This window comes from Brevibacillus fortis (genome assembly GCF_003013395.1).
GTDB lineage: Bacteria > Bacillota > Bacilli > Brevibacillales > Brevibacillaceae > Brevibacillus > Brevibacillus fortis.
In genome coordinates this window covers 1-57,671 of record NZ_PXZM01000023.1, presented here as the reverse complement: position 1 = coordinate 57,671, position 57,671 = coordinate 1, and the positions used below count along the sequence as shown (strand labels likewise).

At 48.6% G+C, this 57,671-nt stretch carries 57 protein-coding genes (1 of these 57 running past the window's edge); 15 read left to right on the top strand and 42 right to left on the bottom strand.

Features of this window, described 5'->3' with window-relative positions:
- The 20 genes from C7R93_RS14490 to C7R93_RS14390 form a co-directional block, all read right to left on the bottom strand.
- Window positions 1-704 carry the beginning of an ABC transporter substrate-binding protein gene (locus tag C7R93_RS14490; protein WP_106839474.1) on the bottom strand. The gene continues 889 nt to the left of window position 1, outside the view, so the window shows 704 of its 1,593 coding nt (coding positions 1-704); the start codon lies at window positions 702-704; the stop codon falls past the left edge of the window.
- Window positions 705-732: 28 nt separating this feature from the next.
- Window positions 733-2,334, bottom strand: coding sequence for an N-acyl-D-amino-acid deacylase family protein (locus tag C7R93_RS14485; protein ID WP_106839473.1), 1,602 nt, complete (start codon window positions 2,332-2,334; stop codon window positions 733-735).
- 30 nt (window positions 2,335-2,364) lie between these two features.
- Window positions 2,365-3,348, bottom strand: a complete 984-nt coding sequence (locus C7R93_RS14480; RefSeq protein ID WP_106839472.1) for an ABC transporter ATP-binding protein — start codon at window positions 3,346-3,348, stop codon at window positions 2,365-2,367.
- Window positions 3,338-4,345, bottom strand: a complete 1,008-nt coding sequence (locus tag C7R93_RS14475) for an ABC transporter ATP-binding protein (RefSeq protein ID WP_106839471.1) — start codon at window positions 4,343-4,345, stop codon at window positions 3,338-3,340. The genes C7R93_RS14480 and C7R93_RS14475 overlap by 11 nt, the downstream gene beginning before the upstream one ends.
- A gap of 21 nt (window positions 4,346-4,366) precedes the next feature.
- The gene (locus tag C7R93_RS14470; RefSeq protein WP_106839470.1) at window positions 4,367-5,263 is read right to left on the bottom strand and encodes an ABC transporter permease; all 897 of its coding nucleotides are present in this window, start codon (window positions 5,261-5,263) and stop codon (window positions 4,367-4,369) included.
- Window positions 5,264-5,276: 13 nt separating this feature from the next.
- The gene (locus C7R93_RS14465) at window positions 5,277-6,227 is read right to left on the bottom strand and encodes an ABC transporter permease (protein WP_106839469.1); all 951 of its coding nucleotides are present in this window, start codon (window positions 6,225-6,227) and stop codon (window positions 5,277-5,279) included.
- A 60-nt stretch (window positions 6,228-6,287) separates the two neighbouring features.
- Window positions 6,288-7,547 (bottom strand): helix-turn-helix domain-containing protein, encoded by a 1,260-nt coding sequence (locus C7R93_RS14460; protein ID WP_244191548.1) that lies wholly within the window; start codon window positions 7,545-7,547, stop codon window positions 6,288-6,290.
- A 568-nt stretch (window positions 7,548-8,115) separates the two neighbouring features.
- A complete protein-coding gene (locus C7R93_RS14450; RefSeq protein ID WP_106839467.1) occupies window positions 8,116-9,414 on the bottom strand; it encodes a (Fe-S)-binding protein in 1,299 nt (432 codons plus the stop codon).
- Window positions 9,407-10,822, bottom strand: a complete 1,416-nt coding sequence (locus C7R93_RS14445; protein WP_106839466.1) for an FAD-binding oxidoreductase — start codon at window positions 10,820-10,822, stop codon at window positions 9,407-9,409. The genes C7R93_RS14450 and C7R93_RS14445 overlap by 8 nt, the downstream gene beginning before the upstream one ends.
- A 27-nt stretch (window positions 10,823-10,849) precedes the next feature.
- Window positions 10,850-11,758: an N-acetylmuramic acid 6-phosphate etherase gene (gene murQ, locus C7R93_RS14440; protein ID WP_106839465.1), complete on the bottom strand. Its 909-nt coding sequence runs from the start codon at window positions 11,756-11,758 to the stop codon at window positions 10,850-10,852.
- A 44-nt stretch (window positions 11,759-11,802) separates the two neighbouring features.
- Window positions 11,803-12,771: an ABC transporter ATP-binding protein gene (locus tag C7R93_RS14435; RefSeq protein ID WP_106839464.1), complete on the bottom strand. Its 969-nt coding sequence runs from the start codon at window positions 12,769-12,771 to the stop codon at window positions 11,803-11,805.
- Window positions 12,768-13,742, bottom strand: coding sequence for an ABC transporter ATP-binding protein (locus C7R93_RS14430; RefSeq protein ID WP_106839463.1), 975 nt, complete (start codon window positions 13,740-13,742; stop codon window positions 12,768-12,770). Before C7R93_RS14430 ends, C7R93_RS14435 begins: the two co-directional genes overlap by 4 nt.
- An 18-nt stretch (window positions 13,743-13,760) precedes the next feature.
- A complete protein-coding gene (locus C7R93_RS14425) occupies window positions 13,761-14,981 on the bottom strand; it encodes a serine hydrolase domain-containing protein (RefSeq protein ID WP_106839462.1) in 1,221 nt (406 codons plus the stop codon).
- Window positions 14,982-15,006: 25 nt separating this feature from the next.
- The gene (locus C7R93_RS14420) at window positions 15,007-15,840 is read right to left on the bottom strand and encodes an ABC transporter permease (protein WP_106839461.1); all 834 of its coding nucleotides are present in this window, start codon (window positions 15,838-15,840) and stop codon (window positions 15,007-15,009) included.
- A gap of 15 nt (window positions 15,841-15,855) precedes the next feature.
- Window positions 15,856-16,797 carry an ABC transporter permease gene (locus C7R93_RS14415; protein ID WP_106839460.1) on the bottom strand — a complete coding sequence of 314 codons (942 nt, stop codon included), beginning with the start codon at window positions 16,795-16,797 and terminating at the stop codon, window positions 15,856-15,858.
- Between the two features lie 72 nt (window positions 16,798-16,869).
- The gene (locus tag C7R93_RS14410) at window positions 16,870-18,405 is read right to left on the bottom strand and encodes an ABC transporter substrate-binding protein (RefSeq protein WP_106839459.1); all 1,536 of its coding nucleotides are present in this window, start codon (window positions 18,403-18,405) and stop codon (window positions 16,870-16,872) included.
- Between the two features lie 26 nt (window positions 18,406-18,431).
- On the bottom strand, window positions 18,432-19,652 hold the full coding sequence (locus C7R93_RS14405; protein ID WP_106839458.1) for an anhydro-N-acetylmuramic acid kinase: 1,221 nt from the start codon (window positions 19,650-19,652) through the stop codon (window positions 18,432-18,434).
- Window positions 19,653-19,966: 314 nt separating this feature from the next.
- Window positions 19,967-20,344, bottom strand: a complete 378-nt coding sequence (locus C7R93_RS14400) for a VOC family protein (protein WP_106839457.1) — start codon at window positions 20,342-20,344, stop codon at window positions 19,967-19,969.
- Between the two features lie 5 nt (window positions 20,345-20,349).
- Complete coding sequence (locus C7R93_RS14395; RefSeq protein WP_106839456.1) at window positions 20,350-20,715, bottom strand: MmcQ/YjbR family DNA-binding protein; 366 nt, start codon at window positions 20,713-20,715, stop codon at window positions 20,350-20,352.
- A gap of 76 nt (window positions 20,716-20,791) precedes the next feature.
- Window positions 20,792-21,616, bottom strand: coding sequence for an AraC family transcriptional regulator (locus tag C7R93_RS14390; protein WP_244191547.1), 825 nt, complete (start codon window positions 21,614-21,616; stop codon window positions 20,792-20,794).
- 178 nt (window positions 21,617-21,794) lie between these two features.
- Here C7R93_RS14390 and C7R93_RS14385 point away from each other — a divergent pair, with 178 nt between their 5' ends.
- Window positions 21,795-22,568, top strand: coding sequence for a YheC/YheD family protein (locus C7R93_RS14385; RefSeq protein WP_106839743.1), 774 nt, complete (start codon window positions 21,795-21,797; stop codon window positions 22,566-22,568).
- 19 nt (window positions 22,569-22,587) lie between these two features.
- On the opposite strand, the gene mscL is transcribed toward C7R93_RS14385, so the two are convergent.
- The 3 genes from mscL to C7R93_RS14370 are packed head-to-tail and all read right to left on the bottom strand — an operon-like array spanning window position 22,588 to window position 24,849.
- On the bottom strand, window positions 22,588-23,043 hold the full coding sequence (gene mscL / locus C7R93_RS14380) for a large-conductance mechanosensitive channel protein MscL (RefSeq protein WP_106839454.1): 456 nt from the start codon (window positions 23,041-23,043) through the stop codon (window positions 22,588-22,590).
- Between the two features lie 20 nt (window positions 23,044-23,063).
- On the bottom strand, window positions 23,064-23,996 hold the full coding sequence (locus C7R93_RS14375; RefSeq protein ID WP_106839453.1) for a nucleoside hydrolase: 933 nt from the start codon (window positions 23,994-23,996) through the stop codon (window positions 23,064-23,066).
- 4 nt (window positions 23,997-24,000) lie between these two features.
- Window positions 24,001-24,849, bottom strand: a complete 849-nt coding sequence (locus C7R93_RS14370; protein WP_106839452.1) for a nucleoside hydrolase — start codon at window positions 24,847-24,849, stop codon at window positions 24,001-24,003.
- 217 nt (window positions 24,850-25,066) lie between these two features.
- Between C7R93_RS14370 and C7R93_RS14365 the strand changes: the two genes are divergently transcribed.
- Complete coding sequence (locus tag C7R93_RS14365) at window positions 25,067-25,408, top strand: hypothetical protein (protein ID WP_106839451.1); 342 nt, start codon at window positions 25,067-25,069, stop codon at window positions 25,406-25,408.
- Window positions 25,409-25,781: 373 nt separating this feature from the next.
- Here C7R93_RS14365 and C7R93_RS14360 read toward each other — a convergent pair whose 3' ends face one another.
- The 6 genes from C7R93_RS14360 to C7R93_RS14335 form a co-directional block, all read right to left on the bottom strand.
- On the bottom strand, window positions 25,782-25,997 hold the full coding sequence (locus C7R93_RS14360) for a hypothetical protein (protein ID WP_017250899.1): 216 nt from the start codon (window positions 25,995-25,997) through the stop codon (window positions 25,782-25,784).
- 52 nt (window positions 25,998-26,049) lie between these two features.
- Complete coding sequence (locus tag C7R93_RS14355; protein ID WP_106839450.1) at window positions 26,050-27,261, bottom strand: ABC transporter permease; 1,212 nt, start codon at window positions 27,259-27,261, stop codon at window positions 26,050-26,052.
- Window positions 27,262-27,265: 4 nt separating this feature from the next.
- Window positions 27,266-27,979, bottom strand: coding sequence for an ABC transporter ATP-binding protein (locus C7R93_RS14350; protein ID WP_106839449.1), 714 nt, complete (start codon window positions 27,977-27,979; stop codon window positions 27,266-27,268).
- Between the two features lie 4 nt (window positions 27,980-27,983).
- Entirely contained in the window at window positions 27,984-29,576 is a 1,593-nt protein-coding gene (locus tag C7R93_RS14345) for an efflux RND transporter periplasmic adaptor subunit (protein ID WP_106839448.1), read from the bottom strand.
- Window positions 29,577-29,720: 144 nt separating this feature from the next.
- A complete protein-coding gene (locus tag C7R93_RS14340) occupies window positions 29,721-31,154 on the bottom strand; it encodes a HAMP domain-containing sensor histidine kinase (RefSeq protein ID WP_106839447.1) in 1,434 nt (477 codons plus the stop codon).
- On the bottom strand, window positions 31,120-31,803 hold the full coding sequence (locus C7R93_RS14335) for a response regulator transcription factor (protein WP_106839446.1): 684 nt from the start codon (window positions 31,801-31,803) through the stop codon (window positions 31,120-31,122). The genes C7R93_RS14340 and C7R93_RS14335 overlap by 35 nt, the downstream gene beginning before the upstream one ends.
- Window positions 31,804-31,940: 137 nt before the next feature.
- Between C7R93_RS14335 and bluB the strand changes: the two genes are divergently transcribed.
- Window positions 31,941-32,594 carry a 5,6-dimethylbenzimidazole synthase gene (bluB, locus tag C7R93_RS14330; RefSeq protein ID WP_106839445.1) on the top strand — a complete coding sequence of 218 codons (654 nt, stop codon included), beginning with the start codon at window positions 31,941-31,943 and terminating at the stop codon, window positions 32,592-32,594.
- A 262-nt stretch (window positions 32,595-32,856) separates the two neighbouring features.
- Here bluB and hrpB read toward each other — a convergent pair whose 3' ends face one another.
- Window positions 32,857-35,358 (bottom strand): ATP-dependent helicase HrpB, encoded by a 2,502-nt coding sequence (gene hrpB / locus C7R93_RS14325; RefSeq protein WP_106839444.1) that lies wholly within the window; start codon window positions 35,356-35,358, stop codon window positions 32,857-32,859.
- Between the two features lie 154 nt (window positions 35,359-35,512).
- On the opposite strand from hrpB, the gene C7R93_RS14320 reads away from it, so the two are divergent.
- From C7R93_RS14320 to C7R93_RS14310, 3 genes are read left to right on the top strand one after another with little or no spacing between them, the layout of a single operon-like run.
- Complete coding sequence (locus C7R93_RS14320) at window positions 35,513-36,343, top strand: MBL fold metallo-hydrolase (RefSeq protein ID WP_106839443.1); 831 nt, start codon at window positions 35,513-35,515, stop codon at window positions 36,341-36,343.
- A 37-nt stretch (window positions 36,344-36,380) separates the two neighbouring features.
- Complete coding sequence (locus tag C7R93_RS14315; protein ID WP_106839442.1) at window positions 36,381-37,241, top strand: S-layer homology domain-containing protein; 861 nt, start codon at window positions 36,381-36,383, stop codon at window positions 37,239-37,241.
- 28 nt (window positions 37,242-37,269) lie between these two features.
- Complete coding sequence (locus tag C7R93_RS14310; RefSeq protein ID WP_106839441.1) at window positions 37,270-37,662, top strand: VOC family protein; 393 nt, start codon at window positions 37,270-37,272, stop codon at window positions 37,660-37,662.
- Between the two features lie 46 nt (window positions 37,663-37,708).
- Here the strand turns inward: C7R93_RS14310 and C7R93_RS14305 are convergent, their stop codons facing one another.
- Window positions 37,709-39,223 (bottom strand): PH domain-containing protein, encoded by a 1,515-nt coding sequence (locus C7R93_RS14305; RefSeq protein WP_244191544.1) that lies wholly within the window; start codon window positions 39,221-39,223, stop codon window positions 37,709-37,711.
- 2 nt (window positions 39,224-39,225) lie between these two features.
- Window positions 39,226-39,717, bottom strand: a complete 492-nt coding sequence (locus tag C7R93_RS14300) for a PH domain-containing protein (protein WP_106839439.1) — start codon at window positions 39,715-39,717, stop codon at window positions 39,226-39,228.
- 308 nt (window positions 39,718-40,025) lie between these two features.
- Here C7R93_RS14300 and ahpC point away from each other — a divergent pair, with 308 nt between their 5' ends.
- Both ahpC and ahpF read left to right on the top strand, forming a co-directional pair.
- Window positions 40,026-40,589: an alkyl hydroperoxide reductase subunit C gene (gene ahpC, locus C7R93_RS14295; RefSeq protein WP_106832905.1), complete on the top strand. Its 564-nt coding sequence runs from the start codon at window positions 40,026-40,028 to the stop codon at window positions 40,587-40,589.
- A 13-nt stretch (window positions 40,590-40,602) separates the two neighbouring features.
- On the top strand, window positions 40,603-42,132 hold the full coding sequence (ahpF, locus tag C7R93_RS14290) for an alkyl hydroperoxide reductase subunit F (RefSeq protein ID WP_106839438.1): 1,530 nt from the start codon (window positions 40,603-40,605) through the stop codon (window positions 42,130-42,132).
- 47 nt (window positions 42,133-42,179) lie between these two features.
- Here the strand turns inward: ahpF and C7R93_RS14285 are convergent, their stop codons facing one another.
- From C7R93_RS14285 to C7R93_RS14275, 3 genes are all read right to left on the bottom strand, one after another.
- Entirely contained in the window at window positions 42,180-43,010 is an 831-nt protein-coding gene (locus tag C7R93_RS14285) for a prohibitin family protein (protein WP_106839437.1), read from the bottom strand.
- Window positions 43,011-43,096: 86 nt separating this feature from the next.
- Entirely contained in the window at window positions 43,097-43,312 is a 216-nt protein-coding gene (locus C7R93_RS31025) for a hypothetical protein (RefSeq protein ID WP_106839436.1), read from the bottom strand.
- A gap of 13 nt (window positions 43,313-43,325) precedes the next feature.
- Entirely contained in the window at window positions 43,326-43,538 is a 213-nt protein-coding gene (locus C7R93_RS14275; protein ID WP_106839435.1) for a zinc ribbon domain-containing protein, read from the bottom strand.
- 213 nt (window positions 43,539-43,751) lie between these two features.
- Here C7R93_RS14275 and C7R93_RS14270 point away from each other — a divergent pair, with 213 nt between their 5' ends.
- From C7R93_RS14270 to C7R93_RS14260, 3 genes are all read left to right on the top strand, one after another.
- Window positions 43,752-44,018, top strand: a complete 267-nt coding sequence (locus C7R93_RS14270; RefSeq protein ID WP_106839434.1) for a CD3324 family protein — start codon at window positions 43,752-43,754, stop codon at window positions 44,016-44,018.
- Between the two features lie 82 nt (window positions 44,019-44,100).
- Window positions 44,101-44,841 (top strand): MBL fold metallo-hydrolase, encoded by a 741-nt coding sequence (locus C7R93_RS14265; protein WP_106839433.1) that lies wholly within the window; start codon window positions 44,101-44,103, stop codon window positions 44,839-44,841.
- An 18-nt stretch (window positions 44,842-44,859) separates the two neighbouring features.
- Window positions 44,860-45,597: a class I SAM-dependent methyltransferase gene (locus C7R93_RS14260; protein WP_106839432.1), complete on the top strand. Its 738-nt coding sequence runs from the start codon at window positions 44,860-44,862 to the stop codon at window positions 45,595-45,597.
- 56 nt (window positions 45,598-45,653) lie between these two features.
- On the opposite strand, the gene C7R93_RS14255 is transcribed toward C7R93_RS14260, so the two are convergent.
- Window positions 45,654-47,495: an ABC transporter ATP-binding protein gene (locus C7R93_RS14255; protein ID WP_106839431.1), complete on the bottom strand. Its 1,842-nt coding sequence runs from the start codon at window positions 47,493-47,495 to the stop codon at window positions 45,654-45,656.
- A gap of 1 nt (window position 47,496) precedes the next feature.
- The gene (locus tag C7R93_RS14250) at window positions 47,497-49,227 is read right to left on the bottom strand and encodes an ABC transporter ATP-binding protein (RefSeq protein ID WP_106839430.1); all 1,731 of its coding nucleotides are present in this window, start codon (window positions 49,225-49,227) and stop codon (window positions 47,497-47,499) included.
- Window positions 49,228-49,386: 159 nt separating this feature from the next.
- On the opposite strand from C7R93_RS14250, the gene C7R93_RS14245 reads away from it, so the two are divergent.
- Window positions 49,387-49,767, top strand: coding sequence for a VOC family protein (locus tag C7R93_RS14245; RefSeq protein WP_106839429.1), 381 nt, complete (start codon window positions 49,387-49,389; stop codon window positions 49,765-49,767).
- A gap of 71 nt (window positions 49,768-49,838) precedes the next feature.
- Here C7R93_RS14245 and C7R93_RS14240 read toward each other — a convergent pair whose 3' ends face one another.
- The 3 genes from C7R93_RS14240 to C7R93_RS14230 all read right to left on the bottom strand — a co-directional run bounded on the left by C7R93_RS14240 (window position 49,839) and on the right by C7R93_RS14230 (window position 51,971).
- Window positions 49,839-50,255 (bottom strand): VOC family protein, encoded by a 417-nt coding sequence (locus C7R93_RS14240; protein WP_106839428.1) that lies wholly within the window; start codon window positions 50,253-50,255, stop codon window positions 49,839-49,841.
- A gap of 79 nt (window positions 50,256-50,334) precedes the next feature.
- A complete protein-coding gene (locus C7R93_RS14235) occupies window positions 50,335-51,642 on the bottom strand; it encodes an FtsW/RodA/SpoVE family cell cycle protein (protein ID WP_106839427.1) in 1,308 nt (435 codons plus the stop codon).
- Window positions 51,639-51,971, bottom strand: coding sequence for a PadR family transcriptional regulator (locus C7R93_RS14230; protein WP_048031793.1), 333 nt, complete (start codon window positions 51,969-51,971; stop codon window positions 51,639-51,641). Before C7R93_RS14230 ends, C7R93_RS14235 begins: the two co-directional genes overlap by 4 nt.
- A gap of 167 nt (window positions 51,972-52,138) precedes the next feature.
- On the opposite strand from C7R93_RS14230, the gene C7R93_RS14225 reads away from it, so the two are divergent.
- Window positions 52,139-53,398 (top strand): hypothetical protein, encoded by a 1,260-nt coding sequence (locus C7R93_RS14225; RefSeq protein ID WP_106839742.1) that lies wholly within the window; start codon window positions 52,139-52,141, stop codon window positions 53,396-53,398.
- Between the two features lie 51 nt (window positions 53,399-53,449).
- A complete protein-coding gene (locus tag C7R93_RS14220; protein ID WP_106839426.1) occupies window positions 53,450-53,932 on the top strand; it encodes a GyrI-like domain-containing protein in 483 nt (160 codons plus the stop codon).
- A gap of 57 nt (window positions 53,933-53,989) precedes the next feature.
- Here C7R93_RS14220 and C7R93_RS14215 read toward each other — a convergent pair whose 3' ends face one another.
- Together C7R93_RS14215 and C7R93_RS14210 are read right to left on the bottom strand one after the other, a co-directional pair.
- Window positions 53,990-55,372, bottom strand: coding sequence for a hypothetical protein (locus tag C7R93_RS14215; protein WP_106839425.1), 1,383 nt, complete (start codon window positions 55,370-55,372; stop codon window positions 53,990-53,992).
- On the bottom strand, window positions 55,356-55,898 hold the full coding sequence (locus C7R93_RS14210) for an RNA polymerase sigma factor (RefSeq protein WP_106839424.1): 543 nt from the start codon (window positions 55,896-55,898) through the stop codon (window positions 55,356-55,358). The genes C7R93_RS14215 and C7R93_RS14210 overlap by 17 nt, the downstream gene beginning before the upstream one ends.
- Window positions 55,899-56,117: 219 nt before the next feature.
- Here C7R93_RS14210 and C7R93_RS14205 point away from each other — a divergent pair, with 219 nt between their 5' ends.
- Window positions 56,118-57,056, top strand: a complete 939-nt coding sequence (locus tag C7R93_RS14205) for an ABC transporter substrate-binding protein (protein ID WP_106839423.1) — start codon at window positions 56,118-56,120, stop codon at window positions 57,054-57,056.
- Window positions 57,057-57,671: the final 615 nt, after the last annotated feature.

The window sequence follows — 57,671 nt, the reverse complement described above, 5'->3', positions numbered from 1 at the left end:
AATCCGCTTGCTGGCTCGGTCAATGCTTGATAATCAGAATATTTTTCGAGATGAATGTATTGATCTTGCTTCCACTCCACAAATTTGAACGGCCCTGTTCCAATGTATTCTTTTACTCCTTCTTCCGTAGCCGCTTCAATAACTTCCTTAGGCATGATCATTGCGCCTTGTTGAGGAAATGCAAGAGAGGTTAGCAAGGTCCCGGATGGCTTATCCAAGGTAATGATAATTTTGTCATTGTCCTTGGACGAAATCGTAGCATTCGCAAGGCCTGTTTTTCCATTTGGTGACAGCTCCTTCCAGCGATTGAGCGAAGCGATCACATCCTCTACGCCAAGAGCTTTCCCATTATGAAAGGTGATTCCTTCCCTGAGTGTGAAGGTGATCTCTTTCCCGTCTTTACTCACTTCAAAAGATTTCGAAAGCATCGGAGTAGGCTTGTAGTCTTTATCCAGAGTGACAAGCGGCTCGAAAATATGCCAACCGACTTGGAGTGCCACTGTCGTGGACGTTTTCACCATATCAAGCGAAGGCGGTGAAACCGACAAAGCAACGCGCAGTTCGTTCTTCTCTTTTGGCTTCACTTCACTCTGTTCACTGCTGGAAGTAGGATCGCTTGAAGACGGAGTGGAAGAGCACCCCAATAATGACAGTGTCACGATTATAAGAAGTGTCAACATATAACCAATCGGCTTCTTGATCACGGAAAATCCCCCTTCATTAATAGAATTTTCAGGTTATTTTCAAACTGATCTCTTCATTGCGAATCACTGTCCCCGCGGTCAAGCCAGTGAAAGACGAGTTATCCACCGCCAATTTCCCATTCACCAGCACATATTTGATCCCGATCGGCTCAAGAAGCGGCTGCTCGTAGGTCGCTTGATCTGTAACCGTTAACGGATCAAAAATAACAATATCGGCCCAATACCCTTCGGTGATGTATCCTCGATCCTTTAGTCGAAGCAGTTGCGCAGGCGCTCCTGTCATATGACGAATCGCTTCAGACAGCGCGAGAACTTCTTTTTCCCTGACAAACCGCCCCAATATTCTCGGGAAGGTTCCGTATAGCCTCGGATGCGGTTTTCCGCCGAATATCCCGTCCGAACCGACGATTTGCATCGGATGTTTAAGCGCGTTCGTGATATCCTCCTCTTCGCCCCAAGAAATGACCATCGTGACACCAGCATTTTCCTCCAGCAACAGCTCAAAGACAGCATCGGCAGGTGTTGTTCCGCGCATCTCGGCAATTTCCAGTAAATTCTTCCCCTCCACGACGCGATTTTTCTCAGAAGTGACAGACGCAATCACGATTTTCCCCCAACCACAGCTCTCTACCCAGTTTTCAAAATCATGGTTGTTCTCGAAGTCATCTTTAATCCGCCTGCGAATCTCTGGGTCTTGCAGCTTGGCGAGAAGCTCCTCTGTGCCTCCATTGTGCATCCACGGTGGCAACAAGGCATGTAACACGGTTGATCCTGCTGTGTACGGATATTGATCAAAGGTGATCTCGATCCCCTCAGCACGGGCTTGATCCATTTTTTCTAATGCCTGTTGGAAGTTGCCACGATTGTTTCGGCCAATCACCTTGAAATGAGAAATATGCAGACGCACACTTGAACGGCGTGCAACATCGATCATCTCGTCAAGCGCTTCGAGAATGTGATTGCTTTCATTTCGCATATGGACGACGAAGCATCCATCGTATTTCGCTGCTCCTTTGCATAACTCGATGAGCTCTTCTTTGCAGGAAAACAAATTAGGCGGATACACTAGCCCTGACGACAGGCCGACTGCTCCTTGTCGCATTCCTTCTTCTACGAGCTCACGCATTTTTCGCATCTCTTCTGTGGTAGCCCTTCGTCCCTCAAACCCCATCACAAGTGTTCGAACAGCACCATGTGGAACCAAATAAGCGACATTTCCTGCCAGCGTAGAGCGGCTTAAAAATTGGAGATACTCGCCAATGGAATTCCAAGGCCAGTCTCCAATGTCACCATTTAACCCGCGGAGCTGTTTTTGCCATAAAGGTTTCGTCTGTTCATTGACAGGGGCAACAGAAATACCGTCTTGCCCGAGCAGCTCTGTTGTCACTCCTTGCAGCACCTTGATTTTGTGAATATCCGGCTTTGTGCACAGCAAGTCAGAGTGTACATGCGTGTCAATAAAACCGGGAGAAACAGCCAGACCTTCTGCCTCGATCACTCGCACGGCTTCTGAGTCGTGAAGCTGTCCGATCTTCACAATCCTTCCGTCATGAATGCCGATGTCCAACCGAGTCCATGGATTACCAGTTCCGTCGTACACCTGACCATTCCGAATAACGATATCCAGCATTTTACTTGCTCCTCTCTATCCTTGCAATTTTTATGAAACCAGATGACAAGCAACACGATGGCCCGTACCCATTTCCTGCAAAACCGGAACGACTTCCTTACAGGTGGCGATCGCTTGCGGACATCTCGGATGAAACACACAGCCTTTTGGCAAATCGATTGGGGAGGGAACTTCACTTGAGAGGACGATCCTCTCTTTCCTTTTCTTTGGATTTGGCTCTGGAACAGCCGACAATAGCGCTCGGGTATAAGGATGCAGTGGCTCAGAGAACAATGCATCTGTGGGGGCTTCTTCCACTAAATGACCCAGGTACATCACGCCGACTCGATCAGAAATATGTCGGACGACGCTGAGGTCATGCGCGATGAATAAATAGGTGAGTTGAAAATCTTCTTGCAGCTGTTGCAATAGATTGAGAATTTGAGACTGGATGGAGACATCGAGTGCGGAAACAGGTTCATCACATACGATGAATGCAGGATTTACTGCAAGTGCACGCGCCAACACAATCCGCTGTCTTTGCCCACCTGAAAACTCATGAGGATATCGGTCGTAATGTTCTGGCTGCAGTCCCACTTTACGAAGAAGGTCAAGGACAAGCTGCTTGTGCTGCCTTTTCTCTCCCAAATTGAAAATACTCATAGGTTCAGCGATGGCTTTGCCTATTTGTTTGCGGGGATTCAGCGCTGAATACGGGTCTTGAAAAATGATCTGCATTTCTTTTCTGGCGTTTCTTAGTTCTTCATCTGAAAAATGAGTGATGTCCTGTCCTTTGTATTGCACACTCCCAGACGTCGGCGCAAGCAAGCGAAGGATCATACGGCCCGTTGTGCTTTTTCCGCATCCGGATTCCCCAACCAGCCCATAAGTTTCCCCTTTGTATATTTTCAAGGAAAAATTGCTGACTGCTTTTACGTACGCTTTCTCTTGAAAGTAGCCTCGTTTGATCGGAAAATGCTTCACTAAATTGGATACCTGCAAAAGTGGTACCGCTGTTTTCTCCTTAGCCCCCAAACGCAACGCCCCCCACCCCGATTCTTTCGTGATGCCAGCATCGAACCTGATGCAATCTCGCTATTTCAAACAAGTCTGGAGGATGCTGCCTGCACTTTTCATCTGCAAGCGGGCATCTGGGTGCAAATCGACACCCTTTGGGAATCTGATGGAGCGACGGAACGATGCCTTCTATTACATGGAGCTTCTTTCCACGTTTGCCATCAATGGTCGGGATCGATTTCATCAAACCAATCGTATAGGGATGTTTCGGATTCTCAAACAATGTTTCCACAGAAGCTTCTTCTACGATCTGCCCCAAATACATGACCAGAACACGATCGCACACTTCCGCAACGACGCCAAGATCGTGGGTAATTAGCAGGATTCCCATCTGTAATTGCTTTTGCAGATCCAGCATCAAATCAAGAATTTGCGCTTGAATGGTAACGTCCAATGCGGTCGTCGGTTCATCGGCAATCAACAGCTTGGGCTGGCAGCACAAGCCCATGGCGATCATGACACGCTGCCTCATTCCGCCTGAGAGCTGATGAGGATAGTCGTTCACCCTCTTATCCGGTGAAGGGATGCCGACCAAGGTAAGCATTTCAATCGTTTTTTCCTGCGCAGCTTTTTTAGACAATTTTTGATGCAGCATGAGCGATTCGGCAATTTGGTTTCCTACGGTATAAACAGGATTGAGCGAGCTCATCGGGTCTTGGAAGATCATCGATATCCGATTGCCGCGAATCTCTTGCAGCTCCTCCATGGATGATTGCAGCAGCTCTTTTTGCTCAAAAAAGATTTCGCCTGTAAGCCTCGTTCCACTGTGTTTTCGGAACAGCCGTAGGATCGACAAGGAAGTCACACTTTTTCCGCATCCCGATTCCCCAACCAGTCCGACCGTCTCGCCGGAATCCACCTGAAAGGAAACCCCGTCTACAGCTGTCACCTGACCCAGCTCTGTGGAAAAGGTCGTTCTCAAGTTTTTCACTTCCAATAATGGCACATGAATCATCCCCTTCCCGCCTTGCAGCGCTTATTTTTTTGCTCGATTCGTATGCGGGTCCAATAAATCGCGGAGACCATCTCCGAGCAGGTTGAGTCCCAGTACGGTTATCATGATGGACAGTCCAGGAAAAACAGTCATCCACCATGCTTGTTTCATGATCGTTCTTCCGTCATTTAAAATGTTTCCCCAGCTTGGCTCAGGCGGCGGAGTTCCCGCTCCCAAGAAGCTCAAGGAGGCTTCCGTAATGACTGCATAAGCAAAAATGAACGTTGCCTGGACAATCAGAGGAGACAGGCAGTTAGGAGCGATATGCAGCCAAATGACCCTCCATGACTTACCCCCCAGCGCATGAATCGCTTCGATATACGTCTGCTCTCTCACAGTGATCGCTACCGATCTGATCGCTCGGGCTACCGTTGGAATATACACAACACTCAGAGCGATAATTACATTGCTCATTTTCGGGCCGAGTGCTGCCAATATAGCAATGGCGAGCAGAATAGCAGGAAATGCCATTAAGCCGTCATTGATCCGCATGAGAAAGTTGTCCAATCTTCGGTAGTAGGCTGAATACAGCCCAAATAGTAACCCCACGATGGAAGTAATCACGACTACCGAGAATCCAACCCCCATAGAAATTCTGCTTCCGTACACAACACGGGTAAACACATCTCGGCCAAACTCGTCCGTACCAAACCAATGGCTCGTGCTTGGCGGTTTGAGTCGATCCTGCACTTTCATTTCGAGTGGATCATAGGAGGTGAGCAAAGGAGCAAGGACACAAATGAGGGTGATAAACAAAACGAGAATACTCCCAGAGACAGCCAATCGGTTTGCGAAAAACCGATTCATGGCTACTCTTACGTGATGCCTTGAAGGTGCAACAGGTTGGCTTGTGGCAATCGTTACCGAAGATGTTTCCATTCATCCATCCCCCTTAGCTCTTGTCGTATCGCACACGTGGATCGATATACGCATAAAGCAAATCAACGATGAGATTGATGAGAACATACGCTGCCGCAATCATGAGCACGGTACCTTGGATCACCTCGTAATCCCGTCTTAAAACGGAATTGACAATGAGCTTTCCGATCCCTGGTATGTTAAAGACGGTTTCAGTCACGACTGCTCCTCCGATCAGTGTTGCAAACGACAGTCCAATTACCGTGAGGATGGGGATGAAGGCATTACGTAGCGCATGCTTATAGGTGACAAGCCACATCTTCAAGCCTTTTGCTTCTGCCGTTCGAATGTAATTTTCGTTTAACACTTCCAGCATGGAAGATCTCGTCATTCGCGCAATTAAAGCCCCTTGCATAATGCCAAGTGATATCGCGGGCATGATCAAGTATTTGAAATGATTCAGGAGTCCATTGGATATCGGTTGATAGCCTGCTGCAGGCAGCCAATTCAGTTGGACGGCGAAAAGCAAGATCAGATTCAATCCGATCCAAAAGCTAGGAAGCGAGATTCCGAGCAAAGCAAATGTCATAAACGTTTGATCCATCCAAGTGCCTCGACGATTGGCAGCCATCACTCCCAAGGGGATCGCAAACAGAATCGCAATGATCTCAGCCATAATCGTTAATGAAAGGGTAGGCCCTAAATGCTCCCATATCGCTTCTGTCACAGGCTTATCCATAAAAATCGACCAGCCTAAATCCCCTTGCAGCAAGCCCCCTATCCATTCGAAAAAGCGGATATAGATGGGAAGATTTAAACCTAGCTGCTCGCGTAATTTTGCTAATTCTTCTTCCGTAGCTTGTGCCCCCAGAATGACAGAAGCAGGGTCACCAGGGGTAAGATGAATGATAATAAAATCAACAACCGCTACAACCAGAAGGACAGGTAATAAGGACACGACACGCTTAAGCAAATAACCTCCCATTTTCGTCTTTCCCCCTCAATTGTCATCGATTAAAAACCATGAACGTGTAAAACTCAGCATTCATATATGCAGTTTCAGATCATAGACCTGACGGGGCCTTCCTTTACAGATCGGCTGCTCTTCACCGACGACCATTGCCAATTGACTCTGCTCTAATTTGCTTAAAATCCGTCTGGCACTGCGCAATGAAACGCCAAATCGACTAGCGAGGTCAGCTGCGGTTATTTGTGAGCTGCCGTAGTTTTGGCAAAAGGAGATCAGTTTGTTGATCGTCCCGACGCTCAATCCTGATTTTCGGGCGGCATCCAAACGCTCTGGATTGTTGCTTCGGAGGGAGTACGCTAACTGAAATTCTTCACCCAGCGGCCCGACAACATTGCCATCGTGCATAGCGATGAAACAGCTTCCTCCTCCGCCGGATTTGGCTTTGGAGAGCGCTTCCCCGGCTTTGCTTTGCGCCTCGTTCGCGGTTCGGCCCAACCCAATTCCGATACTGGCAGAAATGTTTAAACGGTTTACGATTCTCTCTAGGAGGGGGAAGCGAGTAAACATGCTTGTCGTCCGTTCGATAACACCCCGAGTCGTAACGAAGATGACCTCATTACGATCCGGCCAGTTCATCAAGGCTTGGATTTCTTCCCCATAATCAATCAATATCTCCTGGATCGCTATTTTCTTTCGCTGGAGCTCATATTCGGATGAATGCCATTTTTTCACGATGTTCTCGATATTAATGATACCGATTGCGATTTGGGTATCGTTTAACTGAAGGTTTTTTCCTTCGATCTGTGCCCGATACAAGCCATCTTGGATCGTAGACTTGGTGGGAGTAACACGATAACAGGGGATTCCTAATCTTCGAAGCTCCCAATAAACAGATGCTACGCATGTAAAAATCGCGTCTACCTTTTTACTTGTCCATAAGTCGTAATGAAACGAAAGGATATCGTCTGCGCTCTGGTCTAATCGATATTCCATCGTATACATGCGATCTACAAGTATAGACAGCTCATCCAATCTTTGCTCAACCTCTTGTAAAGACAAAACATCGATACTAAAGCGCAAACGGCTCTCTTTCAATAAAGTCCCGCTCTCTCGCAACAACTGAAAGAATACGCGATAGAGACTCGTGCCATTGTAAGGCAGGTACACCATCGGTTTTGGAGCATCAATATGCTCCCGGGCAATTTGGTATGGAATAGGACCGGCAAATAAATAAACGTCAACCTCTTCCTTGCAGGAAAGCACGAGTTGTTTGACATCCTGTACATTTTTGTAGCCGAGGGGGCGCAACGTTAAGGCTGGAAATGTTGCTGCCATACACAAAACCTCATCAAGCAAATCGTAAGGACCTATAACTGCGACTTTGATTTCCATCGCTCCCTACCACTTCCTCTCCGAATTTTTACTGCCATCATATATTTAATTAAATTTTTTAAAAATTCTTTCTATTATCATACATTCGGCCATTCTTACATGCAATTTCCGTTAATAGTCCTTTTATCCCCTTTTTCTATAAGAAAAACCATCAAGGTCCTTTTGGTTTGAGTCAACATAGTGGAGGAGAAGAAAAAGCACAGTTCTCTTCGACTCTGACACGCCAGCAGGGGGATTCACTGACCGTCTCCACTTCAAAAAGGGGACCGTCGAGCCAAAGCCACCCTACGGGCGGAAGCTTCTCAAGGAAGAAGTGTTCGACAAGCGTGGTCCCCTTTTTGAAGTTCCGACTGGGTAGGCCTGTCAAGGTCTGCGAGCCCTGTGCTTTTTCTTCTCACCAGCTTTGTACCACAACTACAACTTATCAATTCCTATTTACTAAAAAAAACGTGCAAAGAACCACTCCGTCTTGCAGAATGATTCCCTACACGTTTTCTCGATTTAAGAGATTCTATTGTTTTGAGCTAACACGTGCCAGCAAATCCACGATATGCACAGCCTCCATCTTGCCTTCCAGCCCAGCTCGATGAATGCCCGCTTTCATTTGCAACAGACAGCCCGGATTCGAGGTCACCAGAATGTCTGCTTGGGTAGCCGCTACATGACCCATTTTTTCATCCAAAAGGCTTCCGGCCATCTCAGGCTGCACCAGATTGTAAATGCCTGCTGAGCCGCAGCAGCGATCTCCCTCGCGAAGCTGTACGTAGGTGGCTCCCGGAATGGCTTGCAGCAGGTTCACTGGCTCTTTTGTCACCTTCATCCCGTTACGCAGGTGACAGGAGGATTGATAGGTGATCCGTTGCGGCAAGGACTGCCATGCTTTTGGCTCGACGCGAAGTGCAAGCACCTCGCTAATATCCTTCACACGTGAGGCGAACCACTGTGCTTTCTCCTGCCACTCGGCATCTTCCGCCAGCAAATGGTCGTATTCTTGCAGCATCGCCCCGCAACCACCTGCGTTGGATACGATGATATCCACGTCAGCCTTGTGAAAAGCAGCCACATTTTTTCGCGCCAGATTGCGAGCCTGTTCACGCTCACCGCTATGTGCATGGAGAGCACCGCAGCATACCTGGTCAGGAGCGATGATTACCTCACAGCCCGCCTCACTCAGAAGCTGAACAGTGTTGCGATTCGTCTCATTGAACAGGACATCCATGATGCAGCCGTGAAACATTCCTACGCGATACTTGCGCTCGCCGACGGCTGGAATAATCGTGCCGCCGAAAAAGTCCACGATACCTTTTCCAGATGCTTCAGGCATGATCGCCTCCATTTCCCGCATTTGCTTTGGCAGGATGGATAGCACTCCTAGCTTGCGTATGGCTTTTTGCACACCTGAGCGCTGATAGAAGCGCAAGAGTCCGCCGAGCTGGTACATGCGCTTCTGATGAGGAAACAGGTGAAAAAACGCGAGCTTGCGGACGGCTTTGACCCACCATGGATGCTCCTGCACCTCTTCGATCGCTTCTCTCGTCTGCTCGATCAGCTGACCGTACGGCACACCTGCTGGGCATACCGGCTCACAGGCACGGCAGCCTAGACACAGATTCATTTGATCGACGAAATCTTTGTCCGGCTCCATGACACCGTCTGCTACGGCTTTCATCAATGCGATGCGACCTCGTGGAGAAGCTGCCTCATAGCCTGTTTCCCGAAAGGTCGGACAGGCAGGCTGGCAGAAGCCACAGCGCATGCAATTGGACAGTTCATCGTAATCGAGTTTATTTACCAAGGCTTCTTTAAGCACGCTGGACCACCACTCTGTTCCGGGACTGTTTGGCAAACATCTTGTCAGGGTTCAGGAGATTGTGAGGATCGAATGCATGCTTGATGCCTTTCATGACCTCCATACCTGCTGCTCCTACTTTCCACTCCAAATACGGTGCTTTGACGATCCCCACGCCATGCTCTCCCGTAATCGTACCGCCCAAATCGATGGCCGCCGTGAAAATTTCCTCGAAGGCATGCTCGACACGCTCGATCTCTTCCGTGTTGCGGGCGTCTGTCATGCAGGTCGGATGCAAATTGCCGTCACCTGCATGGCCAAATGTGCAAATTTGCAGCCCGTATCGATCTGTAATCTCTTGGATCGCGGCTACCATCGGCGCAATCGCGGCGCGAGGCACTGTTGCGTCCTCCAGAATGGTCGTCGGACGCATCCTTGACAACGCAGCGAGCGCACTGCGTCTGGCAGTCATCACCTCATCCGCTTCCTCGGCTGTCGTCGCTACCTTAATTTGAACAGCATCATTCTTCTGGCAGATAGCAGCGATCTGCTCCATGTCCCGATCGACCGTCTGTGGTTCTCCGTCCTGTCCGATCAGGAGGATCGCAGCCACATCTGTCGGAAGCCCAATCTGTTTGAAATCCTCCACGACACGGATCGTGCCCTGATCGAGAAATTCAAGCGTTCCAGGAATAATACGATTGGCAATAATATCGGAAACAGACCTCGCCGCCTGTGCCATATCTGCGAACATCGCCAGCATGACTCGCTGTGTCTGTGGCTTCGGAATCAGCTTGAGAATGGCCTCCGTAATGATCGCCAATGTCCCCTCGCTACCGACCAAGAGCTTGGTCAGATCATAGCCCGCCACATCCTTCATCAGCTTGCCCCCGGTACGAATGACCTCGCCGTTCGGCAACACAGCTTCGAGACCCAGCACATAATCCTTGGTCGTTCCGTACTTCAACCCGCGCAGTCCACCCGAATTAAGCGCAATATTCCCGCCAATCGTGGAGATGACCATGCTGCCTGGATCCGGTGGGTAAAACAAACCGAGTGCCTCTACCGCCTGATGGATGTCGACCGTTCGGACTCCCGGCTGCACCGTTATCGTCAAATTTTGTTCGTCAATCTCTAAAATCTGATTCATCCGGCCAAGCACGAGCACAATCCCGCCGCCGACTGGTATTGTTCCGCCGCATAGATTGGAGCCTGCTCCACGCGTCACAATCGGGATGTGGTGTCGTGCAGCAACTCGCATGACCTGTTGGACTTCGGCTGTGCTCTTCGGCAGGACGACCACATCCGGCAATGCTTGCTGCATCGGCGTCGCGTCATACGAATAGGCGACTAATGCTTCCTGTTTGTCGAGACAGTTTTTCTCTCCGACGATGGCGCGTAGCTCTTCGCGAATGGATTCTAGCAACATGGAATCTCTCCATCCTTTCCCAAAAACTTAGTCCACCTGCGCAATGGCTTCCCTGATTCTTCCATTGGTAACATTCAACAGACGAGTGGCCTCTTCCCTGCTCGATCCGGTCAGCTTCATGATAATGGCTGTCTTCGCATCTCCGTCTGCCTGATCAGCCAGTTGCTCCGCTTCCTCGTAACTTGCTCCGGTCACTTCCATGATGATCCGCTTTACTCGTTCCTTCAGCTTGAGGTTTGTCGCCTGCACGCTGACCATCAGATTTCCGTACACTTTGCCCAAGCGAATCATCGTCGCGGTCGTCAGCATGTTCAGCACCAGCTTTTGGGCTGTTCCTGCCTTGAGCCTCGTCGATCCCGTCAATACTTCAGGTCCTACGACGACATTGATGGCTACATCTGCACCCTCATTGATGAAAGACGGCTTGTTGCAAGAAACAGCAATCGTCTTGGCTTCGATCTTCTGTGCCTCCGCCAAAACACCGAGGACGTACGGAGTCCGGCCACTGGCAGCAATGCCTACGACCACATCGTTTTTGGTGACACCGTATTTATGAATATCTTCTTTACCTAGCTCAAAGGAATCTTCTGCTCCTTCTACCGCGCGTACCATCGCGGACGGTCCTCCTGCAATCACACCCTGAACGAGCTCAGGCTGGGTACCAAAGGTCGGCGGGCATTCGGACGCATCCAGTATCCCTAAACGTCCACTCGTTCCAGCACCAAAGTAAAACAGTCTTCCACCCTTTTCCAATGCCTGTGTGATCACCTCTACCGCATTAGATACTTGGTCGAGGACGCACTCTACTGCATAGGGAACCTTCTTGTCCTCATCATTCATCATTTGTACGATACCGCGGGCACTCAGTTGATCCAACTCACTGCTGCTCTCGTTTTTTCCTTCGGTCGTCAATGCTTGTAAGTTCTCCAGATTCATGCTCTATCGAACCTCCTTTTCAATCTTACTGCCCCATGCTCACTTCATGACTGATCCAGATGACAAGTGACAAAATGTCCTCCTGATACCTCGCTAGCCACAGGAGCAACCGTTTTGCAAATGTCCATACAGTGGCGGCAACGCGGATGGAATGTGCAGCCAGACGGCGGATTCGCCGGGCTAGGCAGATCTCCCTCCAAAATGATCCGCTGGGTAGTCAGGTGGGGATTCGGTACAGGCACTGCCGATAACAGCGCTTGTGTATAGGGGTGTGTTGGTTTCTCGTACAACGATTGTTTATCCGCTACCTCCACCACTTTTCCCAGGTACATAACCGCTACCCGATCAGAAATATGGCGGACGACACTCAAATCATGTGAGATAAACAAATACGTCAGGTTGAATTCCTTTTGCAAATCTTGCATCAGGTTCAAAATTTGTGCCTGAATCGACACGTCCAGAGCAGACACAGGCTCATCGGCCACAATCAGCTTCGGGCGCAAAATCAATGCCCGCGCGATGCCAATCCGCTGGCGCTGACCACCGGAAAACTCATGCGGAAAACGATCCAGCTGCTGCTTGGAGAGGCCGACGATCTGGATCATCTCCTCGACTTGCTTGCGGCGTTCTGCTGAATTGCCTATGCCGTGGATGATGAGTGGGTCCTCCAAAAGCTGTCCGATTGTTTTTCGCGGGTTCAGCGACGCAAACGGGTCCTGGAATACGAGCTGCATGTTGCGTCTGGCCCGGCGCAGCTCTGATTCATTGAGCTTACGGATATCCTGTCCTTCAAAAAACACTTCGCCATCAGTCGGCTCAATCAAGCGCAGGATGCAGCGTCCTGTCGTGGACTTCCCACAGCCCGATTCGCCTACGATGCTGACGGTTTCGCCCGGATAGACAGTCAGGTTGACCCCATCGACGGCACGGACGACTTTCTCCTTGCTGAAGAATCCTTGCTTGCTCGTGAAATGCTTGGTCAATGATTTGACTTCCAGCAGTGGTTGCCTCATTGCACGTCCTCCTCGCGATACAGCCAGCAGCGGCACTTTTGGTTGTCTGCGACAGGCGAAAGCTCTGGATTTTTCTCGCGGCAAATATCCATGACCTGCGAGCAGCGCGGTGCAAAACGACATCCCACAGGCATTTCGCTCAAAAGCGGCACCGAGCCCGGAATCGCATCCAAACGCTCTTGGTTGACACTGACAGAAGGCATCGATTTCAAAAGCCCTCTCGTATACGGATGCTTCGGCTCGTCAAACAGCTGCCCTACATCGGCTTCCTCTACAATTTGACCTGCATACATGACGATGACGCGATGACACATCTCCGCCACGACTCCCAGATCATGTGTGATAAGCAGGATGGAAGTGCCTTGCTCTTGACGGACTTTTTTCATGAGTTCCAATATTTGCGCCTGAATCGTCACGTCCAAAGCCGTCGTTGGTTCGTCGGCAATCAAGAGCTTGGGCGCACAAGACATCGCCATCGCGATCATCACACGTTGACGCATTCCACCTGACAATTGATGCGGATAGTCGGAAATGATTTCATCGGCACGCGGAATCCCGACTTCTTTCAAAAGCTCGATCGTCCGTTGCTTGGCTTCTTGTTTGGACAGTCCGAGATGCCGACGCAAGGGCTCGCTGATCTGTTTGCCAATCGAATGCAATGGGTTGAGCGAAGTCATCGGCTCCTGAAAAATCATCGCGATCTGATTGCCGCGAATCTTCTGCATTTGTTTATCCGTAAGTGAGAGCAGCTCCTTGTCTTGAAAACGGATACTCCCGGTCATCTCCACATTCCGTCCCAAGAGCTGCATGATGGACATGCTGGTCACGCTTTTTCCACATCCGGATTCACCGACCACACCGACAGTTTCACCAGGCTCTACAGAGAGACTGACACCCTCGATCACGGTCAGCTTTTTGCCTGCTTGAATAAAAGAAGTTCGCAAATCATCAATCGTAAGCATTGCTGCCATGAGTACTCCCCCTTTTCATCAGGATGTGCGGTCAGGATTACTTATTGAAAAAATTCTGTTATGGTGAGCGGTCCGCCACGCCCCGATCAACGGGCTCGCGACTGGATGCACGCGGTTCGTCAATGTAATCAGCGTCACGTCTCTCGCTGGGTCCGACCAGATCGACGTTCCTGTAAAGCCGGTATGCCCAAAGGCCCCTTCCGAAACAAGATCTCCCCCACTACACCCCGCAGCAAGCTGGTCCAAGGAACCGCCTGTCGGGGAAATGATCCACCCCAGTCCTCTGCGATGAATCGAATGGTCTGTGAGCGAGCGAGTAGCCAAGGCACACAACGTCGAATCAAGCTGCACGGGAGCCTTCCCACTCGTCCAAATGTGCATGTAGCGCTCAGTATCAGCCAAGGTGGAAAAAAGTCCGGCGTGTCCACTGACACCTCTGAGGCCATAGTTGGCGTTGCAATCGTGAACAGTGCCACAAATAACACCTTCTCGCCAACCGTATCCAGCCAGAGCTTGCTGCCATTCCAACGCCAACGGATGTCTGGCTTCTGTCAGCTCTGATAAATAAGTCACAGCCATATTTTGTTCAAAGGCATTGCCCTTCTCCGTAGCAGCAATGTCCAGCCCTTGCAAACTTGTTTGTTCCAGCGGCAAATAGCTCGTATGAATCATTCCGCTCGGTTGAAAAATCAGTCGCTTCGCCAGCGCGTCCAGTTCCTCGTCCCAAATGTGCTCCAGTAAAAAGCCCAACAGCATGAATCCCAAATCGCTGTACACAATGTTACGTCCCGGGGCATCCAGCATCGATTCGTTTGCGATAAGCCGCAAATACTCCTCCCGATTTTTCCCCAGCAAAAAGTACGGACGCCATGCAGGAAGTCCCGATGTATGTGTCAGCAGGTGAATGATTTTGATCTGCCCTTTGCGTTCCTGATCGTGGGCGCTCGCCAATTCAGGCAGATAGTTCGTCACGGAGTCAGTCAACGAGAGCTTTCCTTCCTGCACACTGATAAGGATGAGCGGCAAGGCAACCATCACCTTGGTCAAGGAGGCCATGTCGTACAGGGTTTGACTATGAACTGGCCTTCCATCGTGTCCATAGCTTGTTTTTCCCATGCAGACTGTCACAGCAGAGGAACCGTTTCGCAGCAAGCTGACTGCTCCTCCCGGAAAAATTCCTTGCCGAATCCCTTGCGTCAGACTGGACTCCATTGTTTCTCTGATCTGTTGCACGTTCATTCGTTCTCACCCCTGCCTATCGTTCCTATTTCCCACGATGACGCGGGTCGAGAATATCACGGACGGCATCCCCAAACATGTTGCAAGCGAGAATCGTCACTGTCATGGCAATACATGGCCAGATGATCATGCCCGGAGCCAGCTCCATGTAGCGGCGCGCCTCTGAAATCATCCCACCCCATGAAGGGTCTGGCGGCTGAATCCCCAAGCCCAAAAAGCTGAGGGCTGATTCGGTCAGGATCGCACCTGAAATCGCCAGAGAGGATTGAACCAGCAGCGGTGCCGTTACATTCGGAAAAATTTCCTGAAACAAGATACGTGGCGTACTCGCACCGATGGCACGGGCGCTTTCTACGTACTCCAGATTTTTGATAGAAAGAACTGCTCCCCTCACCGTCCGGGTGAAGATCGGAATGTTCACGATCCCGATGGCCATGATCGTATTGAAGGTTCCCGGCCCTAATGCGGCGACAATCGCCAGCGCCAACAAAATTTCCGGAAAAGCAAACAGAACGTCCATACAGCGCATGATAAAACCATCAATCCAGCGCCCGAAGTAGCCGGCGATCAAGCCAAACAACGTACCGAAAACGACGCTGACAAGAACGGCAGAAAGCCCTACCACCAGCGATACGCGCGCACCGTAGATGATGCGGCTCAAAATATCACGACCAAACTGGTCCGTACCTAGCAAAAACTCACCCGAGCTACCTTCCATCCGATGATCCTGAAACATTTGTGTCGGGTCATGCGGAGCCAACACTGGAGCCAGCACTGCCGTCAAACAGAGCAACGCCAGCAAAATGGAGCAGAAGACGGCTGTCTTATTCGCCAAAAAACGCTTTCGAAATGTGCTCATGTCGCATTCCCCTTGTCAATACTTGATACGCGGATCAATCCAGGTATAGATCAGGTCGATGAGCAGATTGACCAGGACAAACACCAGAGCGACAAACAATACGCCTCCCTGTACAACCGGATAATCCCGCTGATAAATTCCCTCCAGAATGTACTGGCCCAAACCTGGAATCGAGAACAGCTGCTCGACGATAACAGACCCGCCCAAAAGGTACCCGATCTGCATACCTGCGATCGTAACGATCGGAATCGAAGAGTTGCGGAACGCATGGCCCATGACGATTGTCCATTTACTGTTACCCTTAGCCCGCGCTGTCCGAATAAAATCTTTGTCCATGGTTTCCAAAAACGCAGAACGAGTCATCCGCATCACACCAGCAGCCACCACAATCCCCATCGTTGTCGCAGGCAGAATGAATACCTTGAACGCCTCTATCGGATCTTCCCAGAAGTTCACCACATCAATGGGCGGGAACCAGTTGAAATAAAGCGAAAAGCCGAGCAAGAGCAGGGTCCCGATGGCAAAGTTCGGAACAGAAATACCTAGCAACGTAAACACACGAACCACGATGTCTGTTTTGGAATGAGCGCGAATGGCCGAGAGAATCCCGAACGGAATCGCGAGCACCCACCCAATCAGAACACCAAATACAGTCAGTTGCATGGTGATAGCAAAACGTTTGAGAATCTGAGGCAAAATCTCTTCCCCTGTGTGGACCGATACACCAAAATTCCCTTGCAGGATTCCTGATATCCAACGCAGGTACTGGTTAATCAACGGCTGATCCAGTCCCATGCTTTTATTCAACGCCGCAATTGCTTCCGGTGTGGCACTCGTTCCCAGCATGATGGAAGCTGGATCGCCCGGCACCAGATGCAGGATCGTGAAGATCAATACGGATATGCCAAACAGGATGGGAATCAGGCTGGCGACACGTTTGATTAGATAAGATCCCACGAGTTTCCCTCCATATTTAGAAACTTGGCTCCGCCTAACCTCTGGCGGAGCCTTCATCACACGTATGCTACATTACTTGATCGAAGTTTTGATCAGCGAGTATACTTCGCCCGCTGCGGACGGTGTGAAATCGATGTTGTCACGAACCGCGTAGTAGTTTTTCGGAGATGCCAGGAACAGGTTTGGTGCATCTGCTACCAGCATGGTTTGTGCTTCGTCATACAGCTTTTTGCGCTCTGTTTGATCGATTGTCGTCAGTGCTTTTTGCACCAGCTCATCGTAGGCCGGGTTGGAGTAGTTCCATACGTTAGCAGAACCAGTTGTCGAGAAGAAGAAGCGCATGGAACGGTCAGCATCTACACCAGATGTGTTGCGACCTACCATCAAGTTCATGTCCTTGGATTTCCACGTATCGATGTAGTTCCCCCACTCGAGCTGGTTGATTTTCGCGTTGATGCCGATTGCTTTGAGCTGTTGTTGGATCACTTGTGCGGTTTCTACCATGTCTGGATAAGTCGCCGCTGTTTCGATCTGTGTCTCGAAACCGTTCGGGTAGCCCGCTTCTGCCAGCAGTTGCTTCGCTTTTTCTACATCTGTTTTGTAGGTCGGATAAGTAGCAGGGTCCAAAGCCCAGTTGGTCAATGCAGGTGCGATCGGACCAGTCAGAGTCGCTTCGCCTTTCCAAACAGTCTGGATGATTTGGTTGCGGTCAACGGCATAGCTGATCGCTTCGCGCACTTTTGGATTGTCAAAAGGCTTTTTGTTTACGTTAATGCCCAGGTAGCTGTACTCCAGGGATTGGTAGTTCTTGATCTGTACGCCTGGCTTGCCTTCCAATAGCTTCGCAGAATCAGCAGACACCATGCTGATGTCGACTTTACCGGAGCGAATCGCAGCGAGACGCTCAGCCTCGTCCTTCATGATTTGGAACTTGATGGACTCTACCTTTGGCAGTTCTTTATTGAAGTAATCCGCATTTTTCTTTAGCAGGACATATTGTCCCGACTCACTTTTTTCCATTTTAAATGGACCGGTTCCGATTGCTTCCTTGGTCAGGTCAGTGGAGCCTGCTGGCACGATGGAAGCATAGGCACTTGCTGTATTGGCAACGAACGAGGCATCCGCATTTTTCAGCTTGAAGACAACTGTCGTTGGATCCTTCACTTCAATCGCTTCTACGCTGGAAAAATACGATTTCGCGATCGAGCCCGTGTCTGGATTCATGATTCGCTCAAAGCTGAATTTTACGTCTTCTGCCGTCATATCTTTGCCATTGTGGAATTTGACGCCTTTTTGCAGGAACATAGTGACCGTTTTGCCGTCTGACGCAATCTCCCACTTTTCTGCTAGGTTCGGTACGATGTTCATGTTCTCGTCCAGCTTGGTCAAGCTATCGTAGATGAGCGCATAGACACGCAAACTGGATGCCGCAGGAACCTTATGCGGGTCATAGCCCACTGGCTCTTGCTCGGCTGCCACGATCAGTTCTGTTTTTGCTTGTCCTTCCGCTGACTTGCCCTGCTCTGCGGGTGCTGTTCCTCCACCTGAACAAGCGGAAAGCGCGAGAGACAATGATAGGAAAAAGCCTGCCAATACTCGTTTTTTCACGATGGTACCCCCTAGTTTATCTCATGTTAGAAGCATATATTTCCTAACGGTACGGCCCTCTTCGCCCCTGTTACAGATGGCACATTGGATGGTCGTCCCATTAGTGTCTCATGACCCAAAATGGCAAAAGCGACTGCTTCCTTCGCATCGTCAGGCATACCAAACTGCTGCGCCGTCATCACGGTAATTCCCGTCGGCAATTGACGCTGTAGCATGGCGAGAAGCGTCTGGTTATGAGCGCCTCCACCCGAGACGATCACTTCCTCCACTTTGGTTGTTGGTAATACGAAATGCTTATAAGCGTCCGTGATCGTCGTAGCTGTCAATGCGGTCACGGTTGCTAACAAGTCGGCATGACTGATGCCGAGCTTTTCTGCTTCACTGAACAGCTCTTGGGCAAAAGCTTTGCCGTATACTTCGCGGCCTGTGCTTTTCGGCGGCTTGATCTGGTAATACGGATCCTGCAACCATTTTTCCAGTAGTACCGAAGAAACCATGCCACCTGCGGCCAGCTTGCCACCCTCGTCATATCTCATCTGTCCGTTGGTCATGTGTTGGACGATTTGATCCATGATCATATTGCCAGGGCCTGTATCAAAAGCGACGACTTGATCGATAGTTGCACTTGCAGGAAGTAATGTGACATTGGCGATTCCACCAATATTTTGCAGCAGTCTGCCTTTTTGCGGATGGCGGAACAAAATATAGTCCGCATATGGAACAAGCGGTGCTCCTTCTCCATCAGCAGCCAGATCTCGAGCGCGGAAGTTCCCCACCACTGGGATACCCGTACGTTCTGCCAATGTGGACAGCTCGCCGATTTGCAAGGACGCCCTGACCTCTGTCATTCCTTGTGGTCCGGGAAATGGCGTGCGTCCGGCGATATGCCAAATGGTTTGTCCGTGCATACAGACTGCATCTACTTCCGTTGCTGTTACACCCGCTTTCTGAATCAATTGCTGTACCGCATAGGCATACCATTCAGATAAGCCGTAATGCACCGCAGTTAACTGATCCACTCTCGCTGTTTCGACACTGCACAGATTCATGACCCACTCACGTAAGTCATCGGAGTAAGGCATATAAAAAAAATCGCGGAGAGTCACCTTTTCGATCTCTCCCTGTTCATCTGTGCGGATCGCTACGAGTGCGGCATCAATGCCATCCAGCGAAGTGCCCGACATCAGGCCGATGAGTACATGCTCATTTTTCGCACGATAATCGAGCAATTTTGCAGGTTGATCCATGTCAGAAGCCCCCATTTGAGTATCGAGAATCGTTGGAAAATTCGTTCCTGTTATCGCTTTCATTATATGTAGCAAAATTACATAAGTCAATCGATTATTAGTAAATTTTATTTCTTAAAATAAGAACAATGCACAAGTCTCGTCCATTTCAAGCTGGCACAGCACTAGCCCGTTTCCTTGAGAAAAACCCGGGATGTTATGGGTATGTTTTCCTATTAAAAAGTTTTATATATCAGCCAATGATTCCGTCCCATACGCAAACAAGCCGAACCTTTTTCACATAGGCTCGGCTTGTCTTCTTATAAAGGATAGTATTACGCAAACAAACTGATTAGGTTCCCATCCGGGTCTTTCACAATGGCATACCGCTGTCCCCAGAACGCATCCCACGGCTCACGGTGACTCTCATAACCATGTGTAACGATTTTCGCATACAACTTATCAAGTGCCGCAGCATCCTCACACAAAAAAGCCAGTTCAATCCGATGCCCGACAGGTGCTTCCCATCCTCCATACACACCCTTGGCAATCTCAATTGTATCAAAGGCCAGACGAACACCGTCCTGCGCTACCTCCACATGCGGCTCTTCATTTGCCTCCTCGGGTATATCGAAACCGAGTACCCGATAGAAATCCAACGCTTTTTTCATGTCCGCTACGACAATCCCTACCATATCAAGCTTGATTCCCACATCACTCACTCCTGTTCGCTCTTGATTTCTTGCTGGACGCGCTTGGGCAGTTTTTGGAGCACTGTCTCGTACGCATGCTCGATCATCCTTTCCCATAAGCCTTCGGGAATGTCAGCGTCCAAGTAGACAGAATTCCAATGGGATTTATTCATGTGATAGCCGGGTACGATTCCTTCGTAGCTCTCGCGCAATTCCTCCGCCCGCATCGGATCGCACTTCAAGGTGAGGATCCGAACGCCTTTGGAATCGCCCCCGATCATGGCAAATATTTTGCCTCCGACATGGTAGCGATCGCATTCCCAATCCATCTGATAGTCATGGGTGGCACCGGGCTGCTTCCGGCAGTATGTATCTAATGTTTGTTCATCCACTTGAATTCACCATCCTTTCTTTAGGATAACGAGTCTCGCAAAAAGAAGCTTGTAAAAAACGGACAACTTTTCGAGACTATCGATTCGCGCTGTCTAGCGAGACGATTTTGCTTGGTGCTACGCCGTAAAAAGTGTGAAAGCTCTTGATCAAGTGCGATTGATCGTAATAGCCACATTGGAGAGCTGTATCCGTAAACGAAGTGCGTATTCCCTTAGCCAGCACTTGCAGCAGCCCTTGAAATTGAATAATTCGCCCCAGTTCCTTCGGGCTCATTCCCAACTGTTGTTGAAACGTCCTGCGCAAGGTTCTCTCGCTGTAATTCACTTTCTCGGCGAGTACTGCCATAGAAAGATTTCCTCTGTATTCATATAAGTAGTACATGCTTGTCAAAAGCAACTGGTCTGTTGGATCATCCATCCACAAGCGTTTGATAAGCTCCTGCTCCAACCATGCGATCCGCTCCGCAGTGTCGGAAGCTTCGAGTAAGCCTTCTATTATCTCATCCGCCTCTTTGCCCCAGATGTCTTCCAGATTGGGATGATGTCCGTTGATCATGGCGACTGGGTAGCGCAAAAAGCGAGCTGCTCCCTCAGCGTAAAACCGAATGCCTAGCAAAGATTGTGGTTCGGTTATTAGCATGTCTTCGTACGTCCGCATCAGTCCCGTTAGAAATGCCCCCTGCTTTATAGAAGTAGCTCCGAGATTGAAAATGATATCGACGCATCCATCAGGAATGACTCGGCTCGTCCGCACGACTCCCCCGCCGTCGTATTCGGAGACCCAGTAGCAGGCGATATAGTTCGCCAGGCTTTTGCTGGGCATGTATTCTCGGTAACGGTACTCATTTGGGACGGTCGCTCGTTGCAGAGTCGGAGGTTGCACTGGGCGGTATTGCCGCATGATTTTCTCCATCCTTGTCCAATGATTAGAACATATATTCCCCCGCAATTTCCTAAATCCTTCTCACTCCTTGGCATTTTTTGAAAAACGCCATTCTCAGCGGGAGCCAGCAAAAACGGTCGTGAATGTAGTTGCATATGCTAGCACGAATGGATTTTTCGAAAGTGAGGTGCACGGTGTGATCTCCTCTTCCAAGTGGAAACTTCATCAGTTCTTTTCAAAAAGTCCGTACATCCGCCCTTACCTCCCGCCTACTTCCTTGTATCAGCCTGCACATTTGGACTCGTATGTAGCGAAGTATTCTACCGTCTATATCAAACCGACGCGAACCCATATGGGAAAAGGCATTATCCGTGTCTGGAAAACGGACGACGGGGGCTACCAGTTCGTCAAGGAACGCGGAGAACCGATGTACGCGATGACCTTGGCAGACTTAAAGCAACAGCTCGCCAGACAGTGCACAGAAAAAAATTATGTCATTCAAAAAGGGCTGGATCTGGCTGAACTCGACGGTCGCCCCTTTGATATTCGCGTCATGATGATGCGCAATGGATTAGGCAAATGGCAATATGCAGGCATGCTAGCCAAGGTAGCCGGTTCCGACAGTATTATTACTAATGTCGCTCGCGGCGGCGGATATGCTGTGACTGTTCCGCATGCCTTGAAAAAATCTGAGGCAGTCGCGCCCGACAAAATAAAAAGTGTCGTCTCGGATTTGATTCAGATCAGTCATCGTGTATGTGCCCACTTTAATAAATATCGGCACAGCGCGCAAATCGGCGTTGATTTTGCAATAGAGAAAACAGGAAACCTCTCCATTATTGAGGTTAATTACGATTTTCCTTCTCACGGGCTGTTTGCCAAGCTCAAAGACAAGACCTATTATCATACGATTAAAAGACTTCACACTCAGTATAAAAACCGGGTGAAACGAAAACAGAGGAAGGCATAATCGCCCTCCTCTGTTTGTATTATTCGTGTGCCAATTTTGTCTCCAGCATGGAGGTGCAGTTCGGGCAGCGTGTAGCCTTGATCGGAATCGCCGAGATGCAATGCGGGCACTCTTTGGTTGTCTCAGGTCCCTTCTCCACTTCTTGCTTGCGTTTGAAGCGATTGAGCTGCTTGATGACGATAAAAATAGAAAAGGCGATAATGACAAAATCAAGGACGGAATTGATGAACAACCCGTAGTTCAGCGTCGCAGCTTTAGCTAATTTTGCTTCAGCGATCGTCTTATAAGGAACTCCGCTCAAATTGATGAAGAGACCAGAGAAATCGACCTTGCCCAAAAGCATCCCAATCAATGGGGTAATGATGTCATTAACGAGGGAAGTAACAATTTTACCGAACGCCCCACCGATAACCACCCCGACAGCAAGATCCATCACATTCCCTTTTAACGCAAACTCTTTAAACTCTTTTAACACAATGACTTCCTCCTTAATTCCTATTCCCCTAATACATTCTGTAAAAAATGGCTGACAAAGCGTTCATGGTCAACCTCCAGGCACACATCCACATTCGGCGGCTGTGCTGGATGCTCCCGTCTGTCCCCAATTGTACGGGCATCACTTGCGCCCCCCGACGTATCTACTGCAACATGCATTGGGACTGACTTCACAAACGTCGGATCAATGACGACACCTACCGCCAGTGGATCATGCAAACCGCAGCCGCGCAAATTGCCCACTGTCGCATAGGCATTCATGTACACCTCGCACATATCCGCGAAAACATGACTCAAGCGTGTATCCGTCGCTCTCCATTCCTGCAAATATTCGCGGGTAAGCAGTGTTTGCATCGTCACATCCAGCCCTACCAGCGTCACTGGAATACCTGACTGGAAGACATACGCTGCGGCTTCCGGATCGGCGCAAATATTCGCCTCCGCTACAGGCGTGCGATTACCCGGCACCGTTACAGCTCCTCCCATCACAACCACTCGTTTGACGAGAGACACGATTTCTGGAGCAGCCATAATCGCCCGTGCCAGATTGGTCATGCTCCCGACGGTCACGATTGTCAATTCGTGAGGATGTTCCTTTATCGCAGAAATGAGATATTGTGTGGCACACTGTGGCTGAGCCGTTGTCGATGGTTCAGGCAAGACGACATTGCCTAGCCCGTTTTCACCGTGGAACAGTCTTGCTTTTCCTGTGAGGTCGCGAACAATCGGCTTCGATGCCCCCTGATAGACAGGAATCATAGAGGCATCCAGAAGCTCTAGCACCTGTAAGGTATTGCGAGTTGCTTCCTCCATCGTAATATTGCCAAAAGTTGTAGTAATCCCACACACTTCAAGAGCAGGCGAGTGAACGGCGTAAGCAATCGCCAGCGCATCATCAATCCCGGTATCTACATCCAAAATGATTTTTTCCATGCGCTTATACCCCTCCCTGATCCAAAACGGTTTGCAAAAAGCGCTCTGCCTCTGCCATCTCAACCTCAACACATACAACCGTATCGGTTCCTACACTCGGTTTCGCCCGTAGATCGGCTAGAACGGCACCGCGTGACAAATCGCTTTTACATTCGACCGAGAGCTTCATTTGCTCCGTCCGCATCTTTTCAGGTGAGAGAGCCGCTAGCATCGCTACCCATGCATGGAGCGCACGAGCTGAAGCAGCGAAGTGCATGTCTGACATCGTCGTTCTATCGATCAGGCCGACTGCATGTGCGAGGCTTCCCAATGTATGTACTTGCTCTTCCGTCAAACGAAACGAGCTGGTTGTATCTAATGGAACAAGCACAAGTGGCAAGCGGGCTGCCAACACGAGCGCAGCTGCTTCTGGATCACCATGCATGTTTGTTTCGGCAATGGCCGTAACGTCTCCTGGTACACGTATAGCTCCACCCTGCACCACGATTCTCGTAAATTTACACGCCAACAGTGGATCACTCACCACAGCCAAAGCCAGCGTCGTCAAACGGTCAAACGTTACATACGTCAGGTCACTTTCCTCGTCCTGCGTGGTTTCTGTAAGGAACCTTACACCTTCTGGGGTGGTCGTCTCGATCGTTCCCGAGAAAAGCGGTTGCTTGGCACCTGTTACGATTGGAATTTCATAGCCTGGCTGTGCAAAATCAATTAGCTTCCTAGCCAAGCTTGACTGCGTGTCTCTGCAAACGATTCCTGCCACTTGAACATCAGGTGAGCGCAAAGCATATAGCAAGGCCAACCCTTGACCAAATCCACCGCAAAACTCGATGATCAACCGGTGTTTTTTTGTCACAATCTCATCTCCCGCTTCTCGCAATTGCCATTTGTCAAAACCGCTTTTCCTATGCTATCCAAATCAGCAGCAACCGTCAAATACCCAAATGCTCATCTCTACGTTCTATATCTCTTGCATCGAGCTGATAACTATTTTACACTTATTCATAACTTCGACAAAAATCGCCATCACACAAGACTAATGCGCCAAGCCATGCAAAAGGAGTATAACGGTCATGCTTTCGTTGAACCACCCAACCATGGAAGCTATTTCTCTCGTGAGAAACCAACTGATCCAAGCGATTGTGCAGCACCAAACGAAGCCTTATCTGCCCGTTTGGGGTGAACTGTTTACTGCGTTGCGGGAAATCCAAAAGGCAGGCCAGCATTCACAGAAAAATATACATGTCTATTCCATTGAGCCGACAGGCGACCTCTGGTATTTGTACCGGGAGAATGTATTTTCTGTCGATCTGCCTGGGATTGGCATCACGATTTCTCTTACACCAGAGCAATTCATTGATGCCTTCTTGAAAGGAAGCTTTCAACCTACTCTATCGATAACAGAGCCGTCATGAGAAACGGCTTTTTTTCATGCATTTTGAACAAAAAAAAGCCCCAAGATATCAAACCTTGGGAGAGAGTAGTACGTTGTATTCACGTGAATAACCCTATTTTATATCCAGCTACTCACGCATTCCAGCTGTATATTCAGGCAATTGTACCTATTATATCCTCTGAGTAAAAATGCTGTCGAAACCTACCATTTATACAATAGCAAAAAAAAGAGGCGGCCCTTCTGCACAGATTGGGTGCCGCCATCCCGAACTTCCCCAAGTTCGTTCATATTGGAATTGTACTATGAAACGGCCTTATCGAAAAGTGTCAGGTTTTGTTTTCCTGTGAATAATTACAAATCCCTGACGCCTGCTCGGGCAATCAGGGATTCATCTATTTGCTATCGTTGTTGAGCACATCAGCCGCTCTTGGTCCAAAAATAATATACAAATAGACATATTGGCTGACGCTAACTCGAGGAAAGACAAACGCAACACTGGTCTTCCCCTCTTGTTGTCTGACAAAATAACGCAATTTGCTTGTTTTGATCCTTTTCACAATGCGTGTTGCTTCTCGCCATGGTACGGAAAATTGAACGCTTTTTTCCATCAGCACCCACACCTCTCACGGCTAGTATGCCCGGATTGGTAAAATTACACACTCACTCATACCGCAGTGCGTCAATCGGTTTGAGCTGTGCTGCTTTTCTCGCCGGATACACACCAAAAATAACACCAACCAATGTAGAGGTCAAAAACGCATACATGATCGGAGACAGACTAATGGAAGTCGCCATCTGGCCGAGCTTGCTGACCAAAAACGCAGCACCTACCCCTAAGGCAATACCAATAACCCCACCAATCAGGCTAAGCGTAACCGCTTCGATCAAAAACTGGCGGAGAATATCTCCCCGCTTGGCTCCAATCGCCTTGCGAATCCCGATCTCCCGTGTCCGCTCCGTGACAGATACCAGCATAATGTTCATCACGCCTATCCCGCCAACAATTAGCGAGATGGCGGCAATGCCAGATAACAGTGCGGTCATCGAGCTGGATACTGACTGTGCTGTACTTAAAATGTCTGACTGAGACGTAATGCGGAAGTCATCTTCAGCTTGTGGCCGTAGTTTGTGATTGGCACGAAGGACTTGCTGAATATCTTGCTGTGCCTTCTCCATCAGTTCCGACGATGCTGCTGAGACGTAGATCGAGCCCACATTTTTGCCTCCGGTCAACCTGCTCAGCGCAGTGGTAATCGGAATGATGATCCGATCATCGTTGTTTGTCATTCCTGAACTTCCCTGGCTCTGTAATACACCGATGATCGTAAACGGAATCCGGTTGATCTGGACGGTTTGCCCCACTGGGTTCGCGCCTTTGAACAGGTTGCTGACCACCTCGGTCCCCACGACAGCCACGTTGTATTGCATCTTCACTTCAAAGTTGCTAAAGAACCGCCCTTGTCCTACTTCTACATTCCTCACCTGAGGGAAATCGGCTGTCGTCCCCTCGAGCGTACTGGAATAGTTATTGCTTCCCCAGACAATCTGCCCCCGTGCATTCACGCTGGGAGCCACACCCGAAATGGCCTCTTTTTGCATCAGGGATTCTGCATCTGCCATCGTCAGCGTATTCAGAGAGCCAGCCCCAAGACTTACCCTGCCTTGTGTCGCCTGACCAGGTGTGACAATTAGCAGGTTGCTCCCTAATCCATTTATCTGAGAAGCAACAGACGTGGAAGTCCCCTCTCCGATCGCCACCATCGCGATAACAGCAGCCACACCGATGATAATTCCCAGCATCGTGAGAACGGAGCGCAAGCCATTTGCCCTGATGCTGCGAAATGAAATGCGTACACATTCAATAAAGCTCATTTGCTCAACCCTCCATCGACACGCTCCTGCGCTCCTCCACGACTTCATCCGCGATGATTTGCCCGTCACGAAACCGGACGATCCTCTTGGCATACTCCGCAATATCAGGTTCGTGTGTCACCAAAATAACCGTTTTGCCCGCATCGTTCAGCTTTTGAAAGATACCCATGATCTCTTCACTCGTCTTCGTGTCCAACGCTCCTGTCGGCTCATCTGCCAGCAGGATGACCGGATCATTGACGAGAGCTCGTGCGATCGACACGCGTTGCTGCTGCCCACCTGACAGCTCATTGGGCTTGTTGTTCAATCGCTCTGCCAGTCCGACACTCGATAATGCCCGAATAGCTTTTTCTCTTCGTTCCCGTGCAGGCGTCCCTCCATATAAAAGAGGCAGCTCTACATTTTCAACCGCAGTCGTACGTGGTAACAGATTGAAATTTTGAAAAACAAAACCGATTTTCTGATTGCGGATGATCGCCAATTCATCGTCATGTGCTTGTGATACAGGATAGCCGTCTAAATAAAATTCTCCCGAGGTGGGCTTATCCAGACAGCCAATCACATTCATCATGGAAGACTTGCCTGAACCGGAGGGCCCCATGATTGCCACGAAGTCCCCTTCCTCAATCGACAAGCTGACACCTCTGAGCGCATAAATCTCCTGATCTCCGATTACGTACTGTTTTTTCAGCTCTTCTATTTGAATGACCTGTTTCATCTGCCTACCGTCCCCTTATCTGGACGCCCATTCCGCCGAATCCCGGCATACCGCCGCCCATCCGATTTCCATTTTGACCAGTAGCCGATGGGCTCTGTGTATTCACGAGGATGACGACACGCTCTCCTTCTGAAAGCCCCTCCGTCACCTCTACCTGATCAGCAGTGAAGTACCCCATTTTGATCGGAACAAATTTATACGGCAGATTCGCTCTGCCCTCTCTGCCTCCACTGCGGTTATTCGCTTGCTTTACCTCAGCCTGATTCCCTTCAGCTCCTTCACCAGCTTGTTGTGCAGCAGCATCCCTTAGCACATACACGCCATCCTTGCCATTTTGCGTTTGCAGCGCTTGCGCTGGTACCACGAGCACATTTTTATGAGTTCCTCGTTCGATCTCGACGTTCATTGTCATCCCGATCTTCAATTTGTTATCCTGGTTTGCCACAGACAAAAGCACATCGTAGGTGGTGACGCCAGCGTCGGTTTTCGCTTCTGGATAAATCAGCTTTACTTTTCCATGGAACGTCTCGTCCGCATATGAACTCGTCGTAAACGCCACAGGCAAGCCTTCCTGCACTTTTCCGATGTCACTCTGGCTAATCTGTGCCAATACCTCTAAATCTCCGCTATTCGAATTATCCATGATAATGAAATCATTGCCGGGTATTTCGCCTACATTGCCATTCACCTGGACGATCACTCCGTCCATCGGTGCTTTCAAGGTGACAGCCCTCAGTGCCTTTTGTGCCTGTTGCAGCCCCGCTTTTGCCTGTTCCACCGCTGCTTTGGCCGATAAAACGGTGGCGGCATCAGGACCTTCATTCGCTTCCTGTAACGCTTCTTGGGCTGTTTGATACGCAGCAAGCGCCTGTTCTACCTTCACACCGGCCTGCCCCGTCGTCTGTCCGGCTGTCAATACCGCCGAGTTGTAATCGCGCTGGGCCTGATCCAGCGACGACTGGGCACTGTCGAATTCACTCTTGGCAATCGCACCTGCCGCAAACAATGTCTGCTGGGAAGTGTACGTCTTCTTAGCACTCTCCAGGTTTGCTTTTGCCTTCTCCACGTCATTCGTCGCTTTTTTCCCGTCAATGTTTTGCTTTGCCAGCTCCCACTCGTTCTTGGCCTGATTGACTGCGGCTTGCAAAGAAGTGATTTCAGCGGGACTCTTGCGCTTTTGTGCCTCCTGTAGCTTGGCTTGCGCCGATAAAAGATTCGCTTCCGCATTGGTCACCTGGATTCTCGCTACAGAATCGTCCATCGTCGCCAGAACTTGTCCTGCCTTCACGGCATCACCCACGCCGACCTGAATGGTAGAGATCGCATCCTTGGCTTCCTCTGCATCAGAAAACGAGAGAGACGAGCGCTTGGAGGCCTGGACAGTGCCTGACGCCTGCACGACTTCTGAGATGTCTCCCCTTATTACCGTCTCGACTTGAAAAGCGGCCTGCGCCGCTTGTGGGATAAAAACGGACTGGTAGCCGAATATCCCCCCTGAAATGACCACGGTCCCAACAGCCAATACTCCAACCAACCACTTTTTCTTGTTGCCTCCTACCTTCGAAAACAACGCTCGCTTTTTCTCCGTGTAAGTCACGCTCAGTCCTCCTGCCGTCTACTTGAATGAAGTCTTGTCTTTTGGTTGCGACCACTATACGTAACGAATACGTCAGGGAAAAGTCAGATTTGGACACAAAAAAACGACCGGAGTAAACCAGGTCGTTTTTTGATCATGCATCTATTATTTGCGCAAAACCAACGTAAAGGTGCTGCCTGACGCCGTACTCTCAGTTAGGGTCAGCATGCCTCCTAACGCTTGGGCAATCATTCTACTAAAAGACAAGCCAAGCCCCAGCCCACGGACGATGTGCTTCTTGTCCTCGCCTCGGTAGAATCGTTCAAAAATCAAAGACTGTTCTTCTAGCGGTATCCCACGTCCGTTGTCCTTCACGTCAATCCGAATCTCTTCTGCTGCTGCAGATAGTGACACGACAATCCGCCCCTCCGATTCCATCGCTTGTGCTGCATTGTTTAGTAGATTGTACATGATTTGCTGCACACGCAGCGGGTCGGTTTCTATCAAGATCGGTTCAGACGTATATTCGATGTGCAAGCTGAGCTTCTCTTCTTCCTGCACAATTTTCCATTGGTGCGTAATTTCCCGGATCAGCTCCTGCATGTTTTGGGGTTGACGACGAATGCGAATATCCCCCACAGCAAAAGAGTTAAAATCGAGCAAATCCTCTACCATCTTTTGCAGACGTGTCGTTTCCTTCGTACAAATATCCAAAAACTCCTTGGCCTCTTCTCCGCTGACAACCTCTTCCCTCACGGCTTGCACCAGCCCGCTGATGGACGTAACAGGTGTTTTGAGCTCATGGGTCACGCCTGCCAGTAGCTCGGTACGCATCATTTCCAGCTGCTTCAATCTGTTTGCCATTTCTTCAAAGGAATGGATCAGTTCATACACTTCTTGTTCACGCTTGCTTTTATCCAAGTGAATATCGTAGTTCCCCAGCACGATTTGCTTAGCAGCGTCTGCCACATCCTTAATCGGCTGTGAGAGCTTTTTTGTCAGCAAATAAATGACGAGCCACCCAAGCAAGCCGAGGCCGAGAAGCATGATCGCGAGCAACTGGAATTCCGTCATACCTCGTATCACCTGTTTTTGTGGGGTGAACAACATGACCCAGCCAACCACTCGCTCATCAACCTCAATGCCCTCCTTCACGAAAAGCACTTCGTCCCCCCGCGCTAGCTCAAACTGTGACAGGCTGTCATCCGCTTCCACCAACTCAGGCGCGATGCGCTTTAGTTCCCCAGAAAAAGGACCTGGAACGCCAAATACAGGTTGCTTGTGTTCATCTAAAATCACCATAATTGGCTTGTAATTGACTCCAAGTGACTCCTGACGACTGTCCACAATCCGAAACAAGAACGGAGCCATCTCTACCTTGCCTTCCGCATCAACGACCCGATCCGCAACTTCCGCTGCCATCAGTCTCATAAAATCAAGGCGTTTTTGTGTCTCGCTATAAGAAATCCAGTAGCTAGATGCAATCCCGATCACAAAAAGGCCGATACACAATGTGATCAAGTATCGAGTTGTCCAATACCGAAACAAAGAGGTGCGTTTTTTCTCACTCATATACACACAGCTTGTAGCCCAAGCCACGATAGGTACGGATTTCCCCTTCGGATGTCGGCCAATTCTCCAAGGATCGCCGGATGCGTTTGATCGCGAGGTCTACTGCGCGGTCACTTCCCTCGTAATCCATCCCCCACACCTGCTCGATGAGCTGTTCTCTGGTGAACGTCTGGTTTTTGTACTGTGCCAAAAAAAGAAACAGGCACAAGTCCTTTGGCGTGAACGCCAGTTCGATGCCGTGCAGCATGACAGAATACGCCTTGAAGTCGACTTTCAGACTGCCAAACTGCTTCCCATGACTGCCTTCTAGCAATTGTTTCGAGCGACGTAATACCGCATGTACGCGAGCGACCACTTCGTCTGCGATAAAGGGCTTGGTGATATAGTCGTCGGCGCCTTTGTTCAAGCCCGCCAGCTTGTTATCGATTTGTCCCAACGCTGTCAGCATGATGACAGGACACGAGCTTTTCGCCCGAATATATTCGAGAATACTCCATCCGCTTCTACCAGGCAGCATCACATCCAGCAAGACGAGCGTAGGATTAGTTGAATCAAATTTCCGTTCTGCTTCCTCACCGTTAAATGCCTGTTCGACCCGAAAGTTGTTTTTTTCCAAATACGCTTTCAATACCCGAGAGATGGGTAACTCGTCTTCCACGATTAAGATGTTTTGCATTCTTCGTACTCTCTCCCCTCTGCTCGGACTATCTCCCCATTAGCGTAGGACATGAATATGTCAAGCAGATGTCTGGAAGGAAGCATACTTTATCAGTAAAATAAAGAGAACGTAAAAGCAATTAAGGAGGTTTTCTCATGAAACGCTTGAGCGCGGAAGAAAAAAACGGCTTGTATAAGGCCATTAGCAACCGTCGCGATATTCGTAGCTTTCGCCAAGATCCTGTCGCCCCGGAAAAACTTGCCATGATCTTGGCTGCTGCCCACCATGCGCCCTCTGTCGGATTCATGCAGCCTTGGAATTTTGTCCTAGTGGAAGACGACGCAACCAAACAAGCTCTCGCAGAATGTGCGGATAAAGAACGCCGGGCACTTGCCATCCACTATGAAGGAACAGGAAGAGAATCGACCTTTTTAGAGTTGAAAATTCAAGGGATCAAGGAAGCACCCGTCACTATCTGTGTCACTTGTGATCCTACTCGTGGCGGAGACCATGTACTCGGACGCAATTCCATCCCGGAAACAGATATTATGTCTGTCAGCTGTGCAATCCAAAACATGTGGCTGGCTGCATACGCAGAAGATTTGGCGATGGGCTGGGTCAGCTTTTACAAGAAGGCAGACGTACGTCGTATCTTGAACATCCCGCCACATATCGATCCTGTCGCATTGCTGTCGATTGGCTACACAGATCATTATCCGGAACGTCCGCTCTTGGAGCTGCACCAATGGAGACAACGCGAGGACTTGCAACAATTGATTTATCGAGAGCAGTGGGGAAACAAAGCGTAAACCTTGATCCTATACGAAAGAAAGGGCGCAGCAGTAGCGGCACCCTTTTTTTCTTCCAAAAAAAAGACCGCCTGATTAACAGGCAGCCTAAGAGAAGTAGAGGGGGTAGTACGTGATTCACGGTATATTCCTGACGTGCCCGACCACGAAGAAGGTTTCACAATCGACACGACTCACGAACATGGAACTAGCAAAATGGGAAATTTCACCTGACGCCAAGCCCTTCCTCTATGCCCGAATATACCTAGCAATCCGAATCGAATTAGTTACGTGGACGCGTCCGATTTGTCGGAATGGCAGCTAGCGGATCATCCGGCCAATAATGTTTGGGATAACGGCCCTTCAAATCTTTTTTCACTTCAAAATACGCATGTGCCCAAAAGCTCGCCAAGTCCCGTGTCACTTGTACTGGGCGATGAGCTGGAGAAAGCAGGTGCAGTGTCAGTGGTACTCTGCCTTTGCCTATTCGCGGAGAATCTTGCCACCCAAACAGCTCCTGTAGCCGGACGGAAAGCACCGGTGCGGCTGGATCGCTGTAATCAACAGGAATTTTGGAACCGCTCGGGACAATCACATGAGTCGGAGCGTATTCGTCCAATTGTCTGCGTTGCTCCCATGAGAGCATACTTTCCAGAATCGTCGTCACTGATAGCGACTGCAGGTCTTCCTTTCTTTTGAAACCATACACATGGGGAGCGAGCCATTCCTCCAAGGAAGCAAGCAGTGCCTCTTCATCCACATTCGGCCAGCCTTCCTCCAGACGGGCCATAAACATCAAACGCTCCCGATACTGTCTCGCCTGCCGATTCCACGGCAAAATCTCCAATCCTTCTTCTTTTATCCCTTCCAAGAACGCTGTTAACATCGTGTCTGGCGAAGCCTCCGCAGGTGAATCCGCTAACAAGATCGCTCCCAACCGCTTTTGCTTGCGACTGCGAACTGCCCCTGCTGTATGCTCCCACCATACGTTCATTCGCTCGGTAATCTGCATCGCACAGTCATTCAACAGCTCGCTTTCTTCCACGTTAGCCGCCAGTAATATCCGACTGTCTGCACCGTGGTCATCGAGTTCTGCTGCCACAATATACGGTGAAGCAGCTAGTGGTTGCTGTACAGAAAAAGCCGCCCCACGCCCATTGCGAAGCAAATAACGTCCATCTGCCCTTCGCTGGGCAATCCGGTCTGGATACGCAAACGCCAGCAGTCTTCCCGTCGTTTCTGTACGAGTGGAAGTGTTATTAGGCTTGTTTACCCATACCCGTTTGAAATGCGCCGCCTCATTCCAGAGTCTTCTGCATGCCCCTACATCAATCGGAAGCTCCACTGCACTACTCTGTTTGTTGGCTACCTGACGAAGCAGTTCAACACGCGTGCGCATATCCGCATCTGCTGACGCTTGGCGCCCCCGCACAATATCTCGTTCTTCCAAGAGGACAGCCAGCTCGCAAGCCAGTTCACCTTCCCCCAGCTCATTTGCTTTCTGAATCATGTGCCCTAACCTCGGATGCACACCCATCCCAGCCAGTACTCGTCCATGTGGTGTAATCTGCTTCCGCTCATCTAATGCTCCCAGCTGAAACAGGAGCTCTTGAGCCTGCGCCATCGCTGCCTTCGGCGGGGAATTCAGCCAATCCAGCTCTTCCGGCGCCCCGACTCCCCACAGAGCCAGCTCCAAAGCGAGCACAGTCAGATCCGCTTCCATGATCTCAGGTGCCTGCTGTGGAATGAGCATGCGATCCTCTTGCTCGGTCCATAGTCGATAGCAGACCCCGGGTGCAAGCCGTCCAGCCCTTCCTCGGCGTTGATCAGCCGATGCCTTCGATACCTTTGCTGTCTCAAGCCTCGTCATCCCTGTTCGTGGAGAGAATCGCGGGACTCGTTTTAATCCACTATCAATCACGATGCGAACCCCCTCGACAGTTAGGCTCGTCTCGGCAATAGAGGTAGCGAGGACAATTTTGCGCTCGCCTGTTTTCCCAGGCTGGATCGCTTTATCTTGTTCCTCCTGCGACAAATTTCCGTAAAGAGGCGCAATCCGGATATTCGAGACTACACCGCTTTGTTCGAGCAAATCTTGCACTCGGTGAATTTCTTTGGCTCCAGGTAAAAAGACGAGCAAATCGCCCTCTTCTTTTCTCATCGCTTGGAAGATCAACTGGACAACCGCTTCCTCCAGACGTCCCTCCATCGGGGTGGTCAAAAAGTACGTCTCCACTGGAAACATCCTGCCTTTACTACTGACTACGGGAGCATTCCCCATCAAGGCTGACACAGGCTCGGCGTCGAGCGTAGCGGACATCACGAGAATTCGCAGGTCTTCCCGGAACAAGCTTTGTGCCTGTAGACTAAGGGCTAGCCCTAAATCCGCGTGCAAATTCCGTTCGTGGAACTCGTCGAAAATAACAAGACCGACATCTGACAGCTCCGGATCATCCTGTAGCATTCTCGTTAAAATCCCTTCTGTAATCACTTCAATCCGCGTTCCTGCACCTACCCTTGATTCACGCTTGACCCGATATCCGACCGTTTGTCCAACTTCTTCACCCAGCAAGGCAGCCATGTAGGCAGCAGCTTGGCGTGCTGCCAGTCGGCGTGGGACCAGCATCACAATTTTGCGATTATGTAACCAAGCTTCCTCACGCAATGCCAGTGGTACCCGCGTCGTCTTCCCCGCACCCGGAGCAGCGACCAACACTGCGTTTGTCTCTTTGCGCAGCGTGTTTACCAGCTCTGGCAATATTTCATCTATTGGCAATGCATTCATGTTTTCACCTCATACGAGCAATCATCCTTACCATCATACACGATACTACGGTACAGGATGAGTACGGATCACATTAGGATGAATTTTGTAAACGAAAATGACTGAATACTCATTCAATAGTATAATGATTCCATCACGATGGGAGGTGTACGGTATGATCCACATTCATCACCACGAAGACGTAACATGTCTGGAAGGGATTGTTCGCGTAGGGGATTGGGAATCAGCGATTTATGTTTATGTAACGGATGGCATGCTGGTTGATACTGGCCCGAAAGTCCTCGAGCAAGCTCTCATTCACAGGTTCCATGAAGCCTCTTTTGATTCCGTTGTATTGACGCATAGCCACGAAGACCATGTCGGTACCGCCTCGTGGATTGCCCAGCACAAGCAGGTTCCTCTGTTGATTCACGAAAAAGGACTAGACATTTGCTCCCAAAAAGCACAGTACCCTTTCTACCGTAAGATTACTTGGGGGATTCGCGATCCGTTTGTGGCCCAACCTTTGGGTGACGTCCATCACTCCCGCTCCCTCGAATGGAAAGTGCTTTATTCACCCGGCCATGCCCATGACCATGTAGCCTTGCTGGACGAAAGTACTGGTCGCTTGTTCTGCGGCGATCTTTTCATGGGTGTGAAAACGAAGGTCATTTTACGAGAAGAATCGATCCCCACCTTGATGAATTCCCTTCGTGCGGTGCTCACTTATGACTTCCAGTCGATCTTTTGCGCTCATTCGGGATATCATCCGGATGGGAAAACACGCTTGCAGCAAAAGCTGGAGCATTTGGAGAATCTCTCTGGAGAAATCCTGCATCTGTATAGCCAAGGGTTATCCTCCCAAGAAATAAACACTCGCATGTTTCCATCAAAACCGCTGATCATCGCGGCTTCTACTGGTGAGTTTGACTCCCTGCATATCGTCACATCTGTTCTTGCAGAACACCTTCCTTTTCCAGCACCGGATAGTATACTAGAAGGATAATCTTTACAATTTCATTGAAAAAAGAGAGGAGAGTATTATGAAAGTCATCACGGTGTTACTTGCAATCATTCTGGGGTTATCTGGCATTTATCCTGCGGCTGCTCATGCTGCACCGAAATTTACCGATGTCGATCCGAAGAAATACGGCTGGGCCATGAATTCGATCTCCTTCATGGTAGATAAGGGTGTGGTGAGTGGTTATCCAGATGGCCGCTTCCAGCCTGACAGATTGGTCGACAAAGCAGAAATGACCGTCATGATCTATCGCCTGTTTGATCGTTACAGACCGTACAAGGCAAATCAAAAGACAGACTATAGCAATTACCATATAGACAAATTTGCCGACGTGCCCAAAAATCACTGGGCGTACACGGAGATCAGCTCGATCGTCACAAGAGACTGGTGGAACGCTGTAACCTATTCGTCCGCTGGCTACATATTTTTCCCGGACACGAAACTAAATCGAATTGGGGCTGCAAACGTCCTGCCCGTCTTCATGTTACATAACCAAGACATTCCAGCTACAGACGTCTTACAAATCCTTTCTGCCATACGGGATATTCCCATCATTCTGAGTCCGTATTCATTTGGCCCAAACTCGCCTGAAGATTTTTTCCAAGAAGATGGTCGATACAGCGAAGATGGGAAAGACCAGACAAACATCCTTTATCCGCTTCTCTTTGGCCAAGATGGCAATGAAATATTGTTTACGGATGACTACAGCGGAATCATGGCAACCAACCTCGCTCTCTTGCAAAAAACAGGAATCATGACTGCATGGAACGGCAAGTTTGAGGGTAGAGAAATGCTGACTCGCGCAGAGGCTGTCACCATTTTGCACCGATTTTATAACCATTTGAAGCAAACAGGGACACTCCATCAATACTCGAGCAAGTAAAAAACCCTGAGGAAAGGAACGAAATGAGATGGCGATCAAAAAGCTGGAGCATGTGGGTTTGATGGTAAAAGATTTGGAGGCCTCTATTGCTTTTTACACCGAAGTGATTGGGATGGAGCTCAAAGGAAAGCTCGCGCATACCAACGGGATCATTACCCTTGCTTTTCTTGGATTTCCGGGAAGCACAGAGACAGAACTGGAGCTCATTCATGGATATAACGATTCGCTGCCGGTCGAGGGCAAGGTCCACCACCTAGCGTTTGCTGTGGACAACCTGGAAGCTGAAATCGAACGCTTGAAGCAGCTGCATGTATCCTTTATTGATCAGGAAATAACCACACTGCCGAACGGCTCGCGCTATATGTTTTTCAAAGGTCCGGATGGAGAGTGGCTGGAGCTGTTTGAAAGCACAAGAACGTAGAGGGAAAAGATTCAACTTTTCCTTCTACGCCCCCTCTTCTTCTATTCTACTCTACCTTGATCTCTTTTCTACGTCCCATATACCAATGATAAAACCCTTCCGCTAACTCTATCGGTACATCTGTTACCCCTTTATGACTCACTGGTTTAGCACGATTGGTCGTTTTGATGGAAGCGAGACCTAGCTGCTTTTGAAGTAGGTCTCTTTTGACGTTGACCTCTATGATCTTCTCTCGTTTTGACACAAATAAAGTCGTGGTTAGGCTCCCTGTTTGGAACTGAATGAAGTGATCATTCAATGTGTATCGCGTGTTATAAAATTCAATGACCTCGAAGACCAGGACGAACAGCGTCAAAGCAATGGAGATGACCCACCACGCTTGCTCCCACCCCCAAATATTCGGCTGGAAGTAGTAAAGCGCACCTGTGCCTATGATCCAAATCCAGCTCGATCTGACCAAGCGAGCCCATAACGATTTTTGGGGGAGACTCGTCATTTCTTCCGTCACTTCATACGCAGGCAATATTTCTGCAATCATCTCATACGCACGCTTGACCGGTAAAAATGGATAGAGCGAGCTGACATCCTGTTTATCCTTATCCGAATCACTATCCCCGCCGACAACCGTCAGCTTGACTTCAGCGAGACCCAACATGCGCTTTAACAAGGATTGCTTGATTTTAATCGCTTGCACTCTCTCTTTTGCGATCGAAAAAGCTGTTTCTTCTATGACCCCTTTGGCAATGTAAATCCGCTCGTGATCCGACGAAATCTCATATTTTCCATAACGAATATAGGTCGTGACCATGCCGAATACGATGGATAGGACGAGAAGTCCCACGGCTGTCAGCGTGATCAGTGTCCACGAGCTCGTAATAAACGAAAAAATTCCTTCTACCTGCTCCTCCACGTCGATATATTCGGTGAGCTTGAAATACGCCCATACAAGTAACGAAATCATCCCGAGGAAGCTGAGAGAAGTGAAGGAAGCCTTGATAATCTCTTTTTTCGTTGGCGTAAAGTGAACCATTCGCTCAGGAGTGGTATACGACGTACCGATTTCCTCCGAAGAGGACTTGTCTCCTTCTTTCCCTTCCACTTCAAGCTCTCTTTCGAATCGCACTGCATGTTTCGTGTAGGCCTCTAGTCGATCCGCTTCGTTTACAGAAATCACCGCGAATTCCACGGTAGAATCATCGCCAACCATCCCTGTCTCAAACCGGATGGAAGTCACTTTAAAAATCCGGTGCAGCAACGTCGTGTGTCGATTGACGTTTTGGATTTTGGTAAATGGGATCGTTTGCTTTTTCTTCGTAAAAATTCCTTCGTAAAGATGGAAAGACGTATCATCCAGCCTATACTTGTACGAAACCCATTTCAAAACCAGATAGACCTGCATCCCTCCTACATAGATGTAAAAAACAATTCTCCCGTACATAATGAATGCGTTGGTCGAGTCATAATTGAACACAAACAGAATGAGCGCAGGAAAAAACAGATGCTTTACCTGGAGGATGAGATCAAAAAGGATATTTAGTGGATGGTATCGTTTTGCTTCCATCACTACTCCACTTCCTTTAATTTTGCATAGTGAGCAATCTGTTCTCTTAATTGAGAAGCAACATCCCCCGGCAGTCCTGGAATTTCGTGCGAGGAGCCCATTGTTTTTATCGAGATGGTGTACAGCCCGTACTTTCGTAAAATCGGTCCTTGTTTTGTGGAGACTGCTTGGATTTTCGTCATGGGGACAAGGAAATGTCTCTCCATGATCACCCCGAATTTCAGTTGCAAGAAATCCTCGTCGATATCATACCGCCAGCTTTTATATAAAAAATACGGCTCGACAAAAGACCAAATCGTCGCGATCACACCGATAACGAGCAATCCATGCAGACCCCATCCGATCCATTCCTTCCATGCAAAACGATCATCTAGATAATAGAGGACGGCCAAAATAACAATCCCGATCACAGCCGTAATCCCCTCGGTAATAAGCTGTACCTTGAACGCATCCTTGGACAAGCATTTTTGCGGTGCGCTAATTGGAGATGGCATATCATCACTCCTGTATGTTTATTACGCTGTCAATTCGCTCCTTACTTCATACGTAAAACAATCCGCCCGGTTTCTACGGACGAATCGTCAATTTTCCATGCAGCAAACGAATACTCTTATGCCGTTCGAATCATACTAAATGATGGAGAAAATGGCTTGTAAAAATTATCACATTATAATCATTATAAAAAACTTGACTTACTGAATCATTTATTAAATAATAATCATTGTAAATTATATTCAAGCATGCCTCGTTAAGCATGTTTTGAATATGTACTATACAAATAACCAATAAAGGAGCTAACACTATGTCACTCATCGGAACTGAAGTATTGCCTTTTAAAGCACAAGCATTCCAAAAAGGTAAATTCCTCGAAGTAACAGAAGCAAACTTCAAAGGTCAATGGAGCGTAGTTTGCTTCTACCCAGCAGACTTCACTTTCGTTTGCCCTACTGAACTCGAAGATCTGCAAAACCAATATGCAACTTTGAAAGAACTCGGTGTTGAAGTTTACTCCGTTTCTACAGATACTCACTTCACTCATAAAGCATGGCACGCAAGCTCTGAAGCAATCGGTAAAGTAGAATACATCATGATCGGCGATCCTTCCCATGTAATCTCCCGCAACTTCGATGTATTGATCGAAGCTGAAGGTCTGGCAGATCGCGGTACATTCATCATCGACCCAGACGGTGTCGTGCAAGCTGTTGAGATTACTGCAGGTGGCATTGGCCGTGATGCAAGTGCTCTGATCAACAAAATCAAAGCAGCACAATATGTTCGCAACAATCCAGGTGAAGTTTGCCCAGCAAAATGGCAAGAAGGTGGCAAAACACTGAAACCAAGCCTTGATCTCGTAGGCAAAATTTAAGGTGTGATATAAAATGGCCCTTGACCAAGAAATCAAAGCGCAACTAGAACAATATCTCGAGCTCTTGGAAGGCGATATTGTGCTCAAAGTCAGTGCAGGCACCGATGAGGCATCTTCCGAGATGCTTGCACTGATTGATGAGCTAGCTAGCATGTCTTTGCGGATCAATGTGGAGAAAGCAGAATTAACTCGCACACCTAGCTTTAGCGTAAACCGTGTCGGTGAAGATACTGGCGTCGTTTTTGCTGGTACTCCACTGGGCCACGAATTTACCTCTTTGGTATTGGCTCTCTTGCAAGTTAGCGGAAGAGCTCCAAAGGTTGAGCAAAGTGTCATTGATCAAATCAAAGACATTCGTGGTGAATATAAGTTCGAATCTTACATCAGCTTGAGTTGCCATAATTGTCCAGATGTAGTCCAAGCTCTGAACTTGATGAGTATCTTCAATCCTGGTATTTCTCATACGATGATTGATGGTGCAGTATTCAAAGACGAAGTAGAAAGCAAAAACGTGATGGCTGTGCCAAGCGTTTTCCTCAATGGTGAATTTTTCGAAAGCGGCCGTATGACTGTGGAAGAAATTCTTGCCAAGCTGGGTTCTGCTCCGGACGCGTCTGAGTTTGACAATAAAGACCCTTATGATGTGCTTGTTGTGGGCGGTGGCCCAGCAGGTGCAAGTGCGGCGATTTATGCAGCACGCAAAGGGATTCGTACTGGTCTCGTTGCTGAACGCCTTGGCGGTCAAGTCAATGACACATTGGGCATTGAGAACTTCATCAGTGTGAAATACATTGAGGGGCCTCAGCTCGCAGCCAACCTCGAGAAGCAAGTGAAAGAGTATGGCATTGATATCATGAAGCTGCAACGTGCCAAGCGTTTAGAGAAGAAGGATCTGATCGAAATTGAACTTGAAAACGGCGCTGTTCTGAAGAGTAAGACAGTCATCTTGTCGACAGGTGCGCGTTGGCGGAATCTGGGTGTACCAGGTGAAGCAGAGTTCAAGAACAAGGGTGTAGCCTATTGCCCTCATTGCGACGGTCCTTTGTTCACAGGCAAAGATGTTGCAGTTGTTGGCGGCGGTAATTCAGGTGTGGAAGCAGCGATTGATCTCGCAGGTATTGTGAAACATGTAACGGTTCTGGAATTCTCGCCAGAACTGAAGGCTGACGCAGTATTGCAAGATCGTCTCTACAGTCTGCCGAATGTCACCGTACTCAAAAACGTTCAAACAAAAGAAATTACGGGTACTGATAAAGTAAACGGTATTTCTTACATCGAACGTGAGACAGGTGAAACCAAGCATGTTGAATTGCAAGGTGTGTTTGTACAGATCGGTCTGGTACCAAATACGGATTGGTTGGGCGACACGATTGAGCGCACTCGCTTTGGTGAGATCGTGGTAGACAGCCATGGTTCTACAAACATCCCTGGTGTTTTTGCTGCCGGGGATTGCACGAATAGTGCTTATAAACAGATCATCATTTCGATGGGATCTGGTGCTACTGCGGCATTGGGAGCTTTCGACTATCTCATCCGCAACTAATAACAAAGCCACTCCTCTTCAAGGGAGTGGCTTTATCATTCTACACGTTATTGGTTACCCACATTGATAAAGGGAGTAGCTCCTCCCGTTACGTTTGGCAGCTTTCCATCCCATTTGCGGATCGCTTCGAGTTGCGCCTCAATCTGTCGGAGCTGAATCAGCTCAGGCGTAACCTCTTGCTTTTGCAGACGCAGTGCTTGTGCCTGTGCTTCCGCTCTCGTAATTTCCTGCTCTTTCTCGATCTTGATCCGCTCCAGATCCAGCTTGGATTTGAGCGCTTGCTGCTCGGCCACCTGCTTGGATTCAATGGCGCGGTTGAATTCATCACTAAAGGTAAACTCGCGAATATTGATTTCGTCGAGGATGATGTTATACGTTGCCAGCTTTGTATGCAGGACTTCTTTTACCTTTTGGCTAACCTCTGAACGCTTGGATACCAGTTCTTCTGCTGTGTATTGAGCGGTCACGGCTTTAAATGCTTCGGCAATGGCAGGATCAACAATTCGGCTATTGTACTCCAACCCCACTTGCTGATACAGTTTATTGACATTTTCAGCATCCAAATGATGATTAACAGCAATCGTCGTGGATACGGTTTGCAGGTCACGCGAAGCGGAAGTCTGGCTCATTTCTGATTTTTGCACCCGCACTTCCATCGGGACCACGGTTTGGATGAACGGAATTTTAAAATGCATGCCCTCTTGCAGCACTTTTGGCTGCACCGCTCCCAGTTGCAGCACAACCCCACTATGCCCTGCGGAAATAATCGTAAAAGATTGCGTGCCAAGCAAGACCAACACGACCAGTATCACAATCGTTGCGATCAGCTTTCCCCCAGCTTGAAAGGGACTCATTTTTACAACATTTTTGTCGCTCATACTTGTCCTCCCTCTATCTGTATATGCTCATTCATTTATACGAAGGAGTAGGCTCTAAGTTTCAAGAAATTTATGAAAAATACTTGTCATGAGCGTTCTGCTTTCGAAGCTTCTAAAAGAACGTGCGCCATACGCTCTGCCTCGATTCTGCATAGCTCAAATTCGACTTCACCAGATACATGCGAAATCAATTGGATAACTTCTTCACACCTATGATTGCATATTAAAAACTGCCCCCACCGCACTTCCGAACGTGGTACCTTGCGGGCGGAAAAACCGCTCTGAAAGCCACCAAGACTCATGTCATTGCATCTCCTATCCGAAAAACAAATCTACAATATTCATCGCTGACGAAGAATTTCGTTTATACATCTCACTATAACCGCAATTCACGCAACTGATCACATCATACACCTGGTACTGAACATTCAACATGCGCGATAAGCCACCGCCAGTAGCTGACATTTGTGTTACAGTTGTACGCGTGCAGCCCCCCTCATCATACCCTTTATTTGGAAAAGAAGGCAAAGAAGATTGTTGAAGGAACTCCCCATTCTCACTACTATAGAGTCTAGAAGGGAGATGATTCCTATGCTAGACCCTTATGTACGAAGAGCCGAATACGGCTCTGAGCAAAGAGTTCCCCTTTCTCTTGGTTCAGAGCCTTTCCGCATATTGAGTTGAGGATCTCTTTGCTCATCTATATACGCACATCACGCTATATAGACAGGAGCAAAGCAAATGAAATACAAAAATGCACAAGACCTATTGCCAGACGATCTATTGCGGCAAATTCAGCACTATGTACAAGGAAGCTATTTGTACATCCCGATCCACCACGAAAACAAACGACAATGGGGCGCCTCCACAGACACAAAGCGATGGCTAAGCGAGCGCAATCAGGCGATTTGGCAAGCATTTCACGAAGGGGCTTCTGTCAAAACGCTCGCCCAGAAGCATTACTTAACTGAACACAGTATTCGACGCATTATTCGTGGACATAAATGAGACAGAGAAAAGGTCGACCGTGTGTCTGTTCCCCTATTGCGTTACACTCCTTTTAAGATCAGTCAGTCAGGAGGGACAACGTATGAACCAAATTCACTTTCTCGACATTTCGTTTATGTACAACGGATCTGCACAGGTCATTACCCCTGTGCTGTTGCAGGATGAGCATGAAATGATCCTTGTTGACTGTGGTTATCCTGACTTTTTGCCACTGCTTCAGGAGGCCGCATACAAGCAACACCTTAACCTCGGCGCCCTTACGAAGGTCATTGTGACGCATCACGATATGGACCATATCGGTTCTTTGGCAGCGTTAAAAAGAGCCTATCCACACCTCGAAATCATCGCCTATGAATCTGAGGCACCGTACATCGCCGGAAAAAAAACATCTTTGCGATTGCAGCAGGCGCAATCAACACTGGACCAGCTGTCAGCGGATGAAAAGCAGCAGGCCGAGCAATTTATTCACTTTTTGCAGTCCATCGAGCCCATTGCGGTTGATCGAACTGTAACGAATCACGAACACCTGCCTTGGTGCGGTGGCATCGAGATCGTTCATACACCTGGGCATATGCCGGGACATATTTCGTTGTATGTGACCGCAAGCAAAATGCTGATTGCCGGAGATGCTGTTGTGATCGAAAACGGCAGACTAGAAATCGCCAATCCGGCCTATACGCTGGATATGCAAGAAGCGACTCGCTCTATCCGCAACTTACTCGAATATGATATCGAGCAGTTGATTTGCTATCACGGTGGGGTGTTTCAGGGAGATATAAAACAAGCGCTCCGGGAACTGATCCAAGCCTACGATCAAATCTGAGGAGGGAGCTTTACGCAGATGAAACAGAACAAGTACGATGAGAATGGTTTCTTCACCAAATACAGTCAAATGGCTCGTTCAGTTGAGGGACTGAGCGCCGCAGGCGAATGGCACGCGTTTCGAGAGCTACTACCATCCCTTTACGAGAAAAAAGTACTCGATCTTGGCTGTGGCTTCGGCTGGCATTGCCGATATGCGAGTGAGCAGAAGGCTCGCTCCGTTGTGGGTGTGGACCTTTCCGAAAATATGCTGGCTCGTGCCAGAGAGACTACTTCTGATCCCGCCATCGAGTATATTCGTCTTCCGATTGAAGACATCGATTTTGCTCCAAAGGAATTCGATGTCGTCATCAGCTCCTTGGCCATTCATTATGTGGAGCGCTTTGACTTGCTTTGCCAACGTGTCTATCACTGTCTTGCTCCCGGAGGTTCCTTCGTTTTCTCCGTGGAGCATCCGGTCTTCACTGCTCTGGCTGCACAGGACTGGCATTACGGTCCACAAGGTGAACGCTTGCACTGGCCAGTGGACAACTATCAGCAGGAAGGCATCCGGCACACCACCTTTCTGGAGCATGAGGTCGTCAAGTATCACCGAACGTTTTCGAGCTATATGAACGATCTCCTTGCCGCCGGATTTCACATAACCAAAGTCGCTGAACCCGGTCCTCCTGAGGAAATGCTGGGTATCCCAGGGATGCGAGACGAACTCCGTCGGCCGATCTTCTTGTTGATCGCCGCGAGCAAACAAGCATCATAACCGAAAAAAAACACCCCGTCATCCACGTCATTTCCGTGTTTGGACGGGGTGCTCTGTTATGTCCCAGCAGCCTCCAGATTTTTAAACTGGTTGTAAAACAATTGATAATAGGTACCTTTCTGCAGGATGAGTTCATCGTGACTGCCTTTTTCCACGATCTCTCCCCCATCCACGACCATAATCGTGTCGGCATCCCGAATTGTACCTAGCCTGTGCGCAATCACAAAGCTCGTACGCCCCTCCATAATGGTAAGGAGTGCATCTTGGATATTCAGCTCTGTCCGTGTGTCGATGCTGCTTGTCGCCTCGTCGAGTATGAGCAATGATGGCTTGGCGAGTATGACGCGGGCAATTGCCAAAAGCTGGCGTTGTCCCTGACTCAGGTTGCCCCCATTTTCCGTCAGCATCGTATCATAACGCATCGGGAGTCGATTGATGAACACGTCCGCATTTGCCATTTTCGCAGCGGTTACTACCTCCGTATCTGTCGCATCCGGTTTGCCGTACATAATATTTTCCTTGATGGTACCGGAAAACAAGTACGTATCCTGCAAAACAAAGCCAAAGCTACGCCGCAAGCTGTCCCGCGAATACTCCCGAATGTCTTTTCCATCCAAATAAATCGTACCTGAGGTCACATCGTAAAATCGCGTGAGCAAATTCACAATGGTGGTTTTGCCTGCACCCGTCGGTCCGACCAACGCGATGGTGCTACCTGCCTCTGCCTCGAAGCTGATATTTTTCAATATCAGTTGATCCGGACGATAGCCGAAGCTGACCTGCTCGAAAACGACGTGACCCTTTGGCTGTGCAAGCACAGTGGCACCCTGAGAATCCAATGGCTCCTCTTGTTCATCCAATACCTCAAACACCCGCTCCGCCCCAGCAACACCGGATTGAAGTACATTGAAAATGTTCGCGAGGTCGTTCAGCGGACGGACAAACTGTCGGGAATAACTGAGAAAGCTCGCAATCACACCGACTGTGATCAATCCTTTAACAGCGAGTACGCCTCCAACAATCGCCACCATGGCAAAGCCAAGGTTGTTGATCACGTTCATGATCGGCATGAGAAAGCCCGTCCAGACTTGTGCCTTCATCCCGATCTTGCATAGTCGGTCATTGATCGTCGTAAAGTCTTCAATGGCCTTTTGCTCGTAGTTGAAGGCCTGCACCACCTGAATGCCAGAAATCGTCTCTTCAATGTGCCCGTTCAGCTTGCCCAGCTCCATCTGCTGATTTTTGAACAGTACACTCGTTCGTTTGGCAATCATGCGTGTGAGCAGGAACACGAGTGGCACCGTGATCAGACATGCGAGTGTCAGTATCGGGGATAAGACGAGCATCATCACCAACGAACCGAGGAGCACGATCCCCCCTGACATCAGCTGCGTTGTGGATTGAGAGATGGAGTTGCTGACGTTATCGATATCATTCGTCAGCCTGCTCATCAACTCCCCGTGCGTGCGCGCATCGAAATAAGCAATCGGCAGCTTTTGCAGCTTGTCAAAAAGAGCCTGCCTCAGATTCGTGACGATCCGTTGCGAGATACCTGCCATCAACCAGCTTTGCAAAAACGTCAGTGCCCCATCCAAGATGTACGAGCCGAGCAAGGCAAGAATGATGATAGACAAAAAGCTAAGAGCTTCCTCGCCACCTGTCATCGCATCAATTGACTTTCCGATCAAATAAGGCGCAGACAGCATGAGTAGCGCATCGACAAATACAATGCCAAATACAATCGGCAGCAGCTTTTTTTCTTTGCCAAAAGCTTGCCAGAGCCTTTTTAGCGTAGCTGAAAAATTCTTGGGCTTACTTACTGGACCTCTGGCAGCACCATGTCCAAAGCCTCGGCCAGGTCTCGGTGAAAAGACAGGTTGTTGCTTCTGTTGACTCACCCTACTTCACCTCCCGGCCGATTTGTGACTGAAAGATTTCCTGATATACCTGACAAGAGGTCATTAATGCGTCATGCGTACCCATACCAGCGACTTCTCCATTGTCGAGCACAATGATTTTATCCGCATCCATAACCGACGTAATCCGCTGTGCGATCAAGATGCAGGTGAGACCAGCCGCATAGTCTCGAAGCGCATCCTTAATCTTCCCTTCTGTCGCCACATCTACTGCACTAGTACTGTCGTCGAGAATGAGGATTTCCGGCTTTTTCACCAAGGCTCTGGCTATGGAAATACGCTGCTTCTGTCCGCCAGAGAAGTTGACTCCTCCTTGTCCTACACGTGTCTCATATCCTTCAGGAGTGGCGGAGATGAAATCGTCAGCTTGAGCCATACGTGCCGCTTGCTCGACCTCCTCGTAGGTCGCCTCTACCTTGCCCCAACGGATGTTTTCCATTACCGTTCCTGTAAACAGCATGGTTTTTTGCGGCACGATCGCCATTTTTTCACGCAATCGCTTGGGCTCGATGTCTCGTATATCCATGCCATCTACCCGAATCGTGCCTCCCGTTACGTCATAAAACCGTGGGATCAGGCTAACCAGACTGCTTTTTCCAGAGCCTGTCGATCCGATAATCCCGACGGTCTCCCCAGGCAGACAAGTAAACGAAATCTGCTTGAGTACCGGCTGGCCGCCCCCTCCATCATACGAGAAGCTGACCTGCTCGAAGTCGATGCGTCCCTTCTTGCCTGGAAGTTCGTGAGGTTGTTCCTCTTTCCAGCTCATTTGGTTTTCCTCAGCAAATACTTCTCCGATGCGTCCCGCTGATGCTTTGGCCCGCACAAACATGTTAAATACCAAGGAAATCATCATGAGTGAAAACAGAATTTGCGTCATGTAGTTCGTAAACGCGATGATATGACCGACTTCGATGCTTCCTTGTTCTACGCCAAGCCCCCCAAGCCAGAGGACAGCCACAATTCCGAGGTTCATCGTCAACATAATCGCTGGACTGAAGATAGACATTACCCGCGTAGCCGATACCGATTTGGATTGCAGCTCTTCGTTTGCCCGTGTAAACTTGCCACGCTCAAAATCAAAGCGATTGAACGCCTTGACGACACGTACGCCAGACAAATACTCGCGCATCGCACCGTTCACCCGGTCAAGTGCTTGCTGTACCTTCAAAAAGAATGGAAAGCCGATTTTCATATTCAAGAAAATAAACAAACCCACAATGGGTACGACGATTGCGAGTATCACAGCCAAATCCGCGTTCAATTGGGTTGCCATAAACAATCCGCCGATGCACATCAACGGCGCCTTGACGAATATTCGCATCATGCCGTTCACAAACATCTGCACTTGATTGACGTCATTGGTCAGACGTGTCACGAGCGAGGCTCTGTCGAACTTGTTCAAGTTTTCAAAGGATAAAGACTGCACTTTTGAAAACAAATCTGCGCGCAGCTGCGCACCGAAGTTTTGTGAAACGTATGTGGCCAGCACATTGCGGATGGATGCCGCAACGGCCCCGAGCGCCGTAACGAGCAGCATCAGCCCGCCTGTCTTGAGCACGTAGTCCATATCCCGTTTTGCTACACCCGTATCGATAATGTGTGACAGGATCATCGGCTGCAGTAGATCACATACCGCCTCCAAAGCTAAGAAAAGCATGGAAATCCCGGCGACTACGCCGTATTTTTTTATGTATGTTAAGTAGAAGCGCATCCGTTCACCCCATCTGTGTTCCTACGTACAAGATAACGCTTAGCTAGCGAAATGTCACGAGAGATTGTCAAAAGGAAAGTGTGAGGGCTTACAGGTTTTTCCGATCATCATCGTCGAAATCATACGTAATAAATTTTTGCTCGAATGGGAGATGGAATGATGGCTCAATCGCTGTTAAAAGGCATGGAAGGGGTTTTTATACCAGTTACGGACCCGAGTGCGTCTGCAAAATGGTATGAAGAAAAGCTTGGCTGCAGACCTTTGTTTGTGGAAGAGGAAGCGGTCACGATGCGGATTTCCGATGAATCAACCACCGTGATCTGTCTCGTCCGCGTAGAGAATCATCAGCCGATGACATTTCCGGAAAATCATTTTGGCGTCGGCAAATACTATAATTTTCTTCCCGCTGACATTGAGGCGGCACATCAACTATTAACCGAGCGTGGGGTGAGGGTAACCCCGATCGATGGATTTGGATCTACGAAGGTGTTGACGTTTTTTGATCCAGACGGGAATCCACTTGGAATGTGCCAGTATTGACAAAAAGGCAAAAAGCAGGGATCCCCTTTTCGATCCCATGCTTTTTGCCCTCATTTCGTTTACTCCGTCTTTTATTCCTGTGGAACAGCACCTTGATCCATATACAAGAACTCCCACAGATGTCCATCCAAATCTTGAAAGCTCCAGCTGTACATGAAGCCGTGGTCAACCGGGTCTTTCGATGGAGTTGCGCCCGCAGCTAATGCTTTGTTTACGATCTCGTCGACTTGCTCTTTGCTGTCCGCCGATAACGCGACAATCACCTCGGTGCTTCTCGTTGCATCTGTCAGTTCTTTTTTCGTAAACGTTTGGAAAAACTCTTCGACGAGCAGCATGGCAAAAATGTTTTCCCCGATCACCAGGCATGCTGCATTTTGATCTGTAAATTGCGGGTTGAATTCATAACCGATTGCCGTAAAGAAGTCGATCGACTTGTTGAGGTCTTTCACCGGTAAATTGACGAAAATCTGTTTGGATTGCAAAGCCATTGTGATTCCTCCTCGGGTTTGTTTTTCCTTGATGTCTATATCCTAGCATTTTCGATTGCCCGAGGCTTCTTCTGGATTGCTATTTTACCATGAAGGTATGTGGCTTTCCTATTGAGTTTCTATGCCGATGGACACTAAGAACGAGACCGAGGACAGCGAAATGAGCCAAAGCAGTCCCTATGTTGCCATAGCTGAGAAAAGGAATCCCAAGATACACGATTGGCAGCATGCCGGTTGACATCATCAGTGGCCAAATGAAGAACAGGGAGAATAAAGGAACGATACTGACAATGAGATGCTTTCCATATGGCTCATCCACTTCCTTGACGACCCGAGCCAGTCTCATTATAAACAGAGCAACGGCTAACAAGATCAAGATGCCCGCAATCCAGCCATAACTATGGATTAAGTACGTAAATTTGAAATCGGAGTCTAAATAAGACATTTTCGGTAATGGAGCATTGGAGCCCTTTCCCCAAAAACCTGCCGAGCGAATTGCTTCCATCGCCTCTAGATATACATATCCCTTTCCGAGCGGATCTTTGGTCGGTTGTACCCAGCCCAGCACCCTTCCTAACGTGTATCTATCCAATAAACAGGCAACTGTCCAAACAATAGCAGACACAATCACTAAATAGAGTTTTTCTTTCCGGGCGGTTTTCGTATACATCATGAGTATCATGAATCCAAATAGGTAGAGCATGAGGTCCATAAACGATCCAGCCATAACAAAGAGGCAAGCTGGCAACAAAACAAATACGGTCAGCTTGGAAGCTATGCTCCGAAATCGCCACGTTCTGGTAAGAAGCATACCCGCAACGCTTATGAGAAACAAATACATGGACATTGCCACAAAATCGATCTTAATCGAACCGCTAATGTACATACATGTTTTTCCATTCATTGTATAGCCGTACGCAAGAATGAGAAAAAACACGCCCACAGTCAGCACGTACAAATGCAACGAGTACGGCAAAAGCTTGCGATAATCCGTAAAAGTAACTGCGAGCATCACCCCGATACCCAGTAAGGAATAGAACCAGTAATAATCCAGCTTGAACTCTATAAAACTGACCTGCATACCATACATCGTAAACAGACCAACAGCCAGGAAAGCCATCACATACACCAGAAGCCTCCACTCCACCCTGGACTTATAAATCCGATGCAACTGCTTCCCAATCGCAGCAGAATCCCCCATTTGCAATATGGCTTGCCTTACCGCTTCTTCCTCTTCCACGCCATCGTCCATCTGTTCATCCATCAAATCAAGCAGGTGACTTTCCAGCTCATCCCGAATTCTGCGATGCATTTCCGTTGCCCGCACATGTCGACATACTTGATCGAGATAATCTGCAATCAATGGATGTGTATTCGTCTGCTTCATGCTCTTCCCTCTCCTAACACCCGATCAATCCCATCGCGGAACGTATGCCACTCGAGCTTTTTCTCCTTCAATTGCCCGCGACCTTCTGCCGTAATCCGATAGTATTTGCGTTTCCTCCCATCCTTCTCATCCCAATACGCTTCCACATAACGCTCCGCTTCGAGCGCATGCAGGATCGGATACAGCGTTCCTTCTTTTAACGTAAACAGACCGTTTGACTCTTTCTCAATGGCTTTCGCGATCTCGTACCCGTACATTTCCTTTCGATCCAGCATCGTCAAGATCAGGATCACGGTGCTGCCTTTTAAAAGTTCCTTATTGATTTTCATAGTGCCTCCCGATTTAACCGCAAATACCTAGATACACAATACATCATAAATCTATGTATACAACTATATCATCCAAATCTTGTAAGATCAACACATGCGTGACATTCATCTTTCAAGAAACGTCTACCTTCTACAGATAAAAAAGGAAAGAGAAAGTGATTCTACCTGTGAAAAACTCCAAATATGTCAACATTCTGCTAGCTCTGAGCCTTACTCTATCAATCGTTCCTTCTATCGCACATTCCGAAACGGCCATCCGTTCAAACAGACCGGAAACGACAGTACTCAAGTACGTTCCGACAGAAAAAGAGATTCAGGTACCACCTGGTCTAACGGAACCATTTTTCGTCCCATTTGCAGGATCGAGTCCAAACGATCCCTTTTACAAAGAGTTCAAGCAGCAATGGTTCCCTCATTTTGCCCTTGTTTCTCCTACCAGGAAAGTAATCGATCAGCAGGAATCGTTAGCATATCCGGGGTACATGAGTCCGTTGCAAGACGGATACGGTTTTTTTCATATTATTACCTTCTACGGGAACAGCTCGTTTATTATTTTCGATCAACAAGGCAACACACAGGAATTAGGCGCCTATAACAATTATTTCACGCAAATAGACGGAGAGTGGTTTTTATATTCTCCCACAAGCTATACCTCTTATCTGTATAATGCTCGTACGAAAACATCCAAGCAGATCACAGATGAGGAACTATTCACGATCCCAAGTGAATATACGGGAGCTACAACTTTCGATATTCAGCACTACCCTTTTGTCCAATACAACAAAAAGGATGGCGCAATATTATCCTACAAATTCGGTTTAAAAGACATGAATGGAAAAATACACGCGAAGCCGTTCTTTGATGAGTACATGGGGTACAGCGAAGGATTGCACCGCGTAAAAATCAATGGCATGACCCACTTTGTAACACACGAAGGAAAAGTCGTGTTGAAGCCATCCCAAAATTACAAGGTGGAATCCAACTTCCATTCCGGTGTTTTTATCGTGTCAGGCAAAAAAGCCAATGAAGAATTTTACTTATTGATGAATAAAAAAGGAACATTCGCTTCGAAAAAGTATGCATTTTTGAAAGAGACAAGTGACGGACAGTTTATTGCGGTGTCGAAAACAAAGGACGGGTACTTCTTCCAGAAAATCAATGCGATGGACAAACCAACCACGACCCTTCCTTACAAGTTGGATAAACCAGAGCAGCTCAAGCAATTGAAACAGACTGGCAAGCTCTTTCATACAGACACACAGATCATGGCAGACTTGGCGAACAAGCAACCATTCCCGTTTCCGCACAAGCTGCTCACGCCTCCTAGAAAGGAAACCGTTTCTATGGAATATACGGTAGGCGGCAAGAAATATATCGGTACGTTTACGCATGATGGGACGAAGATATATGCCAGAGAACTGAAATAGTTGCTGGATTTGCTCTGTTCCCTATTCTCCTACACGAAAGGACGTTGTTTCATGGAGCCAACCATTCTCACCCGCGAGGAAACACATGTAATTGGTATCACTTTTACGGCGAATGTGACAGAAGACTTGGGCAAAAAGCTCTCCGCTACTACGACTGAAGCTTTGCGAGCTAGAAAAAGCGAGATTCACAATCAGGTTGGTAAGGGCGAATATCTGATCCAACTCTATCCTGACAAAGATGACTTCGATGCAGCGATAGATCCCTTTACTACCCTTATTGGCGTCGAAGTTTCCAGCCTCACCGATATTCCTGAAGGGATGGTCAGTCACACGATTCCTGCGGGGACATTTGCACAAGTAACACACAAGGGACCTGAGACAAACTTGGGCGAGACGTATGGTTTTCTTTACGGGTCTTGGCTCTGCGAATCGGGATATGAGTATGCCAGGTTTGATTTTGAGTATTGGGACGAGCGCTACAAGCCAGAGCAAGAAGACAATGAGATTGATATTTACGTTCCGCTCTTCAAATAAGAGACATAACGAAAAACCAGGGAATCCCTCCCTGGTTTTTCTGTTGTTACGATGTGATTATCTACGCACCCACTCCCCTGTCAGTGCATCTACCATATAAAGTGGGGTATCGTGATAATAAATATGATAGACGAGACGCGGCTCTAATTTTCCTGTAGTTTGGTTCTCCATCAGCTTGTAGACCAATCGCAGCGGACGATGGGTAACGTATACGCTAGTCGCGTCTTCCCGTGACATTGCGTTGTTTTTGTCAGGAAGCGGTTTAGACTCCTCGGCATACGGGGGAATGATTCCGATCACCTGTTTCCTGTCCACATCAAACTGAACCGTATACCCTCCCATAATCGGGACTCCCTGATGGGACTTAAAGAATTGATAGGTTTCGATGTTGCCTTTTCTAGTGGCAGAACCAAGTAGCAATTCTTTCGTGTCTAACGGAAGGTATTTCTGAAACTGCTTAGCTGCTTCTTGAACATTTTCCTGCTTAGGATGAGGAAGCTTCTCCTCGTTCTCATGGATATTTCCATACCGATAGTCAAGAATATCCCCTGTTTCTGTCACCACGGTCAGTTCCATTTTTTGTTTGGTTCGCGTCTCTACTTTGTACGTATGTACGCCCGAGCCTTGATGAACCACGAAGGAAAACGGAGGCTCGAATCCCCACTCCCGAAAAAGTCTATCTGCTTCTTCGATGTCAGGAGCTACCAGCTGTATGCCTCCTGGTTTCACCGGAATTGGCGGCATTTCTACAAGGGTGTAATCGGGATGATAGCGTTCCGTGGGATAAATCTCTCCTGTAATCGCATCAATATCACCTGAAAATGGAAACTCGTATTGTAATCGCCCTTCTCCCTCTGAATAGAGGAGCCGGGCACTTTGCCCAAAAATTTGCTCAGCCTGCTTCTCTGGCATTGCCTTTTTGGGATCAGGAAAGACCATGCCTGTCGTATCGTTTGTCTGTACCTCTTTTATATGATGCCTGCCCGCCTTGTCTATCGTAAACGTGTATTGGTCTTCAAGAACCAGAATGTTGTTAACCGTCTTGTTCATCACGACATGACCTGTTTCTGTATTGGACAGCATGCCGTTTACCGCATATTGACTCGCATCACGGCCAGCCAATTCTTGCAGCAGCTTCTTCGCCTGCTCGTATACAGGATGGGCCGGAAGCTGCGGACTACTTGTTGCCGTCACCTGAGGGTCCACAAGTTCGTTTTGCCCCATTCCGGCCATGATATACAGCCCAAAGCCAGAAGCGATCACGACTGCTGTCATCCCCGCTTTCAACGGAGTCAAGAACAGCCGTCTCCTCTTGCCGACCCGAATTGTTTCTTGTTTCAGCACAGTACGTAAACTCTCTACAAACTCCTTACGTGGGGGGGGACTTTTTTGCAGAGTCGCTAACCGTTCCAGTATATCTCGTTCATTTTGCCAATCCACTGTACAACTCCCCCTTCTTCGTATGCGACAGTTTGCCATGTAATAGCTTCAGTGCCCGGTGCATCGTCGTTTTCACGTTTGATTCTGAACAATCCAGTATTTCGGCTGTCTCTTTGACGCTGTACTCTTTAATGCCACGCAGAATGACAACCATGCGGTAATGCGGCGGCAGTCCCTTGATCGCAGCGATCAATTCCTGCTCGTCCTCCCGGCTTTCCGCTTCCTGAGCAGGATTCCCCTCTGAGGCTGGCATCACGACAGACAGCCAGTCCCCTGACAACAGCTTTTGCCACTTGCGTTTTCGATAGTAATTCATCGCTGTATGCTTCGCGATCGCAAACAGCCATGTCTTCATGTCAGATCGCTCTTCAAATCGTTCAAGCGATCGAATCACTCGTAAAAAAACCTCCTGCGTCAAATCTTCTGCATCATTCTGACTGCCGGCAAAGTACAGCAAAAATTGATACACATCATGATAATGCCGCTCATAGATGGCCATGACCTGATGTTTCATTTCCTCATACAAAGAAGCTCCTCCATTCTCTTGCTGTCGGCTGATCGACTACTTTCCCATAGCGAAATTTTTCTCGTATACCAATTAGTGTCTTGAGCAGGAAAAAGGTTACAGCAGAATGTTTGAAAATGTTCAGGAATGCAACAGCGACTAATAGATCGGGTAGCCTATAATTTACATGAGTCCTGCTACTTTCCTGATAACACAAGAAGTAAGAACGGAGTGACCTGTATGTATAAACGGCTACTAGCTATCCCGATCGCCGCTTTGCTCCTCGTACTGACAGCCTGCGGCAATGGTGGACAATCGGGGGATTCAGCAGCATCGAATCCGACCAGATCGATCAATTACCTGGGCAACACTTATAAAATTCCAGCCAGAACCAAAGATATTGTTTACGTAGGCTTCCCTGCTTCGTATGAGGATTCTTTCTTGTTGGGAATCCCGCCCGTCGCAGCTACCATGGATAAAAACGGAAAGTTTCCGGCGGAATATCAAGCCATGATCCGAAATGCCAAGCATCTCCCATGGAATATTGCAGATAATCTAGGTGAGTTGGTTGCCCTCAAACCGGACGTCATTATGACAACCGACAAGACCTCAAAAGAAGACTTGGCCAAATTGCAAAGCGCTGCATCCGTCATTCCCGTCTCTACGAACGGAGCTCATTGGCAAGAAAACTTGCGTCTGCTCGCTGATGTTCGTGGAAAAGATGCTAATTTGGATACATTTGTAGGAAAAGTGAAGCAAAACGCACTGGAACTCCGCGACAAGCTCGCCCCACTTCCAGAAAAGAAAGTGCTGACAGTGTGGTTCGAAGAAGGCTCCTTCTACATTTATCCGAAGCACGAGCGGTACAATTATCTGTTATATACAAATTTGGCCCTGCCTGTCCCAGATGTCGTCGCAAATGTGCAGGAGCGTACCGCGCTCTCTATGGATGCTTTGGCAAAAGAAGATCCCAACTACTTGTTTGTGATGGTCAACAGAGAAGACCAGCCAGCTTTCAAGCAGTTGCAAGAGCAGCCTGCTTGGACAAACCTGAACGCAGTCAAAGCAGATCAAATGTACATGAATGCAGTTGAACCAGGCTTGGCTGGTGGGACGGCCTACAGCAACCAATCGTTTTTAAATGCGATTCGAAAACAAATGCTAAAGATGAGTGAATAAAATGATGGGCTTGGCTCATACTATACTCATCGAGCTCGGTGGTGTGTTTTCAATCAGGCTGTATTCCTTTTCGGAGGCGATGTGCCATGGATGATTTACACGATCACCTAGTGAGTAAGGGAAACCGTACACTGCTTTAAGCTTCTAACTTCATACTGGAGGTAGATGCGTCGCACGTGATGATCGGTAACACCTCAAAACTAACGAGCTCGATATATGCCGTCTCCTTTATGGAGGCGGTTTTATTTTTATGGGGAAAGCCCATTTAGCATACTGTGGTGGTGAGGAGGAAACAGGAGAAAACGCTTTGATTCTTGGAACACCCCCAGGGTAGCGTAAGCTGCCCGGCTCCATGAAAAAAAGCGAAACCCGCGTCCAAAGTCGTCCATTCAAGAGGTGTATCAGAGGTGGACGCTAAAAGCTTGTTTCTCCTTTCTTCATTGCGCCTCGGTCGGTGTTTTCAAAGATCTTCGCTTATTTCTCCTGTTTCCTCTACGAGCTTTCAGTGTTAAACGGGCTTGAAATTCCTTAAAAGATTGAAGAATGTAATCAGTTACGACAGAGAAGAATATTTCCAGGCGTAGCGACTTGTGGAGTCCTACTGAGCGGAGAAGG

Bases quoted from the DNA above. Each gene is read 5' to 3' on its own strand.
- C7R93_RS14240 (WP_106839428.1), bottom strand. From the start codon at position 50,255: ATGGCTTTGCAATCCAAACAGATTTTCGTCAATTTACCGGTGAAAGAC.
- C7R93_RS14465 (WP_106839469.1), bottom strand. From the start codon at position 6,227: ATGGGAGGTTATTTGCTTAAGCGTGTCGTGTCCTTATTACCTGTCCTT.
- murQ (WP_106839465.1), bottom strand. From the start codon at position 11,758: ATGAATCTGGAGAACTTACAAGCATTGACGACCGAAGGAAAAAACGAG.
- C7R93_RS14205 (WP_106839423.1), top strand. From the start codon at position 56,118: ATGTATAAACGGCTACTAGCTATCCCGATCGCCGCTTTGCTCCTCGTA.
- hrpB (WP_106839444.1), bottom strand. From the start codon at position 35,358: ATGAATGCATTGCCAATAGATGAAATATTGCCAGAGCTGGTAAACACG.
- C7R93_RS14435 (WP_106839464.1), bottom strand. From the start codon at position 12,771: ATGAGGCAACCACTGCTGGAAGTCAAATCATTGACCAAGCATTTCACG.
- C7R93_RS14425 (WP_106839462.1), bottom strand. From the start codon at position 14,981: ATGAACGTGCAACAGATCAGAGAAACAATGGAGTCCAGTCTGACGCAA.
- C7R93_RS14285 (WP_106839437.1), bottom strand. From the start codon at position 43,010: ATGAGCGACAAAAATGTTGTAAAAATGAGTCCCTTTCAAGCTGGGGGA.
- C7R93_RS14300 (WP_106839439.1), bottom strand. From the start codon at position 39,717: ATGCCATCTCCAATTAGCGCACCGCAAAAATGCTTGTCCAAGGATGCG.
- C7R93_RS14320 (WP_106839443.1), top strand. From the start codon at position 35,513: ATGATCCACATTCATCACCACGAAGACGTAACATGTCTGGAAGGGATT.
- C7R93_RS14260 (WP_106839432.1), top strand. From the start codon at position 44,860: ATGAAACAGAACAAGTACGATGAGAATGGTTTCTTCACCAAATACAGT.
- C7R93_RS14335 (WP_106839446.1), bottom strand. From the start codon at position 31,803: ATGCAAAACATCTTAATCGTGGAAGACGAGTTACCCATCTCTCGGGTA.
- ahpC (WP_106832905.1), top strand. From the start codon at position 40,026: ATGTCACTCATCGGAACTGAAGTATTGCCTTTTAAAGCACAAGCATTC.
- C7R93_RS14360 (WP_017250899.1), bottom strand. From the start codon at position 25,997: ATGGAAAAAAGCGTTCAATTTTCCGTACCATGGCGAGAAGCAACACGC.
- C7R93_RS14430 (WP_106839463.1), bottom strand. From the start codon at position 13,742: ATGGCAGCAATGCTTACGATTGATGATTTGCGAACTTCTTTTATTCAA.
- C7R93_RS14485 (WP_106839473.1), bottom strand. From the start codon at position 2,334: ATGCTGGATATCGTTATTCGGAATGGTCAGGTGTACGACGGAACTGGT.
- C7R93_RS31025 (WP_106839436.1), bottom strand. From the start codon at position 43,312: ATGAGTCTTGGTGGCTTTCAGAGCGGTTTTTCCGCCCGCAAGGTACCA.
- C7R93_RS14420 (WP_106839461.1), bottom strand. From the start codon at position 15,840: ATGAGCACATTTCGAAAGCGTTTTTTGGCGAATAAGACAGCCGTCTTC.
- C7R93_RS14250 (WP_106839430.1), bottom strand. From the start codon at position 49,227: ATGCGCTTCTACTTAACATACATAAAAAAATACGGCGTAGTCGCCGGG.
- C7R93_RS14350 (WP_106839449.1), bottom strand. From the start codon at position 27,979: ATGAAACAGGTCATTCAAATAGAAGAGCTGAAAAAACAGTACGTAATC.
- C7R93_RS14470 (WP_106839470.1), bottom strand. From the start codon at position 5,263: ATGGAAACATCTTCGGTAACGATTGCCACAAGCCAACCTGTTGCACCT.
- C7R93_RS14220 (WP_106839426.1), top strand. From the start codon at position 53,450: ATGGAGCCAACCATTCTCACCCGCGAGGAAACACATGTAATTGGTATC.
- C7R93_RS14305 (WP_244191544.1), bottom strand. From the start codon at position 39,223: ATGGAAGCAAAACGATACCATCCACTAAATATCCTTTTTGATCTCATC.
- C7R93_RS14230 (WP_048031793.1), bottom strand. From the start codon at position 51,971: ATGAAAATCAATAAGGAACTTTTAAAAGGCAGCACCGTGATCCTGATC.
- C7R93_RS14390 (WP_244191547.1), bottom strand. From the start codon at position 21,616: ATGCGGCAATACCGCCCAGTGCAACCTCCGACTCTGCAACGAGCGACC.
- C7R93_RS14445 (WP_106839466.1), bottom strand. From the start codon at position 10,822: ATGTTGCTAGAATCCATTCGCGAAGAGCTACGCGCCATCGTCGGAGAG.
- C7R93_RS14460 (WP_244191548.1), bottom strand. From the start codon at position 7,547: ATGGCAGCAACATTTCCAGCCTTAACGTTGCGCCCCCTCGGCTACAAA.
- C7R93_RS14355 (WP_106839450.1), bottom strand. From the start codon at position 27,261: ATGAGCTTTATTGAATGTGTACGCATTTCATTTCGCAGCATCAGGGCA.
- C7R93_RS14270 (WP_106839434.1), top strand. From the start codon at position 43,752: ATGAAATACAAAAATGCACAAGACCTATTGCCAGACGATCTATTGCGG.
- C7R93_RS14265 (WP_106839433.1), top strand. From the start codon at position 44,101: ATGAACCAAATTCACTTTCTCGACATTTCGTTTATGTACAACGGATCT.
- C7R93_RS14235 (WP_106839427.1), bottom strand. From the start codon at position 51,642: ATGAAGCAGACGAATACACATCCATTGATTGCAGATTATCTCGATCAA.
- bluB (WP_106839445.1), top strand. From the start codon at position 31,941: ATGAAACGCTTGAGCGCGGAAGAAAAAAACGGCTTGTATAAGGCCATT.
- ahpF (WP_106839438.1), top strand. From the start codon at position 40,603: ATGGCCCTTGACCAAGAAATCAAAGCGCAACTAGAACAATATCTCGAG.
- C7R93_RS14310 (WP_106839441.1), top strand. From the start codon at position 37,270: ATGGCGATCAAAAAGCTGGAGCATGTGGGTTTGATGGTAAAAGATTTG.
- C7R93_RS14315 (WP_106839442.1), top strand. From the start codon at position 36,381: ATGAAAGTCATCACGGTGTTACTTGCAATCATTCTGGGGTTATCTGGC.
- C7R93_RS14375 (WP_106839453.1), bottom strand. From the start codon at position 23,996: ATGGAAAAAATCATTTTGGATGTAGATACCGGGATTGATGATGCGCTG.
- C7R93_RS14245 (WP_106839429.1), top strand. From the start codon at position 49,387: ATGGCTCAATCGCTGTTAAAAGGCATGGAAGGGGTTTTTATACCAGTT.
- C7R93_RS14475 (WP_106839471.1), bottom strand. From the start codon at position 4,345: ATGATTCATGTGCCATTATTGGAAGTGAAAAACTTGAGAACGACCTTT.
- C7R93_RS14405 (WP_106839458.1), bottom strand. From the start codon at position 19,652: ATGGATCAACCTGCAAAATTGCTCGATTATCGTGCGAAAAATGAGCAT.
- C7R93_RS14365 (WP_106839451.1), top strand. From the start codon at position 25,067: ATGCTTTCGTTGAACCACCCAACCATGGAAGCTATTTCTCTCGTGAGA.